50 protein-coding genes and 2 pseudogenes (1 of these 52 only partly in view) are annotated in these 55,379 nt (G+C 72.9%); 32 read left to right on the top strand and 20 right to left on the bottom strand.

Annotated features, from left to right (window positions below; all coding sequences use genetic code 11):
* Positions 1 to 375 precede the first annotated feature (375 nt).
* Both ACIHEJ_RS07385 and ACIHEJ_RS07380 read left to right on the top strand, forming a co-directional pair.
* On the top strand, positions 376 to 1,893 hold the full coding sequence (locus ACIHEJ_RS07385; RefSeq protein ID WP_400132787.1) for a glutamate--cysteine ligase: 1,518 nt from the start codon (positions 376 to 378) through the stop codon (positions 1,891 to 1,893).
* A gap of 312 nt (positions 1,894 to 2,205) precedes the next feature.
* Positions 2,206 to 2,946 (top strand): CPBP family intramembrane glutamic endopeptidase, encoded by a 741-nt coding sequence (locus ACIHEJ_RS07380; RefSeq protein WP_400132889.1) that lies wholly within the window; start codon positions 2,206 to 2,208, stop codon positions 2,944 to 2,946.
* A gap of 15 nt (positions 2,947 to 2,961) precedes the next feature.
* Here the strand turns inward: ACIHEJ_RS07380 and ACIHEJ_RS07375 are convergent, their stop codons facing one another.
* Positions 2,962 to 3,774, bottom strand: coding sequence for a PhzF family phenazine biosynthesis protein (locus ACIHEJ_RS07375; RefSeq protein ID WP_400132785.1), 813 nt, complete (start codon positions 3,772 to 3,774; stop codon positions 2,962 to 2,964).
* Positions 3,775 to 3,849: 75 nt separating this feature from the next.
* Positions 3,850 to 4,266, bottom strand: coding sequence for a hypothetical protein (locus ACIHEJ_RS07370; RefSeq protein WP_400132783.1), 417 nt, complete (start codon positions 4,264 to 4,266; stop codon positions 3,850 to 3,852).
* A 92-nt stretch (positions 4,267 to 4,358) separates the two neighbouring features.
* On the opposite strand from ACIHEJ_RS07370, the gene ACIHEJ_RS07365 reads away from it, so the two are divergent.
* Together ACIHEJ_RS07365 and ACIHEJ_RS07360 are read left to right on the top strand one after the other, a co-directional pair.
* Positions 4,359 to 4,724: a MerR family DNA-binding transcriptional regulator gene (locus ACIHEJ_RS07365; RefSeq protein ID WP_400132781.1), complete on the top strand. Its 366-nt coding sequence runs from the start codon at positions 4,359 to 4,361 to the stop codon at positions 4,722 to 4,724.
* Positions 4,725 to 4,848: 124 nt separating this feature from the next.
* Positions 4,849 to 5,475 (top strand): PadR family transcriptional regulator, encoded by a 627-nt coding sequence (locus ACIHEJ_RS07360; protein WP_400132780.1) that lies wholly within the window; start codon positions 4,849 to 4,851, stop codon positions 5,473 to 5,475.
* A 63-nt stretch (positions 5,476 to 5,538) separates the two neighbouring features.
* Here ACIHEJ_RS07360 and ACIHEJ_RS07355 read toward each other — a convergent pair whose 3' ends face one another.
* Complete coding sequence (locus ACIHEJ_RS07355; protein WP_400132778.1) at positions 5,539 to 5,967, bottom strand: SRPBCC family protein; 429 nt, start codon at positions 5,965 to 5,967, stop codon at positions 5,539 to 5,541.
* A 244-nt stretch (positions 5,968 to 6,211) separates the two neighbouring features.
* Between ACIHEJ_RS07355 and ACIHEJ_RS07350 the strand changes: the two genes are divergently transcribed.
* From ACIHEJ_RS07350 to ACIHEJ_RS07340, 3 genes are all read left to right on the top strand, one after another.
* Positions 6,212 to 6,793 carry a Clp protease N-terminal domain-containing protein gene (locus ACIHEJ_RS07350; protein WP_400132776.1) on the top strand — a complete coding sequence of 194 codons (582 nt, stop codon included), beginning with the start codon at positions 6,212 to 6,214 and terminating at the stop codon, positions 6,791 to 6,793.
* Positions 6,794 to 6,839: 46 nt separating this feature from the next.
* The gene (locus tag ACIHEJ_RS07345; RefSeq protein ID WP_400132774.1) at positions 6,840 to 7,844 is read left to right on the top strand and encodes an EamA family transporter; all 1,005 of its coding nucleotides are present in this window, start codon (positions 6,840 to 6,842) and stop codon (positions 7,842 to 7,844) included.
* Positions 7,845 to 8,037: 193 nt separating this feature from the next.
* Entirely contained in the window at positions 8,038 to 8,982 is a 945-nt protein-coding gene (locus tag ACIHEJ_RS07340; RefSeq protein ID WP_400132772.1) for a DMT family transporter, read from the top strand.
* Positions 8,983 to 8,992: 10 nt separating this feature from the next.
* Here ACIHEJ_RS07340 and ACIHEJ_RS07335 read toward each other — a convergent pair whose 3' ends face one another.
* Positions 8,993 to 9,676 (bottom strand): pyridoxamine 5'-phosphate oxidase family protein, encoded by a 684-nt coding sequence (locus ACIHEJ_RS07335; protein ID WP_400132771.1) that lies wholly within the window; start codon positions 9,674 to 9,676, stop codon positions 8,993 to 8,995.
* A 69-nt stretch (positions 9,677 to 9,745) separates the two neighbouring features.
* On the opposite strand from ACIHEJ_RS07335, the gene ACIHEJ_RS07330 reads away from it, so the two are divergent.
* Both ACIHEJ_RS07330 and ACIHEJ_RS07325 read left to right on the top strand, forming a co-directional pair.
* Positions 9,746 to 11,077: an aminotransferase class I/II-fold pyridoxal phosphate-dependent enzyme gene (locus tag ACIHEJ_RS07330; protein WP_400132769.1), complete on the top strand. Its 1,332-nt coding sequence runs from the start codon at positions 9,746 to 9,748 to the stop codon at positions 11,075 to 11,077.
* 158 nt (positions 11,078 to 11,235) lie between these two features.
* Positions 11,236 to 11,901: a hypothetical protein gene (locus ACIHEJ_RS07325; protein ID WP_400132767.1), complete on the top strand. Its 666-nt coding sequence runs from the start codon at positions 11,236 to 11,238 to the stop codon at positions 11,899 to 11,901.
* A 28-nt stretch (positions 11,902 to 11,929) separates the two neighbouring features.
* Here the strand turns inward: ACIHEJ_RS07325 and ACIHEJ_RS07320 are convergent, their stop codons facing one another.
* Complete coding sequence (locus ACIHEJ_RS07320; protein ID WP_400132765.1) at positions 11,930 to 12,874, bottom strand: DMT family transporter; 945 nt, start codon at positions 12,872 to 12,874, stop codon at positions 11,930 to 11,932.
* A 75-nt stretch (positions 12,875 to 12,949) separates the two neighbouring features.
* On the opposite strand from ACIHEJ_RS07320, the gene ACIHEJ_RS07315 reads away from it, so the two are divergent.
* Positions 12,950 to 13,852 carry a LysR family transcriptional regulator gene (locus ACIHEJ_RS07315; protein ID WP_400132764.1) on the top strand — a complete coding sequence of 301 codons (903 nt, stop codon included), beginning with the start codon at positions 12,950 to 12,952 and terminating at the stop codon, positions 13,850 to 13,852.
* A 3-nt stretch (positions 13,853 to 13,855) separates the two neighbouring features.
* Here ACIHEJ_RS07315 and ACIHEJ_RS07310 read toward each other — a convergent pair whose 3' ends face one another.
* Entirely contained in the window at positions 13,856 to 14,326 is a 471-nt protein-coding gene (locus ACIHEJ_RS07310) for a pyridoxamine 5'-phosphate oxidase family protein (RefSeq protein WP_400132762.1), read from the bottom strand.
* Between the two features lie 148 nt (positions 14,327 to 14,474).
* Between ACIHEJ_RS07310 and ACIHEJ_RS07305 the strand changes: the two genes are divergently transcribed.
* Complete coding sequence (locus tag ACIHEJ_RS07305; RefSeq protein WP_400132760.1) at positions 14,475 to 15,119, top strand: cysteine hydrolase; 645 nt, start codon at positions 14,475 to 14,477, stop codon at positions 15,117 to 15,119.
* Between the two features lie 6 nt (positions 15,120 to 15,125).
* Here the strand turns inward: ACIHEJ_RS07305 and ACIHEJ_RS07300 are convergent, their stop codons facing one another.
* On the bottom strand, positions 15,126 to 15,620 hold the full coding sequence (locus ACIHEJ_RS07300; protein ID WP_400132758.1) for a Rieske (2Fe-2S) protein: 495 nt from the start codon (positions 15,618 to 15,620) through the stop codon (positions 15,126 to 15,128).
* 170 nt (positions 15,621 to 15,790) lie between these two features.
* On the opposite strand from ACIHEJ_RS07300, the gene ACIHEJ_RS07295 reads away from it, so the two are divergent.
* From ACIHEJ_RS07295 to ACIHEJ_RS07265, 7 genes are all read left to right on the top strand, one after another.
* Positions 15,791 to 16,555 carry a HipA family kinase gene (locus ACIHEJ_RS07295; protein WP_400132756.1) on the top strand — a complete coding sequence of 255 codons (765 nt, stop codon included), beginning with the start codon at positions 15,791 to 15,793 and terminating at the stop codon, positions 16,553 to 16,555.
* Complete coding sequence (locus ACIHEJ_RS07290) at positions 16,552 to 17,001, top strand: DUF3037 domain-containing protein (RefSeq protein ID WP_400132754.1); 450 nt, start codon at positions 16,552 to 16,554, stop codon at positions 16,999 to 17,001. Before ACIHEJ_RS07295 ends, ACIHEJ_RS07290 begins: the two co-directional genes overlap by 4 nt.
* Before the next feature lie 148 nt (positions 17,002 to 17,149).
* Entirely contained in the window at positions 17,150 to 17,911 is a 762-nt protein-coding gene (gene fabG / locus ACIHEJ_RS07285) for a 3-oxoacyl-ACP reductase FabG (protein WP_400132752.1), read from the top strand.
* Positions 17,912 to 17,923: 12 nt separating this feature from the next.
* Positions 17,924 to 18,688, top strand: coding sequence for an SDR family oxidoreductase (locus ACIHEJ_RS07280; protein ID WP_400132750.1), 765 nt, complete (start codon positions 17,924 to 17,926; stop codon positions 18,686 to 18,688).
* Between the two features lie 188 nt (positions 18,689 to 18,876).
* Positions 18,877 to 20,454 (top strand): ABC transporter substrate-binding protein, encoded by a 1,578-nt coding sequence (locus ACIHEJ_RS07275; RefSeq protein ID WP_400132749.1) that lies wholly within the window; start codon positions 18,877 to 18,879, stop codon positions 20,452 to 20,454.
* Positions 20,455 to 20,561: 107 nt separating this feature from the next.
* Positions 20,562 to 21,254 carry a uracil-DNA glycosylase gene (gene ung, locus ACIHEJ_RS07270; protein ID WP_400132747.1) on the top strand — a complete coding sequence of 231 codons (693 nt, stop codon included), beginning with the start codon at positions 20,562 to 20,564 and terminating at the stop codon, positions 21,252 to 21,254.
* Positions 21,255 to 21,677: 423 nt separating this feature from the next.
* Positions 21,678 to 22,199, top strand: coding sequence for a hypothetical protein (locus tag ACIHEJ_RS07265; RefSeq protein WP_400132745.1), 522 nt, complete (start codon positions 21,678 to 21,680; stop codon positions 22,197 to 22,199).
* A gap of 15 nt (positions 22,200 to 22,214) precedes the next feature.
* Here ACIHEJ_RS07265 and ACIHEJ_RS07260 read toward each other — a convergent pair whose 3' ends face one another.
* From ACIHEJ_RS07260 to ACIHEJ_RS07250, 3 genes and pseudogenes are all read right to left on the bottom strand, one after another.
* Complete coding sequence (locus ACIHEJ_RS07260) at positions 22,215 to 22,691, bottom strand: hypothetical protein (RefSeq protein WP_400132742.1); 477 nt, start codon at positions 22,689 to 22,691, stop codon at positions 22,215 to 22,217.
* 191 nt (positions 22,692 to 22,882) lie between these two features.
* A pseudogene (locus ACIHEJ_RS07255) lies at positions 22,883 to 23,056 on the bottom strand (DUF664 domain-containing protein); the annotation flags it as partial.
* A 41-nt stretch (positions 23,057 to 23,097) separates the two neighbouring features.
* Positions 23,098 to 23,616: pseudogene (locus ACIHEJ_RS07250) on the bottom strand (TetR/AcrR family transcriptional regulator); the annotation flags it as partial.
* A 44-nt stretch (positions 23,617 to 23,660) separates the two neighbouring features.
* Between ACIHEJ_RS07250 and ACIHEJ_RS07245 the strand changes: the two are divergent.
* Together ACIHEJ_RS07245 and ACIHEJ_RS07240 are read left to right on the top strand one after the other, a co-directional pair.
* Positions 23,661 to 23,981: a hypothetical protein gene (locus ACIHEJ_RS07245; protein ID WP_400132740.1), complete on the top strand. Its 321-nt coding sequence runs from the start codon at positions 23,661 to 23,663 to the stop codon at positions 23,979 to 23,981.
* Positions 23,978 to 24,889, top strand: coding sequence for a Gfo/Idh/MocA family protein (locus tag ACIHEJ_RS07240; protein ID WP_400132738.1), 912 nt, complete (start codon positions 23,978 to 23,980; stop codon positions 24,887 to 24,889). The genes ACIHEJ_RS07245 and ACIHEJ_RS07240 overlap by 4 nt, the downstream gene beginning before the upstream one ends.
* Here the strand turns inward: ACIHEJ_RS07240 and lnt are convergent.
* The 3 genes from lnt to ACIHEJ_RS07225 all read right to left on the bottom strand — a co-directional run bounded on the left by lnt (position 24,807) and on the right by ACIHEJ_RS07225 (position 27,799).
* Positions 24,807 to 26,381 (bottom strand): apolipoprotein N-acyltransferase, encoded by a 1,575-nt coding sequence (lnt, locus tag ACIHEJ_RS07235; protein ID WP_400132737.1) that lies wholly within the window; start codon positions 26,379 to 26,381, stop codon positions 24,807 to 24,809. The two genes, ACIHEJ_RS07240 and lnt, sit on opposite strands and share 83 nt — an antisense overlap.
* Before the next feature lie 78 nt (positions 26,382 to 26,459).
* Positions 26,460 to 26,936: a nuclear transport factor 2 family protein gene (locus ACIHEJ_RS07230; protein WP_400132735.1), complete on the bottom strand. Its 477-nt coding sequence runs from the start codon at positions 26,934 to 26,936 to the stop codon at positions 26,460 to 26,462.
* Positions 26,937 to 27,184: 248 nt separating this feature from the next.
* Complete coding sequence (locus tag ACIHEJ_RS07225; RefSeq protein ID WP_400132733.1) at positions 27,185 to 27,799, bottom strand: TetR/AcrR family transcriptional regulator; 615 nt, start codon at positions 27,797 to 27,799, stop codon at positions 27,185 to 27,187.
* Between the two features lie 131 nt (positions 27,800 to 27,930).
* On the opposite strand from ACIHEJ_RS07225, the gene ACIHEJ_RS07220 reads away from it, so the two are divergent.
* The 3 genes from ACIHEJ_RS07220 to ACIHEJ_RS07210 all read left to right on the top strand — a co-directional run bounded on the left by ACIHEJ_RS07220 (position 27,931) and on the right by ACIHEJ_RS07210 (position 30,552).
* Positions 27,931 to 28,848, top strand: a complete 918-nt coding sequence (locus tag ACIHEJ_RS07220) for an alpha/beta fold hydrolase (RefSeq protein ID WP_400132731.1) — start codon at positions 27,931 to 27,933, stop codon at positions 28,846 to 28,848.
* Between the two features lie 225 nt (positions 28,849 to 29,073).
* Positions 29,074 to 29,799 (top strand): DUF4839 domain-containing protein, encoded by a 726-nt coding sequence (locus tag ACIHEJ_RS07215; protein WP_400132729.1) that lies wholly within the window; start codon positions 29,074 to 29,076, stop codon positions 29,797 to 29,799.
* A gap of 102 nt (positions 29,800 to 29,901) precedes the next feature.
* Positions 29,902 to 30,552: a hypothetical protein gene (locus tag ACIHEJ_RS07210; RefSeq protein ID WP_400132727.1), complete on the top strand. Its 651-nt coding sequence runs from the start codon at positions 29,902 to 29,904 to the stop codon at positions 30,550 to 30,552.
* 457 nt (positions 30,553 to 31,009) lie between these two features.
* Here ACIHEJ_RS07210 and ACIHEJ_RS07205 read toward each other — a convergent pair whose 3' ends face one another.
* Entirely contained in the window at positions 31,010 to 32,302 is a 1,293-nt protein-coding gene (locus ACIHEJ_RS07205) for an MFS transporter (RefSeq protein ID WP_400132725.1), read from the bottom strand.
* A 799-nt stretch (positions 32,303 to 33,101) separates the two neighbouring features.
* Here ACIHEJ_RS07205 and ACIHEJ_RS07200 point away from each other — a divergent pair.
* Positions 33,102 to 33,563, top strand: a complete 462-nt coding sequence (locus ACIHEJ_RS07200; RefSeq protein ID WP_400132723.1) for a cytochrome P450 — start codon at positions 33,102 to 33,104, stop codon at positions 33,561 to 33,563.
* Between the two features lie 127 nt (positions 33,564 to 33,690).
* On the opposite strand, the gene ACIHEJ_RS07195 is transcribed toward ACIHEJ_RS07200, so the two are convergent.
* Positions 33,691 to 33,870, bottom strand: coding sequence for a hypothetical protein (locus ACIHEJ_RS07195; protein ID WP_400132721.1), 180 nt, complete (start codon positions 33,868 to 33,870; stop codon positions 33,691 to 33,693).
* Between the two features lie 576 nt (positions 33,871 to 34,446).
* Positions 34,447 to 34,917, bottom strand: coding sequence for a winged helix-turn-helix transcriptional regulator (locus ACIHEJ_RS07190; RefSeq protein WP_400132719.1), 471 nt, complete (start codon positions 34,915 to 34,917; stop codon positions 34,447 to 34,449).
* 109 nt (positions 34,918 to 35,026) lie between these two features.
* Here ACIHEJ_RS07190 and ACIHEJ_RS07185 point away from each other — a divergent pair, with 109 nt between their 5' ends.
* Positions 35,027 to 36,196, top strand: coding sequence for a thiolase family protein (locus ACIHEJ_RS07185; protein WP_400132717.1), 1,170 nt, complete (start codon positions 35,027 to 35,029; stop codon positions 36,194 to 36,196).
* 4 nt (positions 36,197 to 36,200) lie between these two features.
* On the opposite strand, the gene ACIHEJ_RS07180 is transcribed toward ACIHEJ_RS07185, so the two are convergent.
* Entirely contained in the window at positions 36,201 to 36,974 is a 774-nt protein-coding gene (locus tag ACIHEJ_RS07180; RefSeq protein ID WP_400132715.1) for a TVP38/TMEM64 family protein, read from the bottom strand.
* A 49-nt stretch (positions 36,975 to 37,023) separates the two neighbouring features.
* Here ACIHEJ_RS07180 and ACIHEJ_RS07175 point away from each other — a divergent pair, with 49 nt between their 5' ends.
* The 3 genes from ACIHEJ_RS07175 (at position 37,024) to ACIHEJ_RS07165 (ending at position 40,156) form a co-directional block, all read left to right on the top strand.
* Entirely contained in the window at positions 37,024 to 37,746 is a 723-nt protein-coding gene (locus tag ACIHEJ_RS07175; protein ID WP_400132713.1) for a DNA alkylation repair protein, read from the top strand.
* 282 nt (positions 37,747 to 38,028) lie between these two features.
* Positions 38,029 to 39,201: an elongation factor Tu gene (tuf, locus tag ACIHEJ_RS07170; RefSeq protein ID WP_400132712.1), complete on the top strand. Its 1,173-nt coding sequence runs from the start codon at positions 38,029 to 38,031 to the stop codon at positions 39,199 to 39,201.
* A 109-nt stretch (positions 39,202 to 39,310) separates the two neighbouring features.
* Positions 39,311 to 40,156, top strand: coding sequence for a spermidine synthase (locus ACIHEJ_RS07165; protein ID WP_400132710.1), 846 nt, complete (start codon positions 39,311 to 39,313; stop codon positions 40,154 to 40,156).
* Here ACIHEJ_RS07165 and ACIHEJ_RS07160 read toward each other — a convergent pair.
* The gene (locus tag ACIHEJ_RS07160) at positions 40,118 to 41,410 is read right to left on the bottom strand and encodes an MFS transporter (protein ID WP_400132708.1); all 1,293 of its coding nucleotides are present in this window, start codon (positions 41,408 to 41,410) and stop codon (positions 40,118 to 40,120) included. The two genes, ACIHEJ_RS07165 and ACIHEJ_RS07160, sit on opposite strands and share 39 nt — an antisense overlap.
* A gap of 132 nt (positions 41,411 to 41,542) precedes the next feature.
* Entirely contained in the window at positions 41,543 to 42,577 is a 1,035-nt protein-coding gene (locus ACIHEJ_RS07155; RefSeq protein WP_400132706.1) for a hypothetical protein, read from the bottom strand.
* A 117-nt stretch (positions 42,578 to 42,694) separates the two neighbouring features.
* Between ACIHEJ_RS07155 and ACIHEJ_RS07150 the strand changes: the two genes are divergently transcribed.
* Positions 42,695 to 43,153 (top strand): DUF4442 domain-containing protein, encoded by a 459-nt coding sequence (locus tag ACIHEJ_RS07150; RefSeq protein WP_400132704.1) that lies wholly within the window; start codon positions 42,695 to 42,697, stop codon positions 43,151 to 43,153.
* An 84-nt stretch (positions 43,154 to 43,237) separates the two neighbouring features.
* On the opposite strand, the gene galU is transcribed toward ACIHEJ_RS07150, so the two are convergent.
* Complete coding sequence (gene galU / locus ACIHEJ_RS07145; protein ID WP_400132702.1) at positions 43,238 to 44,197, bottom strand: UTP--glucose-1-phosphate uridylyltransferase GalU; 960 nt, start codon at positions 44,195 to 44,197, stop codon at positions 43,238 to 43,240.
* A gap of 392 nt (positions 44,198 to 44,589) precedes the next feature.
* On the opposite strand from galU, the gene ACIHEJ_RS07140 reads away from it, so the two are divergent.
* The 3 genes from ACIHEJ_RS07140 to ACIHEJ_RS07130 form a co-directional block, all read left to right on the top strand.
* Positions 44,590 to 46,458: an RICIN domain-containing protein gene (locus ACIHEJ_RS07140; protein WP_400132701.1), complete on the top strand. Its 1,869-nt coding sequence runs from the start codon at positions 44,590 to 44,592 to the stop codon at positions 46,456 to 46,458.
* 377 nt (positions 46,459 to 46,835) lie between these two features.
* Entirely contained in the window at positions 46,836 to 53,924 is a 7,089-nt protein-coding gene (locus ACIHEJ_RS07135; protein WP_400132699.1) for an SDR family NAD(P)-dependent oxidoreductase, read from the top strand.
* Position 53,925: 1 nt separating this feature from the next.
* Positions 53,926 to 55,379, top strand: the 5' portion of a protein-coding gene (locus tag ACIHEJ_RS07130; RefSeq protein ID WP_400132697.1) for a beta-ketoacyl synthase N-terminal-like domain-containing protein. 3,421 nt of this gene lie beyond the right edge of the window; 1,454 of the gene's 4,875 nt are visible here — the first part of the coding sequence; the start codon lies at positions 53,926 to 53,928; the stop codon falls past the right edge of the window.

The following is a 55,379-nucleotide window of genomic DNA, read 5'->3' as shown; positions in this document are numbered from 1 at the left end:
GACGAAGTTTATACGACCCGTGTTCGGTAGGAGTTTCATCTATTGGATGCCGGTAAGTCGCGCAAGGGCCTATTAAGCCGCCGATTTGCGGGGCTCATCCCGATTCCCGGACCACTCCTCGCCGCTGACCTCGCCATACGCGCCGGTAACGGTCGGCCGAATGTCGTCGGCGTTTTTCACGAGACGTACGGGGCACTCGAAGATGCACGCTGCGGCATGCCCCGTGAATGTGCCGCGGGGAACATTCCGACAGAGTAGCGGGCGCCGGGTCCGCGCGGGACGTTATCGATCGCTTCGGCTGGGCATCATCCCACCTGACCCGGGAGAGCCCGGCGGCCGGATCGTCGGCCCGCCCGTCCGAGGAGGGACACTTCGATGGGGGAGAAGGTCGTGGCAGGGCAGTTCGACCTGTCCGATCGCCAGCGCTACCGCGAAAAGCTCCAGAAGTGCCTGACGGGACTGGAGCGGTTGCTGGTCGAGAAGCGATTCGATCGGCCCAAGAACCTCATGGGCGTGGAGATCGAATTGAATCTCGCCGGCTCCGACGGCATGCCGAAAATGTTGAACGGGCAGGTGCTGGAGCGGATCGCGAGCCGCGATTTCCAAACAGAGCTCGCCATGTTCAACCTCGAGGTCAACATCGCCCCCCACCGATTGGGTGGCAGGGTCTTCGACCGGCTCGCCGAGGAACTGCGCACCTCGCTGGCGTACGCCGACCGGAAGGCCGGTGAGGTGGACGCGGGCATCGTCATGATCGGCATCCTGCCCACCCTCGACCGGGACGACCTGGTCTCCTCCAACCTCTCCGAGGTGGACCGCTACACCCTGCTCAACGACCAGATCGTGGCCGCGCGCGGGGAGGACTTCCGGCTGGACATCGACGGCGTGGAGCACCTGGTCTGTACGTCGAAGTCGATCGTCCCCGAGGCCGCGTGCACCTCGGTGCAGCTGCACCTCCAGGTCACCCCGGCCCGGTTCGCCGACGTGTGGAACGCGGCCCAGGTGGCCACCGCGGCGCAGATCGCCGTCGGCGCCAACTCACCGTTCCTCTTCGGTCACGAGCTGTGGCGCGAGTCCAGGCCGCCGCTGTTCCTGCAGTCGACCGACACCCGCCCGCCCGAACTCCAGGCGCAGGGGGTACGGCCGCGCACCTGGTTCGGCGAGCGGTGGATCTCCTCCGCCCAGGAGCTCTTCGAGGAGAACCTGCGGTACTTCCCGGCCCTGCTGCCGATCTGCGACGACGAGGACCCGCTCGAGGTCGTCGAGGCCGGCGGCACACCCAAGCTCGCCGAGCTGGTCCTGCACAACGGCACGATCTACCGGTGGAACCGGCCGGTGTACGGCGTTGCGGACGGCGTCCCGCACCTGAGGGTGGAGAACCGGGTGCTGCCGGCCGGCCCGACCATCACCGACGTGATCGCCAACGCGGCCTTCTACTACGGCGTCGTGCGGGCCCTCGCCGAGGACTCCCGGCCGGTGTGGACCCGGCTGCCCTTCGCCGCGGCCGAGGCCAACTTCGACGCGGCCTGCCGGTACGGCATCGACGCCCGCTTCGTCTGGCCGCGCCGGGGACGCTACGGCGGCACCGGCGAGGTGGACGCGGTGACCCTGATCCGCGACGAACTGCTCCCGCTGGCCTCCGCCGGGCTGGACGCGTGGGGCGTCGAGGCCGCCGACCGGGACCTCTACCTGGGCGTCATCGAGGAACGCTGCCGGCGCCGGGTCAACGGGGCGTCGTGGCAGGCGGCGACCTTCCACCGGGCGCTGGAGCAGGGGCTGAGCCGCGACGCCGCCCTGGCAGCGACGACCAGGCGCTATGCCGAGTTGATGCACGTCGGGGAGCCGGTGCACACCTGGCCGGTGGGACTGCCGGAGCCTGTGCCTCTGGGGTGAGGGGGAGGGTGCGCGGGCTGAGCGTCGTGGAGGTCGTCGGCCCGCGCCGCGGCGGCCGAGCAGCGTCACGGCGCTGGACGAGCCGCTCGGTGTGGCCCGGTGCCCGCCTGCTCGCCGTCCGCTCGGTGTCCTCCTCGGTGACGTGCGGCGTGCCGGTGTGCCGGTCGCCGCCCTGTGCGCCGCCCTCTTCGGCCCTTCTGCGATCCTTGCGAGGCAGAGGTGGGCCGTCGGCCCGAAAGCCGGCTGGAGGAAGGGGTGCAGGTGGAGGACTCGGTGGCCGAACCGTCCGCGCGGGCACGGGATCCTCGGCGGATGCTGCGGGACGAGACGTTGCTCGTCCTCGCGCTCTCGCTCGGGGCGAGCGGAGTCTCCGCGCTGATCAGCTTCATCGGCTCGGTGACCAAACCGGGTGGCCTCAAGGACCAGGCAGCCACCCTCAACGCCTCCGCCGCCCCCGGCCGCCCCTGGCTCGACCTGGCCTGGCAGCTCTTCGACATCGCCTCCGCCCTGGTCCCCGTCGCCCTCGTCGCCCACCTGCTGCTGCGCGAGGGATCGAGCCTGCGCGCCCTCGGCTTCGACCGCACCCGCCGCCGGTCCGACCTCGGCAGGGGGGCCGGTGTCGCGGCGGTGATCGGCAGCACCGGCATCGCCTTCTACCTGGCCGCCCGCGGCCTCGGCTTCAACCTCACGGTGGTGCCCGAGGCGCTGCCCGACGTGTGGTGGAAGTTCCCGGTGCTCATCCTCAGCGCGGTGCAGAACGCGGTCCTCGAAGAGGTCATCGTCGTCGGATACCTGCTGCGCAGGCTCGGCCAACTGGGCTGGACCCCGGGGACCGCGCTGGTGGCCAGCGCGGTCCTGCGGGGGTCGTACCACCTCTACCAGGGCATCGGCGGCTTCATCGGCAACATGGTCATGGGCGTGGTCTTCGTCTGGCTGTACCGCCGCTGGGGCCGGGTCGGTCCTCTGGTCGTCGCCCACTCCCTGCTCGACATCGGCGCGTTCGTCGGTTACGCCCTGCTCGCCGGCAAGGTCGGCTGGCTGCCGACGGCCTGAGGGGCGGCGGTCCGCTCAGGCCAGCAGTTCGCCCTCGACGACCGTGACCGCGCGGCCGGTGAGCAGCGTGCGCTCGCCGCGCAGTGAGGTGCGGACGAGACCGGTGCGGCGGGAGGCCTGCAGTCCGGTGAGGTCGTCGCGGCCGAGGCGGGCGGACCAGTGCGGGGCGAGGGCGGTGTGGGCGCTGCCGGTGACCGGGTCCTCGTCGATGCCGACGTTGGGGAAGAAGCAGCGGGAGACGAAGTCGTAGCCCTGGGACGGATCCTCGGCCCGGGCGGTGGCGATGACGCCCCGCGAGGAATAGGCGCCGAGGGCCCTGTGGTCGGGGGAGAGACCGAGCACGGTCTTCTCGTCGGCCAGTTCCACCAGCAGGTCGCCGACGTTCGGCCCGGTGTCGAAGGCGGCGGCCGGTACGGCGCCCAGAGCCTCGGCGACGCCCGCCGGGACCTCCACCGGGGTCAGCGGGGCGGTGGGGAAGTCCAGGGTGATCGAGCCGTCCGCGGCGGGCGTGGCGACGAGCACGCCGCTGCGGGACGCGAACCGCACCGGACCGCTGTGGGCGCCGGTGGTGTGCAGGACGTGGGCGGTGGCGAGCGTGGCGTGCCCGCACATCGCGACCTCGGTGACGGGCGTGAACCAGCGCAGCGCCCAGTCCGCCCCGCCGCCCTCGGGCAGCCGGTGGGCGAACGCCGTCTCGGCATGGTTGACCTCCATGGCGACGTTCTGCAGCCAGTCGTCGTCCGGGAAGACGTCGTCGAGCAGCAGGACTCCGGCCGGGTTGCCGGCGAACGGACGGTCGGTGAAGGCGTCCACGATTCGAATGCGCATGACACCGACGCTAAGGGCACCGCCGGCCCGCCGGCCAAGGCCAATTCACGAGGCCTGGCACCTTTCCGGGGCACGTCACGTGCCGACCGCCGCGCGTGCCCGCAGCCACGGGGCGAGCTGGGTGACGCAGAAGGCCGCCTCCACCACGAGGAAGGGCCACAGCACCCCCGGCCCCCCGTGCGCCAGGGCGTAGGCCTGCCACAGCGAGAAGAGCAGGCGCGCGGTGCCGTCGAGGAGCCCGTGCAGGGGCAGCGGTCGTACGATCCGCAACACCGACCAGACCACCACGACCGAGCCCATGAGGTTGGCGTAGAGGGTCTGCATGGCGGTGAGCGCGGGCATCGTGCCGAGGCCGGCCGCGGCACCGACCGCCGACAGGACGTGATGCACCAGGGCGTACGTCCAGGGCGTCGCGAAGCCGGCGGTGACGATCAGGTCGTACCAGCCGCTCGCACGGACGAGACGCAGGTAGGGCGGGGCCGACGGGTTCATGGACGCTCCTCGGGAGGGCTCGTTCGGGGCGCGGCCCACGCTAGAGGGCGGAGTACGCTCCAAGGTCAAGTCGAGCGACCGGCGGGGGAGCCATGCGCATCGGAGAACTGGCCGCGCGGACCGGGATGTCCAAGGACACGCTGCGCTTCTACGAGAAGATCGGCCTGATCGAGGGCGAGCGCCTGGCCAACGGCTACCGCGACTTCCCGCCGGAGACGGAGATCTGGCTGCAGTACGTCCGCACCGCGCGGACGCTCGGTTTCACGCTCGCGGAGATCGCCCGGCATGGTGAGCGGCTGCGGGGGGTTCCGGACAGCGCCGCGGCCCTGTCCGCGCTGTTCGAGGAGAAGATCCAGGTCGTCGACGCGCGCATGGCCGAACTGACGGCGCTCCGCGCGGACCTCGCGTCCCGCGTGGGTACGGGCTGCCCATTGCGTGCGGCGCACCGGCCCGAGTAGCGGACCCCGGCGCCCCCGGCCGGAAAGGGCATTGGCATGCGAACAGTTCCGATATATCGTTGAGCCATCGCGAACGATACGCGATGCGTACGTGACAGATCATCGATGGAATGGAGTGAGCGCGATGCGTACCCACGGATTCGAGCGTGGACATCGGCACGAGGGCCCCGGCCGGCGGGGCACGGGCGGCTTCGAGGGACGGCGGGCCGCCTTCGGGCCCTTCGGCCCGGGTGGTTCCGGCTTCGGCCCCGGCGGCCCGGGATTCGGACCGGGCCCCTGGGGGCCGCGAGGAAGGGGTGGTCCGCGAGGGCGGGCGCGGCGCGGTGACGTGCGCGCCTCGATCCTGGCCCTGCTCAAGGACCGGCCCATGCACGGCTACGAGATGATCCAGGAGATCGCCGAACGCAGCGGCGGCGCGTGGAAGCCGAGCCCCGGCTCGGTCTACCCCACGCTCCAGCTGCTGGAGGACGAGGGTCTGATCGCCAGTGAGAGCGAGGGCGGCAAGAAGTTGTTCTCCCTCACCGGGAGCGGCCGTGCCGCCGCGGAGGAGGGGCCGGAAGCGCCCTGGGAGGAGGCCACGCGCGGGGTCGACTGGGAGGCCCTGCACGAGATCCGCCAGGCCGGCTTCGGTCTGATGGAGGCCTTCGGTCAGGTGTGGAAGACCGGCAGCAAGGAACAGCGCGAGAAGGCGCTGGCCGTCATCAACGACGCCCGCAAGAAGCTGTACCTGATCCTCGCCGACGAGCACTGAGCCCCGTACGGCGGCCCCGGCGCCCCGCGGAACACCTCCGCGGGGCGCTTCCCCTGTCCGTGCTCAGGCGACGAGACCGGCCAGTTTGCGCAGCGACTCGTTCAGGGCGGCCGTCGCCGAGTCCTTGAGCTTGCCCGCCATCAGCGACACCGCGGCGCCGGTGAACTCGCCGTCGATGCGGACGGTGGTGGCGTTCCCGTCGGGGGTGAGCGTGTAGCGGGTGGCGACGGTCACCGCCATCGGGCCCTTGCCCCGGATGCCGAACACCCGGGCCGGCTCCAGCTCCTCGATGGTCCACTCGACCTCCGCCGGGAAGCCCATCAGCTTCATGTTCTCCTGGAAGGTCCCGCCCACCGCCAGGGTCTGCGGGCCGCCCTTCGGGAAGCTGGTGTGGGTGGCGTTCCACTCCGCGTGCGACGGCCAGTCGGTGAGTTGCGCCCACACCTTCTCGGCCGGTGCCTGGATGCGTGCCTCCGCGCTGACTTCGGCCATGCGACCACCCCTTCGGTTCGGCCGTACCGGGCTACGGTGTCGCGGAACGTAGCCGCAGGGGCGTGAACATTCAATACTGATGAACCGTCAGGAATGCGGGGCGGTCGACGCCGAACTCGGGCTCTCCGGCCGGATCTCCTCCGTGAGGATGAGATCCCGGTGGGCGATGTCCACTCTGTGTGGGACGCGAGAATGGTTCCCCTCGTGGATGACTCGGCCGGGTGTGGCTGATGGGGTGGTGGATGTGCACCCCCGTACAGCCCGCCGGACCCCTCCTGACGAGACGGCCGCGCACACGGACGACGATGCCGCGCTCGGCGCCGAGCTGGCGGCGGTGGTCGCCGGTGCCCGGCGCAGGGCCGTCCGGGACGGGGACCGGCAGATCGACACCGCCCACCTGCTGCACTCCCTCCTGGAGCACGACCCCGAGGTCCGTGCCGCCGTGGGCGGGCCGCCGCAGCTCGCCCGGCTGTTCGGCTACCTCGTGCAGCGCAGCATCGGCTACGGACTGCGCTGGCAGGCCGGCGTGGAGGACTCCGGCGTGATCGGCGTCGTACCCGGACCGGCCGGTGCCGAGGCCGTCCGCCCCGCCGACCGCGACGGCGAGGCCGGGCGCGCCGGCTGCTGGTCGCCCACGGCCGCCGCCGCGATGGCGGACGCCCGCGGCCGGGCCCGGCGCCGTGGCGTGACCCGCGTCGGCGGCACCGACCTGCTCGCCGCCCTCGTGGCCGACCCGGGCTCCCGGGCCGTCGAGGTCCTCGAACGGGCGGGCATCCGCACCCGCGACCTGCACACGCGGATCGACTCGGGGATGTCCATCTCCTGAGACAGGTGTCATCGAGGGTGACGCTCCTGTCGTCGCCTGTCATCATGTGCCGGTGCATACGTCTGAGAGCAGTCAGGGCAGCCGTGGCAGGGGGGTCGGGCTCGGTCTCGCGCTCGCCTCGGCACTGGCCTTCGGTGGGTCAGGGGTCGCCGCGAAGCCGTTGATCGAGGCGGGACTCGACCCGCTGCACGTGGTGTGGTTGCGGGTGACCGGCGCCGCCCTGGTCATGCTCCCGCTCGCCGTACGGCACCGCGCCCTGCTGCGCCGCCGCCCCGCGCTGCTCGCCGGGTTCGGGCTGCTCGCCGTCGCCGGTGTCCAGGCCTGCTACTTCGCCGCGCTCTCCCGGATCCCGGTGGGCGTGGCACTGCTCATCGAGTACCTGGCTCCCGCCCTGGTGCTGGGCTGGGTGCGGTTCGTGCAACGGCGGCCGGTGACGCGCGCCGCCGCGCTAGGCGTGGTCCTCGCCGCCGGCGGCCTGGCCTGCGTCGTGGAGGTGTGGTCGGGGCTGAGCTTCGACGCCCTGGGCCTGCTGTGCGCGCTCGGCGCCGCCTGCTGCCAGGTCGGCTACTTCGTCCTGTCCGACCAGGGCAGCGACGCGGGCGACGCGGCCCCCGATCCGCTCGGTGTCATCGCCTACGGGCTGCTCTTCGGCTCCGCCGTGCTGACGCTCGTCGCCCGCCCCTGGAGCATGCACTGGTCGGTGCTGGCCGGCTCCGCGGACATGAACGGCACCGCCGTGCCGGCCGTCGCCCTGCTGGCCTGGATCGTGCTGATCGCCACGGTCGTCGCGTACATCACCGGCGTGCTCTCCGTACGGCGGCTTTCCCCGCAGGTCGCCGGGGTCGTCGCCTGCCTGGAGGCGGTGATAGCCACCGTGCTGGCCTGGGTGCTGCTCGGCGAGCACCTGTCGGCGCCGCAGGTGGCCGGTGGCGCGGTGGTGCTCGTCGGTGCGTTCATCGCCCAGTCCTCGACCCCCGCCAAGGGATCCGCCGAGCCGGTCGCCGGCGGTGGCGCGGAGAGGGAGTTGTCGGCCCGGGGCACGACTGCCTAAGGTGTCGATCATGCCGTCGAACGCACTCGTCCTTCCGCCTCCGGCCGCCTGAGGCGGGCCTCCGGGAGACGTGCCGGGCGCGATCGCGCCGGGCTGGACGGTGCTGCCCGCAGACGAAGTCCGCGCGCCCCGCAGCAGCGGGATCGCCCTCGAACTTCCGCACCCTCGGGTGCGCCTCTGCGGAGAAAATCCCTTGTCGAACGCTGCTACTGGCCTGCCCGTCGGGCGTGGCCTGCTCTACCTGATCGTCACCGGTGCCGCCTGGGGCACCGCGGGCGCCGCCGCATCCCTGGTCTACCGGACCAGTGACATGGGCGCCTTCGGCCTCTCCTTCTGGCGCTGCGCGCTGGGGCTCGTGCTGCTGCTGGCGGGCCGCGGTCTGCGCCCGGGCGTCCGGCCGGCCGCCGCCGTACCGCTGCGCCGCCGGACCGGCCGGGCCGTGGCCACCGGACTCGGCCTCGCCGTGTTCCAGACCGCCTACTTCGCGGCCGTGCAGTCCACCGGGCTCGCCGTCGCCACCGTCGTCACCCTCGGCGCGGGCCCCGTGCTCATCGCGCTCGGCGCCCGGCTGCTGCTCGGGGAGCGGCTCGGTGCCGGTGGGATCCTCGCCGTCGCCGGAGCGGTCACCGGTCTGGTGGTCCTCACCCTCGGGGGCTCGGCCGCGACGGTCCGTCCGGCGGGCGTGCTCCAAGCCCTGCTGTCGGCGGCGGGCTACGGTGCCATGACCCTGCTCACCCGCCGGTGGGGCCGGGACGGCGGAGCCGACGCCTCCGACACCACGGTGTGGTCCTTCACCGTCACCGCGCTGTGCCTGCTGCCGCCGGCGGTGTACGAGGGCCTGCTCCCGCACACCGAGCACCCGGCCCGGCTGCTGTGGCTCCTGCTGTACATCGCCGCCGTGCCCACGGCCCTCGCGTACGCCCTGTACTTCGCGGGAGCGGCCGTCGTACGCTCCGCCACCGTCTCCGTGATCATGCTGCTGGAGCCGGTGACGGCGGCCGTGCTCGCCGTCGCCCTGCTCGGGGAGCGGCTCACGGCGGCCACCGCCGCGGGCACCCTGCTCCTGCTCGGCGCGGTGGCGGGCCTGGCGGTGAGCGAGGCCCGCGGGTCCGGCCGCCGGGCACCGGCTCCCGTGTGACGGCCCGGTCCTACAGCGCCGCCAGGTAGTCCGGCAGCTGGATGCCGGGCGTCAGCTCGGCATCGGCGACGGGCGCCTCGTAGCCCGTGCGGAGCGGGACGACCCCGGCCCAGTGGGGGAGGGCCAGGTCCTCGGGTTCGTCGTTCACGCCACCGGCGCGGACCTTGGCCGAGACCTCCTCCAGGTCCAGCCGGATCACCGCGGTGGCGGCCAGCTCCTTCTTGTTCGCGGGCCGGGAGTCGGCGGCGCGCCCCGGTACGACGTGGTCCACCAGTGCGTCCAGGGCCAGCCGCCGCTCCTCGGGGTCGGTGACCTCGTGCGCGACCCCGTGCACCACGACCGAGCGGTAGTTGATCGAGTGATGGAAGGCGGACCGGGCCAGCACCAGCCCGTCGACGTGCGTCACCGTCAGGCACACCGGCAGCCCCGGGTCCGCCTGGCCGGTCATCCGCAGCGGGCGGGAACCGGTGGACCCGTGGACGTAGAGCCGCTCGCCGACCCGGCCGTACAGCGTCGGCAGCACCACCGGGGCGCCGTCGCGGACGAAGCCGAGGTGGCAGACGTATCCCTCGTCCAATATCGCGTGCACCAGTTCCCGGTCGTACGACGCCCGGTCCGCGGAGCGGGTGGGTGTGGTGCGGTCGGTGGGGGCGTAGGCGGCGGACTGCGGCTGTTCCTCGGTCGTCACCTGCATGACGGGTCCTTCCCTGACGAGCTGCGAGCTGTGGTGCGTTTTCTATTGCACTAGTGCATAATGTTCTTTGTGCTAGGAGAGTATCGGATCGAAGGGCGTGGCGCAGCCGAGATCGCGGCCGACGTCGAGCGCGCAGTCGGGGCCGGAGAGCTGTCGCCGGGCCAACTCCTGCCGCCCATGCGCGAGTTGGCGGCCCAGTTGGGGGTGAACCCGAACACGGTCGCCGCGGCCTATCGCACCCTGCGCGAGCGTGGGGTGATCGAGACCGCCGGCCGGCGGGGGAGCCGGATCCGGCCCAGGCCGGCCACCACCGGCCGTGAGGAGCTCCGCGTGGAGGTCCCCGCCGGCGGCCGTGACCTGTCCACCGGCAACCCCGACCCGGAGCTGCTGCCCCGCCTCGCCCCGGCCCTGGCCGCCGCGGCGGAGGAGGGGGACCGCCGTCCCGTCCTGTACGGCGACGACCCCCTGGACGCCGATCTCGTCCGCATCGCCCGTGCCGAGCTGGCCGCGGACGGAGTCCCGGCCGCTCCGCTGACCGTCACGTCCGGCTCCCTCGACGCCGTCGAGCGCATTCTCCTGGCGCACCTCAAGCCGGGCGACGCGGTCGCCGTGGAGGATCCCGGCTGGGGCAGCCTCCTCGACCTGATCCCCGCTCTCGGGCTGCGCACGGTCCCGGTCGGCCTGGACGACGACGGTCCCCGCCCCGACGACCTGCGCCGAGCCCTGGAGTCCGGGGCCCGCGCCCTGATCGTCACCGACCGCGCCCAGAACCCGACCGGCGCCTCGGTCACCGCCACGCGCGCGCGTGCCCTGCGTGCGCTGCTGCGGGACCACCCGCGGACCCTGCTCGTGGAGGACGACCACGGGCACGGCATCGTCGACCTCCCGCTGCACGCCCTCGCGGGCGTCACCCGGCACTGGGCCCTCGTCCGCTCCGTCGCCAAGGCCTACGGCCCCGACCTGCGTCTGGCCGTCCTCGCCGGCGACACGGTCACCGTGGACCGGGTGCGGGGGCGTCAGCGTCTGGGCCCCGGCTGGGTGAGCCTGCTGCTGCAGCGGGCCGTGGTCGAGCTGTGGACGCAGGGGGCGGTGGACCGGGAGAGGGTGGCGAAGGCGTACGGAGGCCGGAGGGACGCGCTGGTCGACGCGCTGGCGGAGCGCGGGGTCGCGGCGCACGGCCGCAGCGGGATGAACGTGTGGGTGCCGGTGCCCGACGAGACCGGCGCGGTGGCCCGTCTCGTGCAGTCGGGCTGGGCGGTCGCCCCGGGTGCCCGGTTCCGTCTCGCGTCCCCGCCGGGCATCCGCCTCACGGTGTCGACGCTCACCCAGCGGGACATCGCCCCGCTGGCGGACGCGGTGGCGGCGGCGGTACGTCCGTCCCCGGCGCGGGCGTACGGCTAGGGAGCTTCGTCCGGATCAGTCCGGGTTCGCCCTGATCCGGACGAAACCCCCTGGCCCGCCTGCTGCGGTCGCGGGGCGGACGCCGTCCGGCGGGAGCGGGACCGGTGCTCGACCGCTCGAGTCGCGAGCGGCGAACCCGGCCCCGACGATGGAGAAGAATGACCATCGACCCCAGGGACGGCACCATGGCCGTGAGACGACTCAGCGGCTCCGGAAGGGCTCGGCGCCGGATCGCCGTGGGCGGTGCCCTCGGCACCCTCCTCCTCACCGGCACCCTCGCCGCCTGCGGCAACGGAAACGGTCAGCACTCCGGTCCGTCACCCCGGGCCAGCGCCTCGAGTACGCCGAACGCCTCGTCGTTCTCCGGAACACCGCCGTCGGCCATGGCGTCCTCGGCCTCCGCGGCGATCAGCTCGGCGCGCGCCTCCGCATCCGCGGCGGCGTCGTCCGCCTCGGCCCGCGCCTCCGAGTTCGAGGCATCGGTGGACGCCGAGACCCAGCGCAGGAGTACGACGGCGCAACAGGCCCTGAAGGACGTCAAGGGGCAGGGCAACGCCCTCTCCGAAGTCTCGATGACGGGCATGCCGAGAGCGCAGACCGGCGGAGTGCTCGCCGTGCTGGTCACCGTCACCAACCGGACCCACAGCAAAGCCTCCTATGCCGTGCAGGTGGACTTCAAGAGCGCCGACGGCAAGGTGGTCGAGACCCGGTACGTCGGCGCGGAGCACCTCGAACCCGGGAAGAAGGAGCAGACCATCACCTTCAGCCACCAGCCACCGGAGCCGAAGCTGACGCCCGTTCTCGCCAAGGCGCAGCGCTACTGAGGCCGGGCCCCGCGGCGGGCTCCGACCGCTACGCGTCCTTCCCCGGCCGCAACTGGGTGAGAGCGGCCCCCGCCAGCACCACCACGGCACCCGCCGGTGTGCTCCAGCGCAGCGACTCCCCGAGAATCGCCACCCCCGCGGCCGTGGCGATGACCGGGATGAAGTACGTGACCATCTGCGCCGTGGTGGGCCCGACCTCGGCCACCAGGCCGTACTGGATCAGCACCGCGAGCCCCGTGCCGAACGCGCCCAGCGCGGCGATCGCCAGCAGCGGAACGAGCGAGAAGTGCGCGGGGAAAGAGGTGAACAGCGGCGTCACCACGGCCAGCTGCACCGTCGCCAGCAGCAGTTGCGCGCCCGTCATCGACAGGTGCGAGTTGCCGGTCCCGGCCAGCGTCCGCCGGACGTAGATCCATCCCACCGGATAGCTCAGCGAGGCGAGCAGGGCCATCGCCGTACCCGTGGCATCCAGACCGTGGAAGCCCTGCCACGCGCCCAGCACCGTCAGCACCCCGAGGAAGCCGAGACCGAGCCCGGCCACGCGGACCCGGGTCGGCCGGTCCTCGGAGAGGGCGACCAGCGACAGCGCCATCCCCCAGAGAGGAGATGTGGCGTTGCAGATGCCCGCCAGCGTCGACGGGATCGTCAGCTCCGAGTAGGCGAACAGCGAGAACGGCAGGGCGTTCAGGAAGAACGCGGAGACCGCCATGTGGCCCCACAGCCGGGCCCCGCGCGGCAGCCGCTCCCGCTTGACGGCCATCGCCGCTCCCAGCACGGCGGTACCGAACACCAGCCGCCCGAGTGTGACCTGGAAGGGGGCGTAGCCGTCCGTGCCCACCTTGATCAGCAGGAAGCTGAAGCCCCAGATCAGGGACAGCGCGCCGAAGCGGAGCCGCCAGTCGAGGCGGAGCCGCGGCCGGGCGGGGGCGGGGGACTCGGCGGAACGGCTGCGGGGTGTGGTGACTGCGCTCATGACGTACACGATGCTAAACGACAACCTCGTAGCACAATCGAGATTTCTCACCCGGTACCTCTTAGAATCACTTACATGTTGAACCTCGAGCGCCTGCGCACTCTCGACGCCCTCGCCCGGCACGGCTCGGTCAGCGCGGCGGCCGACGCCCTGCACGTCACCACGTCCGCGGTCTCCCAACAACTGGGCAAGCTGGAGCGGGAGGTCGGCCAGCGGCTCCTCGCCAAGAACGGCCGGGGCGTGCGGCTCACGGACGCCGGCCGGCTGCTGTCGGAGCACGCGGCGCGCATCCTGTCCCAGGTCGAGCTGGCCGAGTCCGACCTGGAGGCGCAGCGCGGGCAGGTCGTCGGAGAACTGAGGCTCTCGGCGTTCCCGACCGCCGCCCGGGGACTCTTCCCCGCGGCGCTCGGCGCCCTGCGGGCCGCACACCCCGGGCTGCGGGTGCGCTCCAGCGAACTGGAGCCGGAACAGGGCATCGCCGCGGTCGTGCGCGGCGACCTGGATCTCGCCGTGGTCCTGGACTGGTACAACAAGCCGATGCCCGTGCCCGACGGCCTGGTCAAGGCTCCCCTGCTGGACGACCCGGCCGATGTCGCCCTGCCCGTCGGGCACCGGCTCGCCGACCGGGACGAGGTGGACCTCACCGAGTTCGCCGAGGACGAGTGGATCACCTGGGGCGAGGGCGAGTTCTGCCACGAGTGGCTGATGTTCACGCTGCGGTCCAAGGGTGTGGAGCCGATCGTGGGGCACCGCGCGGGCGAGACCCACACCCAGCTCGGCCTCGTCGCCTCCGGGCTGGGGGTGTGCATCGCCCCGCTGCTGGGCCGCCATCCGGTGCCCGACGGCGTGGTCATGATCCCGCTCAGTCAGCGGGTGCGCCGCCATGTCTACGTCGTCTGGCGGGCCGACGCCGACCGCCGCCCCTCGATCCGCGCGGCGGTGGAGGCCCTGCGCACGGCGGCGCAGCAGCTCGGCTGAGCCCTACATCCCGCCCAGTTTCCGGAAGTCCCAGGAGACGATCTTCTCCGGAGTCAGCCGCGCCCAGGCGTGCCGGCCGTCGTGCGGCATCTCGTCCAGGCCGAAGTTCTTGCGCGCGAACAGCGTCTCCGCCGTGTCCAGTTCCGCGCACAGCTCCCCGGTGCGCGGCGCCTCGCCCACGAACTCGACCCGGCCGGACAGCTCGACCCCGCGCAGCTGGTCGTACTCCTCGCCCGAGTCGACCACGACCGCGACCCGCGGGTCGCGGCGCAACTGGGCCCAGCGCCGGCTGCGCACCACCGAGTACAGCCACAGCGAGCTGCCGTCCCAGGCGAACCACAGCGCGCTCACGTGCGGTGTGCCGTCCGCCGAGACGGTGGCCACCCGGCAGGTGCGCTGGGTGGTGAGGAACTCGTCCAGCTCCCCGGGCGTCATCATGATCTTCCGGCCCCGGCGCTGCTGAGTGACGGTCATGCGGCCCCCTCTTCTCCCACGTCGTGCAAGAGAACTATCGTGTCCAGATGATCCTCTGACAACACGTCAGAAAAGAGAACGGGTCATTTCCGAACGGTTCACTTCCGAACGGTTCGTGTTCGAACGGTCGTCTTCGAAGGGGCGCGCCATGCCGTCGTACGCACAGCTCAGCGAACTCCTCGACCCCGCCGGCACCGTCCTGCTCACCGTGGAGTGCCAGCAGGGGGTCGTCGGCCCGGACAGCGCCCTGCCCGAGCTCGCCCGTGTGGCCCGCTCGTCCGGCGTCCTGGCCAACATCGCCCGGCTGGTGGCCGCCGCCCACGAGGCCGGTGTCCAGGTCGTCCACGCGGTCGCCGAGCGCCGCCCGGACGGCCGGGGCGCCAGCCGCAACGCCCGCCTGTTCCGCGCCGCCGAACGGCTCCCCGTGCAGCAGCTCACCGGCAGCACCGCCGTCCGGGTGGCGCCCCCGATCGAGGTCGCGGCGGAGGACCTCGTCGTACGACGGCTGCACGGCCTGTCCCCGCTGCACGGCACCGACGCGGACGCCCTGCTGCGCAACCTCGGCTGCCGCACGCTGGTCGTCACCGGGGTCTCCGCCAACGTGGCGATACCCAACGCGGTGTTCGACGCCGTCAACCTCGGCTACACGGCCGTGGTCCCGGCCGACGCCATCGCGGGGGTGCCGGCCGACTACACCCCCGCGATGATCCGCAACACCCTCGCGCTGGTCGCCACGGTGACGTCCACCGACGAGGTGCTCGGCTGCCTGAAAGGGCCGGGCAGGCGCACCTGAGGCGGCTCAGGCCAGCTTGATCTCGTCGCCGGAGACGCTGATCTTCTCCTCGGCCAGCGGCTGGGTCGCCGGCCCCTGCTTCACGCTGCCGTCCGCCGCGGAGAAGTGGCTGTTGTGGCACGGGCAGACGATCACGCCGTTCGCCACACTGCCCACCGCGCATCCCTGGTGGGTGCACTTGGCCGAGAAGGCCTTGAACTGGCCCGCGGTCGGCTGGGTGACGACCACGCCCTGGTCCTTGAAGATCTTGCCGCCGCCCTCCGGGATGTCGGAGGTCTTGGCGAGCGCGGCGCCGCCGGCGGCGCCGCCGCTGGAGCCGGTGCTCCCCGTCGTCCCGGTGGAGCCGGAGGAACCGTCCCCGGCCCCGGCATTGACCGTGTCGGACGACTTGTCGCCCGAACCGCAGGCGGTCAGCGCGGCGGCGAGCCCGGCCGCTCCGGCTGCCGCCACGACCGTACGGCGGGCCGGTCCCGCGAGTGGCTGGGGCGTTGCGCTGCTCATGTGGGGTTCCCTTCCGCGAAGCTTCTCGTGATCCGTCCAGGGGTACGGTCCTGGCGCACCACCTGTTCAGACGGGCACTCAGATCTTCGCCGCTCGGGGGTGTGACAGCCGTGAGCCACGCCTGTGGGCAACCTGTCGTCCGAGCATCGGTGCCCCAGTAACCTGGGGCGATGCTCAAGGAAGTCACCGCGACCCGCTACATCACGCCCCTGCGTGAGGGGGGCTCGCTGCCGGGGCTCGTCGAGGCCGACGACTTCGGGACCTACGTCATGAAGTTCACCGGCGCCGGACAGGGCCGCAAGACCCTGGTCGCCGAGGTGGTGTGCGGTGAACTCGCCCGCCGCCTCGGCTTCCGGATGCCCCGGCTGGTCACCGTCCGGCTGGATCCCGTCCTCGGGCTGGGCGAGCCCGAGCAGCAGGTGCAGGACCTGCTCAGGTCCAGCGGCGGCACCAACCTCGGCATGGACTTCCTCTCCGGCGCCCTCGGCTTCGACCCGCTCGCCTTCCCGGCGGACCCCGAGGAGGCCGGGCGGATCGTCTGGTTCGACGCCCTGATCAACAACGTGGACCGGTCCTGGCGCAACCCCAACCTGCTCGTGCACCGCGACGAGCTGTGGCTCATCGACCACGGCGCGACGATGATCTGGCACCACAACTGGCCCTCCGCCGAATCCTCCGCGGCCCGCCCCTACGACGCCTCCGACCACGCCCTGGCCCGTTTCGCCCCGGACGTCACCGCCGCCGCGGCCGAGCTGGCACCCCGGGTCACCGCGGACCTCCTCGCCGAGGTCACCGCCGAGATCCCCGACGCCTGGCTCACCGACGAGCCCGGCTTCGAGAGCCCGGACGATCTGCGCCGGGCCTACGCGGGGCCGCTGCTCGCGCGGGCGCGAGTCGTCCACGAACGCATCACCGGCATCGAGGGGACCAAGTGAGCGAGACCCACATCCACATGGCCGGCCATGTCACCGAGCGGCACATCACCCGGGCGGGCCAGGGCGGCGACCGGGACGTGTTCGAGTACGCGCTGCTGCGGGTCGTACCACGGGTGGAGCGCGGCGAGTGCGTCAACGCGGGCGTGGTCGTCTACTGCCGCGCGCGAGGCTACGTCGGCGCCCGCACCCATCTGGACGAGACCCGGCTGCTCGCCCTCGACCCGCGGGCCGACGTGGCCGGGGTCCGGGCCGCGCTCGGCGCGATCGAGCGGCACTGCGCGGGCGGCGAGGAGGCCGGACAGGCGGCCGGGGACGACGCCGGGCGCCGGTTCCGCTGGCTGATCGCGCCCCGCTCCACCGTCGTGCAGCCCGGTCCCGTGCACACCGGCCTCACCGCCGACCCGGCCGCCGAGACGGAGCGCCTGCTGGACCTCCTGGTGAGGTAATGGATCACACCGGCCCGGTGTGCCGTTGACACCGGGTGCCAGGGCTTCTAGCGTCACGTGTGCTGAAGGTACTAAGCGGTCGCTCACCGCACCGGGGCCCACTTTCGAGGGCCCCCACAGGTTCTCTCAAGGGCGAGGAGAAGCAGCAATGTCCACCACTGAACAGCGGGTCGCGCTAGTCACCGGCGCGGCGCGCGGCATCGGCGCCGCCACCGCCGTACGACTGGCCGCCGAGGGTCGCGCGGTCGCCGTGATCGACCTCGACGAGGCCGCCTGCAAGGACACCGTCGAGAAGATCACCGCCGCCGGCGGCAAGGCCGTCGCGGTCGGCGCCGACGTCTCCGACGAGGCGCAGGTCGAGGCCGCGATCGCCCGGATCGTCGAGGAGCTGGGCGCCCCGACGATCCTGGTCAACAACGCGGGCGTGCTGCGCGACAACCTGCTGTTCAAGATGAGCGTCTCCGACTGGGACACCGTCATGAACGTGCACCTGCGCGGCTCCTTCCTGATGACCAAGGCCGTCCAGAAGCACATGGTCGACGCGGGCTTCGGCCGGGTCGTCAACCTCTCCTCCTCGTCGGCGCTCGGCAACCGCGGCCAGGTCAACTACTCCGCCGCCAAGGCCGGCCTGCAGGGCTTCACCAAGACCCTCGCCATCGAGCTGGGCAAGTTCGGCATCACCGCCAACGCCGTCGCCCCCGGCTTCATCGCCACCGAGATGACCAAGGCGACCGCCGACCGCGTCGGCATGGGCTTCGACGACTTCAAGAAGGCCGCCGCCACCCAGATCCCGGTGCAGCGCGTCGGCGAGCCCGAGGACATCGCCAACGCCATCGCCTTCTTCACCGGCGAGGCGGCCGGCTTCGTCTCCGGCCAGGTGCTGTACGTCGCCGGCGGACCGCTCAACTAAGGGAACGGGTACATGACTTCCGCTGAACTCCCCGAGCTGTCGGGCAAGGTCGCCCTCGTCACGGGCGCCAGCCGCGGCATCGGCTACGGCGTCGCCGAGGCGCTGGTCGCCCGCGGCGACCGGGTGTGCATCACCGGCCGCAACGAGGACGCCCTGAAGGAGGCCGTCGAGAAGCTCGGCTCGGACCGGGTCATCGGCGTCGCCGGCAAGGCGCACGACCTCGACCACCAGACCGAGGTCGTCGAGCGCACCATGGAGGCATTCGGCCGCCTCGACTTCCTGATCAACAACGCGGGCACCAACCCGGTGTTCGGCCCGATCGCGGACCTCGACCTGAACGTCGCCCGCAAGGTGTTCGAGACGAACGTCATCTCCGCGCTCGGCTTCGCCCAGAAGTCCTGGCACGCCTGGCAGAAGGACAACGGCGGCGCGATCGTCAACATCGCCTCGATCGCGGGCCTCGCGCCCTCGCCTTTCATCGGCGCCTACGGCGTCAGCAAGGCCGCGATGATCAACCTGACCCAGCAGCTCGCGCACGAGTTCGCCCCGAAGGTGCGGGTCAACGCCATCGCCCCGGCCGTGGTCAAGACCAAGTTCGCGCAGGCCCTGTACGAGGGCCGGGAGGAGGAGGCGGCCGCCTCCTACCCGCTCGCCCGGCTCGGCGTGCCTGCCGACATCGGCGGTGCCGCCGCGTTCCTCACCTCCGAGCAGTCCGACTGGGTCACCGGTCAGACGCTGGTCGTGGACGGCGGACTGTTCCTCAACGCCGGAGTGTGAGCTCAAGTTCCGGGCGCCGATTTTCGGACACAACGGCGCCCGGAACGCCCGCTGGTATCCGCACAGCGGACTGACAACGTCGTCATCGCGAAGTCGATCAAGAAGTCCTCTTTCAGAGGAGGTTCAGGAGACCGAACGCTGCGATAAGGTCTGCCGACCCTTGGTACGGCAGATCGAGGAGCGTGCGCGTGTTCAACCGGAACCGATTCCTGCGGAGAGTCGCGGCGATCGCGTCCATATCCCTGGTTGCGGGTTGCAGTCTGCTGTCCGACGGCGATCCCGACAGCAAGGGGCCGATCGTCGTGGGGACCACCAGCGCCCCGAGCACGCTGGACCCTGCCGGGGCCTGGGACGGTTCCTGGGAGCTGTTCCGCAACATCTACCAGACGCTCGTCGCCTATCCGAACGGCGCCACCACCCCGCAGCCCGACGCCGCCGAGAGCTGCTCGTTCACCGACGCAGGCAGCCGTACCTACCGCTGCACGCTGCGCGCGGACATGAAGTTCGCCGACGGTGACCCGCTGAACGCCAAGGCCGTCAAGCACTCCATCGACCGCATCCGCACCATCAACGCCCCCGGTGGTCCCGCGGGGCTGCTCGGCAGCCTGGACCGGGTGGAGGCCGTCGGTGACCGCGGGGTCGTCTTCCACCTCAACAAGTCCGACGCCACCTTCCCCTTCGTGCTGGCCACGCCCGCCATGTCGATCGTCGACCCGGACGAGTACCCGGCCGGCTCGCTGCGCAAGGACGACCAGGTCTTCGGCTCCGGGCCGTACAAGCTGCAGTCCTACGAGGACGACAAGCAGGCCGTCCTGGTCAGCAACGGCAACTACAAGGGCTTCGCCAAGCGCCAGAACGACGCGGTGACCATCCGCTACTTCCAGGACTCCGCGGGCATGGTCAAGGCGCTGCGCGACAAGCAGATCGACGTCACCTACCGCGGTCTCGCCGCCGACGACATCGTCGCGCTGCAGCAGCACGCCGACACCACCCTGCAGCTGGTCGACGGCGCGGGCACCGACATCAGCTACCTGGTGTTCAACCCCAAGGACCCCTGGGCGAAGCAGCCCGCCGTGCGCAAGGCCGTGGCCCAGGTCGTGGACCGGGGCGCGATCGCGCACAAGGTCTACAAGGACACCGTCGACCCGCTGTACTCGATGGTCCCGAAGGGTCTCACCGGCCACACCACCGGCTTCTTCGACGAGTACGGCGACCCGAGCGTGCCCAAGGCCCGCAAGATCCTCTCGGACGCGGGGATCACCCAGCGCGTCCCGCTCACCTTCTGGTACACCACCGACCGCTACGGCTCCGAGACCGCGCTGATGTTCCAGGAGCTGAAGCGGCAGCTGGACGACTCGGGGCTGTTCACCGTCACCCTCAAGAGCCGCCCCTGGAAGACCTATGTGGTCGGCTACCAGAAGGGCGAGTACCCGGTGTTCGGGCGCGGCTGGTTCCCGGACTTCCCGGACGCGGACAACTTCATCGCCCCGTTCGTCGGTGAGCACAACGCACTCGGCACGCCCTATCCGGCCAAGGAGATCACCGACCGGCTGCTGCCGCACTCGCGCGCGGAGAGCGACCGCGCCGAGACGGTCAAGGACATGGAGCAGGCCCAGCAGGTCATCGTGAACGACTCCCGGCTGATCCCGCTGTGGCAGGGGCGGCAGTTCGTGGCGGCCAGCGAGGACATCTCCGGTGGCGAGCAGGCCCTCGACCCGTCGACGATCATGATGATGTGGGCGCTGCACCGCAAGACCAGCTGGTGATTGCGGTCGAAGGCCCTCGTAGCACCGGTTGTCAGTGGTCGCCTGTAGGTTCTGAGACCTGGAAGTGACCGCACGCCGTAGTTGCTAGACATCGTGAGGACGTTGACGTGACCGACATCGCCATGCTGCCCGAGTCCTGGCGCGGGGTTCTGGGTGACGAGCTGCAGCAGCCCTACTTCAAGGAGCTGACCGAGTTCGTCGAGGACGAGCGGGCGAAGGGTCCCGTCTACCCGCCGCGCGAGGAGGTCTTCGCCGCGCTGGACGCGACGCCGTACGACAAGGTCAAGGTGCTGGTCCTGGGTCAGGACCCGTACCACGGCGAGGGCCAGGGGCACGGCCTGTGCTTCTCGGTCCGTCCCGGTGTGAAGACCCCGCCGTCCCTGCGCAACATCTACAAGGAGATGCAGGAGGAGCTGGGGCTGCCGGTCCCGGACAACGGCTATCTGATGCCGTGGGCCGAGCAGGGGGTCCTGCTGCTGAACGCGGTGCTGACGGTCCGGGCGGGCGAGGCGAACTCGCACAAGGGCAAGGGCTGGGAGAAGTTCACCGACGCGGTGATCCGCGCGGTGGCCTCCCGGCCGGACCCGGCGGTCTTCGTCCTCTGGGGCAACTACGCGCAGAAGAAGCTCCCGCTGATCGACGAGACGCGGCACGTGGTGGTGAAGGGCGCGCACCCCTCCCCGCTGTCCGCGAAGAAGTTCTTCGGTTCCCGCCCCTTCACCCAGATCAACGAGGCGATCGCCGCCCAGGGCCACACCCCGATCGACTGGCGCGTCCCGAACTTGTCCGAACGGGTCTGAGCCGGGTGAGCCGAGCCGGGACGGGGCTGTGGTGGGCGGGCGCGCCCGGCCGGGCCGTATGTCCGGCGAGGCGGCGCGGCGGCGCTGCGCCAGGCCCCTCGTCTTCCGCCGGGCCGCGTCGCCTCGGCCAGGTGCCTTGCCCGCCGCCGGGGCCGCCACCCTCCGGGCAGTGCTCCGGTCGGGGCCGACTGCGCCGGCCGCCACCCTCCGCCGGGCCTCGCTTCCAGCAGGGGTGTGCCCGCGTCACGGGCGGTGCTGCTGGGACCCGTCGGTTCCGCCAGGAGCCGTATCCCGGCGAGCCGTGACCCCCGGTCGGTCCATGGCCCTGCCTGCCGGGCTCTGCTGCCGGGGGTGGCTGACCGGGAATCGGTGCTCGGGCGGCTAGCGTCGGGGCAGGTCGGGTGACGGCGGTCGGAGGGTGTGGTGGTGGAGCGACAGGGCCAGGCGGTGCCGGACGCCGTGCTGACGCGGATCGGGCAGGTGGTGATGCTGCACCACGGTGGTGACCGTGAGGAGGCCCGCAGCCGCTTCCTGGACCTGTGGGCCGAGATCGGTGAGGACGGTGACCCGCTGCACCGTTGCACCCTCGCCCACTACCTCGCCGACACCCAGGACGATCCGGCGGACGAACTCGCCTGGGACCTCAGGGCGTTGTCCGCGGCGGAGGAACTGGCCGAGGCCCACGCGGGGGGCGACCCGCTCAGCGTGCGCGGGTTCTTCCCTTCCCTGCACCTCAACCTGGCCGCCGACTACGTCAAGCTCGGCCGCGCCGAGGCCGCCCGCAGCCATCTGCGCCGCGCCCGCAGCGCCGCGGGAGCCCTGTCGGACGACGGTTACGGCGACGGCGTCCGGGCCGCGATCAGCCGACTGGAGCTGCGGCTGGAAGAGGGCCGGCCCCCGGGCGACGGCCGGTCCTGGGGGCCGCCACGCCAGCGGCCCAGCTGAACGGCTCGGTGCCGCTCAGTGTCCGTACGTCTGCTCGCAGATCACCGACTCCGGACTGTCCCCGCGCCAGCCGCCGTACGTCCTGCCGAGGGCGCACACGTCCGGGGGCGTGGCGACCGGCCGGGAGAGGTCCGGGACCTGCGTGTGCGATCGCCGGGGGTGGTCGGGGTGTGGCCGGGGGCGCGGGGGAGCGGGTGGGGCCGCGGGCCGGTGCCGACGGGGGACCGGGGGTGCCGCTGCGGCCGGGTGCACGGCCGTCGGCGTCGGATGCCCCGGACGCCGGGACGGTCCGACCATCTCCAGTGCCTCCCGGGCCGGTGCCTGCACCACCCGGGGCTCCGCGCTGCCGTCCGGCCGGGGCACCGACGGCTGCGCGGGCGCCGCGTCCGGTGGGGGACCGGGGCTTGCCGGACCGTGTACGGTCGTGCAGCCGGAGAGGGCCGAGACGGCCACGGTGATCAGAAGCGCTGCGGTGGTCGTCGTTCGATGCACCCGCCCAACTCTGCTGGTTCCGCCTCCGGTTGGCACCAGGGAGCCGAGGCCGATGCCCCCGCACGGGTGATCTCGTGCCCCGTGCGGGTGGCTTCGCCGCGCCGGAGCTGACGTTCGGTCACCGGTGGAACCGTCGATCCGCTCACGGATCGGATCGGCGTGGCCGTGGTGCCGGGCGTGCTCCGTCATGTGCGGACCAGACCCATCAGGGACAGCTCGGAGGGCGGCGCACCGCGGCGGTGCGCAGTTGTTCCTCGGTCAGGCGCTCGCACTTGTGAGCCGGCGTCCGGCGGCGGTCGTCCAACCAGCCCTCCGGCATGTCGCGTTCACCGGCGTTCGGGGCGCTCACGGCGTTCGCTCGTCATGTCCGTATCGTCGCCCGCCGCCGCCGTCCTCCCCAGCGGTTTCACCGGCCCAGCATGCCCGCCAGCAGCTCTCGCAGGCCCGTGCGGATCTCCTCCAGCTCCGGCACCTCGGAGCTGAAGGACCCGGCGGCGCAGGAGAACATCAGCCCGTCCGCCCAGGCGACCAGTGACAGCACGTGGCGGTCCGGGTCCGGTGAGCCCACGGCCGTGAGCATCGCGGCCAGCTGTTCCTTGAAGACGGCGCCCGTCCGGTCGTAGAAGGCCCGCAGCTCGGGGCGGCGCGTGGCTTCCAGGGCCAGTTCGTAGCGGGCGATCAGCAGTTCGCGGCCCCGGGTCAGGGAACGGTGGACCGCGAGGGCGAGCGCGGTGGTCAGCGCGTCGACTCCGCCGGGCGGATCCGGCATCTCCGCCGGCGCCAGCACCCGGGCCTCCCGTTCCGCGTGCCGGCGCACCGCCAGCTCCAGCAGCGCCTGCCGGGTGCGCGCCACGTTCGACGTGGAGCCGAGCGGCAGTCCGGCCGCCTCGTCCACCGCCCGGTGGGTCAGCCCGCGCATCCCCCGGCCACAGCGGCCGGGTCGCCCTCCTCGGCGACGCGGCCCACGCCATGCCGCCGACCCTCGGCCAGGGCGGCAACCAGGCGATCGAGGACGCCGTCGTGCTCGCCCACCACGCGGACGACCTGCCCGCCTACACCGCCGCCCGCCTCCCGCGCACCACCGCCGTCGCCCGCCGGGCCGTCCGGGTGGCCCGCCTCGACATGGTGGGCAACCCCGCCGCCGTCGCCGTACGCGACACGTTGATCGCCGCCCTGTCGAAGGCCGGACCGGCGCTGTTCCTGCGTGGCTTCGACGGCATCGCCGACTGGCGGCCCCCGTATGCTTCCGGGGAGGCACACGCAGGCAAGCGGGAGAGGGAGCGCACGTGAAGGTCGGCTGCATCGGGCTCGGGGACATCGCGCAGAAGGCATATCTGCCGGTGCTGGGTATGCAGCCCGGGATCGACCTGCACCTGCAGACCCGGACGCCCGCGACCCTCGACCGGGTCGCCGACACCTTGCGCCTGCCGGCGGACCGGCGGCACACCACGCTCGACTCCCTGCTCGACGCCGGCCTGGACGCGGCCTTCGTGCACGCGCCCACCGCCGTCCACCCCGAGATCGTCACCCGGCTGCTGGAGGCGGGCGTCCCCACCTACGTGGACAAGCCGCTCGCCTACGAACTCGCCGACTCCGAGCGGCTGGTGGCACTCGCAGAGCAGCGGGACGTCTCCCTGGCCGTCGGCTTCAACCGCAGGTACGCACCCGGGTACACGCAGTGCCTGGACCACCCGCGCGAGCTGATCCTCATGCGGAAGAACCGCATCGGGCTGCCCGAGGAACCGCGCTCGATGATCCTGGACGACTTCATCCATGTCGTCGACACCCTGCGCTTCCTGGTGCCGGGCCCGGTCGACGACGTGACGGTGCATGCCCGCGTGGCGGAAGGGCTCGTGCACCACGTCGTCCTCCAGCTCGGTGGGGACGGCTTCACCGCGCTCGGCGTGATGAACCGGCTCAGCGGCTCCACCGAGGAGATCCTGGAGGTCTCCGGCCAGGACACCAAGCGCGAGGTGCTCAACCTCGCCGAGGTCGTCGACCACAAGGGACAGCCGACCGTGCGCCGGCGCGGCGACTGGGTGCCGGTGGCCCGGCAGCGCGGCATCGAGCAGGCGGTGCTGGCCTTCCTCGACGCCGTCCGCGCGGGCAAGCTGCTCAGCGCGAGTGACGCGCTGGCGACTCATGAGCTGTGCGAGCGCGTGGTACGAGCGGTGCAGGACCGCTGCGGCGCAGCCTGACCGCCCGCGCCCCCTCCGTCACACACAGCGCGGCCAGCACCAACAGCGCTGCGTGCACCGGCCAGTCGCCGTAGCGGACGTACGGGGTGACGCCGTGCGCGAGCGGTACGTCGTACACATGGGCGGTGCTCGCCTCGGTGCCCAGCCACGGGCCGAGGCGCTGCCCGCTCGGGCCGTACACCGCGGAGACGCCCGTCAGGGTCGCGTGAACCATCGGGCGCCCGGTCTCGGCGGCCCGCAGGGCGGCCAGTGAGGCGTGCTGCTCCGGCGCCCAGCTGCTCTGGAACGACGAGGTGGAGGACTGGCCGAGGAGGAGGTCCGCACCGTCGTCGGCGAGGTGCCGGCTCATGTCCGGGAACGCCGTCTCGAAGCAGACCAGCGGGCCGATCCGCAGCCCGTGGCCGGCGTCCATCACGACCTGCTCGCCACCCCGCCTGCGGTCCTCGCCGGCCGCCTTGCCGACCGAGGTGGCCCAGCCGAGGAGCGAGCGCGCGGGTATGTACTCGCCGAAGGGGACGAGCCGCATCTTGTCGTACCGGTCGCCGGTGAAGCCGTTCGGGCCGATCAGCACCGAACTCTTGTAGATGCCGGGCCGGTCGGAGCGGCGGGCGTCCACGTTCACCAGCACGTCGGCGCCGGTCTCGCGGGACAGCACGGCGATCCGGCGGGCCAGGTCGGGTCGGTCACTCAGGTCGAAGCCGACACTGGACTCTCCCCATACGACCAGGTCGACGCCCTGTCCGGCGAGCCGCCGGGTCTGCTGTTCCTCGCGTTCGAAGCGCTTCTCACCGCTGTCCCGACCGTCCACGACCCCCGGCTGGACGACCGCGACGCGGGCCTGTCCGTCGACCTGCGGGCCGGGCGCCCACGCCCACGCGGCCGAGGTCGCCGCGGCCGTGGCGACCAGCGAGGCCACGGCCGGTACGCGTGCCTCGCGCACGGACAGCAGAACGGCCGCCGCCACATTGACCGCCACCACCAGGAAACTGAGCAGCCACACCCCGCCGACCGAGGCGAGCCGCAGCGCCGGGCCGACCTGCCACTGACTGGCGCCCAGCATGCCCCACGGGCCGCCGAGCCCCTGCCAGGACCGGACCAGCTCCACCATCAGCCAGGCGGACGGCAGCACCAGCAGCGCGGCGGCGCACCGGCCCGGCGACGGCACCCCGCCGAGGAACCGGCGCACCAGCCAGCCCCAGGGCGCCCACAGCACCCCCAGCAGCAGGGCTATCAGGAAGATGAACACGTGCAGGCTCGGCAGCAGCCAGTGGTGCACGGCCACCAGGAAGCCGAAGCCGCCGCACCAGCCGTCGTACGCCGCCCGCCGCCCGGTGGGCGCCGCGCGGGCCAGCAGGATCCAGGGGACCAGGGCGACGTACGCGAACCACCACAGCGACGGCGCCGGGAACGCGAGCACGGGCAGGGCACCCGCGACGGCGGCGGCGACGGAGCGCCGCCAGGGGGAGGTCAGCCACTGGTCGATCGTCCTCATATGGACCCTCCCTACCCAGCCATGGCTTCAGTGTGCGCGCCGGAAGGGATCTTTGTCAGGGGGAGTTCCCCGCTCCTTCTACGGGGCGGCGGTCTCCTCGGCCGGCAGCCGGCGCCACTTCTCCTCGACGACCACCTCGCGCAGCCGCCAGCCCTCGGCTGTGCGTAGCAGCGCGAAGGCGTACCGGCCCCCGCACACCAGGTCGGGCGCGCCGGAACCGCCGTCGGCCGCGAACCGCATCGGATTGAAGTAGTCGGCGCGCACCTGCGCGGTGTCGCCGGCGTCGTGCTCCAGCAGACCGAACCGCACCTGGCGGTTGACGATCAGATGCTGCCGCATGGCGAACAGGGCCAGGCTCTCGGCCAGCCATCCGGCGACCCGCTCCGCATCGCCCTCGATGCCGCCCGCCGAACGGTAGTCGGCCCGGCCGTCCCGGGTGAACAGCTTCCGGTAGGCCCCCCAGTCGCCGTCGTCCACAGCCATCGCGTACGAGGTGATCATCTCGTCCACGGCCAGCCGGTCGATCACGGTCGCGAGCTCCGCGCGCTGTGTCATCGGCACAGTGTTGGGCATGCGCGGCGAGGTTCCAAGAGGGCGTGCGGGGATATTCGGTCGTGCACCACCCGGTGGACACCGGAACCTGTCCTGGTGAACGAGCAGCAGTCGAAGTCGACGAACAAGCGGTCGACCTGAACGAACAGCAGGTCGAACCCGAACCGAAGTTCCGCATCCGGGCCCGGTGCACGGACACCACGGTCACCGGCCACCAGCCCCAGGAGGCGCTCGCTCGAGGGCCGCACCGGTCAGTCGTGAACATCGCCGCGGAAGATCCGGTCCACGTGGTGGTGCAGGACTTCGGCGGCCGCCTCGGGGCTGCGCTGCCCGACGAGGACGCTGGTGCCGAGTCCCGCCGACATGGCGAGCAGGCCGACCGCCTCGAACCGCGGGTCCACGCCGGGGTTCAGGAGACCCGCGTCTCCGGCCTGCTCGAGGAGCCCGGTCAGCGCCTCCTCGGCGGCGTCAGGATCTTTGACGAAGGGCTGGGCGGCCAGCGCCTGGTCGGTCACGGCGAGAACCGCGTACGAGGTGTACAGCAGGTGGAAGGTGCGGCTTTCTTCGTCGGTCGGCAACGCCGCCATCAGTAGCGCCTCCACCGTTGCCCGCGGGCCCGGGCCGCCTTCGGCCGCCGCGAGCCGGGCGGCGACGCGCTCCCCGAATCTCTCCGTGAGCCGCTGAAGGCCGAAGAGGAGCAGCTTCTCCTTGGTCTCGAAGTAGTACTGGACCAGCCGCAGTGACACGTCGGCCTCGGCCGCCACGTCGCGCATCCCCACGGCATGCAGCCCGCGTCGCCCGGCGACGCGGATGAGGGCCCCGGCGATCTCATTACGTCGCTGTGCGTGGTCCACACGCTTCGGCATTTCCCTGCCTCCGCCCTCGGTCTCCGCTGAGCAGCCCTCCCGTGGGACCCAGCCCTTTCATGGTACCGCCGTATCAAATTGATGGTACGGTCGTACCACGAACAAGGTGATCGCGCAGGAGGTGGCCATCCGTGCCTGGGACCAGGACCCGTGACAACGTCAGGCCCGATGTGGGGCGGTACGTCAACGACCATCTGCGCGACCGCTACTTCGCCGCCTGCGACGCCCTGTACGCCCTGGGGGCACGGGCTGTCGCGGAGACCGATGTGGAGACCAGCTTCGGGACGACACACGTCTACCGGTACGGCCCGACCGACTCGGCCGACGAGCCCCGGATCCCCGTCGTCCTGCTGCACGGCGCCGGCAGCTGCTCCGCGATGTGGTACCCGAACACCCCCGCGCTGAGCCTCGAACGGACCGTGTACGCGATCGACACCCCCGGTGACCCGGGCCGCAGCGTGCAGCGTGAGGCCATCCACCAGCCCGAACGTGCCGCGCTGTGGCTCGACGAGACACTCGGCGAACTCGGGCTCGACCGCGTTCACCTCGTCGGTTCCTCGTACGGCGGATGGCTCGCCCTGAATCAGGCGCACCACAGGCCCGGCCGTCTCGCTTCGGTCACCCTGCTCGACCCCGGCGGCCTGGAGAAGGTCGGACTGCGCTTCTTCGTCTGGATCTTCATCAGCCTGTTCGCGACCTTCGCCCCCAAGGCTCTGCGCCCACGACTGGCGCGCTGGCTCGAGCAGCCGGTCCTGATCGTGCCGGAACTGCGCACGATGATCAGGGCGGGCGTCCGGGCCTATCGCATACGACGCCCGGCGCCGCTTCCCCTCACGGAGGAGGAGCTGTCCACCGTGCGCACCCCGCTCTATCTGGTGCTCGGCAAGCGCAGCCTTCTGGTGCACCCCCGGCGGCAGGTGGAGCGCGTTCCGCGACTCGTGCCCGGCGCCAAGGCCGAGATCGTCTCGGACACCGGCCACGGACCGCAGATCGACCACGCCGACGAGGTCAACCGTCGCATCCTCGACTTCATGGACTCCGTCGGCTGACACCGGTGAAGGGTGCGGTGAGACCCGGATGCGGGCTCCGGCCGGGCACGGTCCTGCGCGTGCCGGGATGAGGACCGGGTCCTCTTCCCCGGCCACCCCGCCACGGACGTGCGGGAGGAAGCCGAACGCGCGGCAGCCGAGATCACCGCATCCACCAGACGCTGAGGGCCCTATGCTCACGAGGCAGTTGGTGCCAACAGTCCATTCGGGGGGGCGCGGAGCCGCATGGCCGACGAGATCAAGTACGAGTACAAGACCGTGCGGGCAGTTCGCGGCACCGACGGCCTGATCATCTCGAAGATGCGGAAGGACGGCTGGGAGCTCGTAGAACAGGTCCAGGGCACGCTTCGTTCCACCCTCACCTTCCGCCGGCCGAAGAAACCGCAGCCGTGGCTCCTGATCGGCGCGGCAGTCGCCGTCCTCGTGGTCCTGGCCATCGTCATCGGCGCTGCCTCCGCACTCAGCGGTGGAGGCGAGACGCAGGAGGGGGCGGGCAAGTCGGCGGCCACTGTGAGCGAGAAGCCTTCCGCCACGCCGACTCCGACCGCAGCCGACTCGGCCGCCACCGAGGTGATCACGCCTCAGAACAACCCGGATTTCGGGAAGCTGCTGAAGGCGGACTCGTGCGACGACGCGAACCTGAACTTCGCGACCAGACACAAGGGCGAGACGGTCGCGTTCAACGGCTCGATCGTGAACATGGCGCACCACGGTGACTACCGCACCCGCTACGACTTCCTCCTGGGCCCAGGTGACAAGGGACCGAACACGGCGGCCGGCCCCGCCTTCAAGTACGAAGACGTCGACATCCTCGACCTGAATCTGACCGGCAGGAAGATCCCCGCCACCGTCGGCGAAGGCGACAAGTTCCGTTTCGTCGCCGAGGTGGGCGAGTTCAACGCGGACCAGTGCGTCTTCTTCCTCGACCCGGTCTCGACGGAAGTCCGGTAGTCATGAGCCTGTGAGTCCGGCGGCCCGCCCTGGTCGGGGATGCAGCCGCCCGGTGCTCGGAGCTGTGTCGGGTGAACCCGCTGAAGTATGGATCATGGTTGCGTGACGAAGTGGACGAAGAAGGAACCGCCGGTCGAGCGGCCCGGCCCTGAGCCGGAACTTTCCACGTACCAGCAGGCGATGCGGCAAAGGCTCCTCGCGGCTCCGGTGGTACCGGCGCCCGAGCCCTGGCAGCGCACTGCCTACGCCCCGGTGGGCGGGCTTCTCGGGATCGGCTTCGCCTCGCACCCGGGCACCGGCCGCGACTTGGTGATGGTCGTCTCGCACGACGGGCACGGTCTCTTCGACGCCGTCACCGGGGAGAGGATCGCGCGGGACCGTGATCCTGACCCCGAGGACGACGGCCGCGACGTGGATCCCGCTCTGTGGTGTCGGGGGTTGGGACCGGTCGCCGGAAGCAGGGTGCGCGTCGCCGGACTCTTCGGAGGAGGCCTTCACACCACCAGCGGAGACGGTTGGAAGCTGGAGGTCGTCACCCCGACCTGGCCGAACGAACGCGTCCTGCTCTCCCGCGACGGTGGATTGCCGCACTCCGGTCCGTACGGGGAGGGCTGGTGGCACATCTTCCACTCCCACTACTCCGAGCTCCGTGCCGCTGGATTCTCGCCCTCCGGGCAGACCCTTGCCGTGGCGACGAGCAGCGATCTGTCCCTGTGGAGTCGCGGAACCGTGGACGGGGGAAGCGGCGCGTAGAACGTGGGGCGGCGGTCCCGGAAGGCGTCCGTCATCCAGCGCGTGGGACGAGTCGAGCCGTCAAGCGGTGAAATCAGAAATTCCCGGACTGCGATTTCCGCCGCGGGCTTCCGGGGGAAAGAGCGCACAGTTTCATGCGTCCTGCGAGAGCGTCAGAAGATAGTGATCCGACAGGGTGCCGGCAACATTCGGCACCGTGTGCGCGCCTTCCGTGTCCGGCCGGTCTTCGCTCCTGTGTCCCCTCGTGGAAACGGGTTCCTTCGGTGGCTTGCGTACGGTTCGCCGGATTCACGGGCGGGACCGACCCGTTGAGTCCGGCGTCGTCCAGATGCTTTTCGGTCCGCTTGTGACGGTGTCCTTGCGCAGGAGTGAGGCCGAAGCCAGGCGGTCCGCGGAAGCGCGTGGCTTGGCGCCGCCGCGATCGGGCACCCGAAGAGCTTTCGCCGACCGGTGCGGCCTAGTCCCCGGCGCGCTCCTCCGAGGCGGCGTCCGAGTCCGAGGCGTCGGCCCGCCGTGACGGCGTCCGCGGCATTCCACGCAGCAGCGGGAGGCACCCCAGAAGCAGCAGACCCGCCGTGGCCCAGGGGAGGGCCGGGCCGACGTGTCCGGCCAGGACACCTCCCAGCGCGGCGCCCACGGGCATGGTCCCCCAGGCGGCGAGGCGGTATCCACTGGTGACGCGGCCCAGCATGTCCGGTGGGGCGAGCCGTTGCCGCAGCGAGACCGTGCAGACGTTCCACAGCACCACGGCGGCGCTGTTCACCGCCAGCATCAGTGCCACCAGCGGCCACCAGGGCAGCACCGCGACGACCAGATAGGTGAGCGCGGACACCGCCACCGACACCACCAGACTTCGGGCGGTGCCCAGCCGTTGTGCCGTCCGGGCGGCCGCTCTGGCACCGGCCAGACTGCCGAGGGCCGCCGCCACCAGCATCAGGCCGTAACCCCAGGCAGGCAGGCCCAGTTCTGCCTCCACATAGACGACGAGCACCGCGTAGACCGCCTGCTGGCCCACGCCGAGCACCGCGACCACCACCATCAGCCGGCGCAGGATCCGGTGCCCGCTGAGCAGCCGCAGCCCGGCCCAGGTGTCGCGCACCAGGCCCGCGACGCCACGCTCCGTCCGGTCGGCGCCGTCGGTCCGCCGGTACGGAGCGAGTGGGGGCAGCCTCCTGAGCAGGAGCGCCGATCCGAGGAACGTCACCGCGTCCGCCGCGAACGGCCACGGCTGTCCCACCGCCCACAGCACCGCCCCGAGCGGAGGGCCGATGAAGCCGGTCCCGGTGATCTGCGCCGCGATGATCCGGGCGTTCATCCGCTCCAGCTGCCGGTCCGCGGCCAGCCGTGGTACGACCGCCTGGGCCGCGCTGTCGAAGAACACCTCGGCGATGCCGCAGAAGAAGGCCAGCAGCGCCAGCGACGGGACAGGCACCCACCCGGTGACGGCGCTCGCGGTCAGCACGGTCAGCAGCACGCAGCGTGCGAGGTCCGCACCCACCATCGACCGACGCGCCGGCATGCGATCGACGACGGCGCCGATGAAGGGTGCCAGCAGCCAGGCCGCCCGGCCGGCGGCGGCGACCACGGAGACCCAGAACACGTCGCGCGTGGCGGCGGCCGCCAGCAGGGGCAGCGCCGCGAAACGCGCGCCGTCCCCGACCGAACTGAGCGCGTTGGCGACGGCCAACCGGCCCAGGGGCCCGGTGCGAAGAGGAGCCGGACGGGAGTCGGTTCGCGAGCCGAAATTCATGCAGCCGGTGTTTTCCTTGTCGACGCGGCAGGGTGACGCGACGGCCGTCTTCTTGCTTCACGGCATACCGCACCACACCTCGGTACCCGCAGCCGACCCAACTGCACTTCACGGAGCCCGACTTTAAGGACTCTTTCCCGGCACTGCGATGCGTGGTCCGCGAAGGCCCGCAGAGCGGTTGACACGCGTTTGCGGACCATGGCACGTTCGATTCCACGCAAGTGACGCCCGAAGGCGCCCGATCGCCTATTCGTCACATCGATCCCGCGCGATTCGGCCGACCCGCAGGACCGGAATAACGGTCTGCAAGGTCTGCATCCGAGCAGGGGCACACGTATGCGAGAACCCAGAATTGTGACGCCGGGCGTCCAGCCTCCTCGACAAGGTCGGCCGGCCGGCGCACCTGTGTCTCGGGCCGGCCGGCATCGACTTCCTGAACTGGTTGACGCACGTCAACCGGCGGAGAACGGCCCCGCAAGCGGCCGCCGGCGCACCGGTGCCTTCGCCTCCCGCAGCTGCCCCTGGGAGTGCGCCTTCTGCTCCATCCCCTTCGCCGGCAACTCCTTCCGGCAACGCCCCCCGGCCGCGGTGGTGGACGAGATCCACCGTCTGCGGGCGGAGGTCGGGTCCCCGTACTTCATGTTCGTCGACGGGATCATGAGCCTGCGGACCCTGCGCGGTGTCGCCGAGGAGCTCGTACGGACGTCGGCCGGCGTCCACTGGTACGGCGCGCCGGGCCCGAACTCCTCCCGGTGGTGCGCCTGCTGCTCTCCACGGGCACCGAGCCCCGTTCCGCTCCATGGCCATCCTGATGTACGCGGTGCTCTCCGAGCCGGTGACCCTGGAGACGGTCCGCGCCGACGAGGCCATGGCCTGCGCCGTGATACAGGAGTGCTGGCGGTGGGAGTGCCCGCTGACCTGGGTGCTGCGCCGGTGCACCGCCGACACGGAACTGTGCGGAGCGCGGATGCGCGAGGGCGACCTGGTCTGCGCCAACCTGGCGTCCGCCAACCGGGACGAGAACCGGTGGGCCGACGCGGACCGCTTCGGCATCCACCGGAAGCCGTTGCCGCACCTGGCCATGGGGACGGGCCCGCACATCTGCCTCGGCCGGCACCTGGCCGCCCTGGAGGCCCGTGAGATCCTCGCCGGTCTGCTCCAGGCGACGGCACCGGTGGGACCGCCGCGTCCCGCCCTGGACACCGACGGCATCGGCGGCCGCGGCTTCCGGTCTCCGCGACGGCTTGCCCTGCGGTGGTGACCCGTTCGTCCCGGCTGAGTGCTCCTGGCCGCGACACGGGTGGACCACCGCAGGCGGCAACGGGTCGGGACACCCCGAGGGGTGGGCCGGGGAGGCGGATCGCGACGGCCCGGGCCTCCGGGGCCGCTCAGGCGGCCTCGATGACCTCCCCGCGGATCGCCTCGGCCCACTCGACCACCAACAGCTCGTACTCCGCGCGCTCCTGGGCCGACAGGGTGCCGCCCGCGCGCAGCCACAGCGCCCGGATCTGCTCGTTGAGCGCGGCAGCAGAGCGCACGGAACCACAAGGCAGGGAATCGGGGGACATGCGGACAGCCTAGGGGCAAGCACTGACACTGCGCTACCGCTCGGCTACGCAGAACGTATGGGGTTGGTCACCGCCGTCCGCCGCCGCGTTCGCCGTCGGTCCAGTCCACACGGCATATGCCTCGCCGGTGCGGCGAGCGGGGGCCGGCGCGGGTGGTGGCCCACGGGCCAGGCCGGGTGCGGTGCCCCGACCCGTTCACAGCTTCGAATGCGCAGGCCACGACGGACGCACGGGAGGCTGTGGGCGGGCAGCGGCGGCGCTCGCCCGGGTCACACTCGCCCGGGGCACGGGAGATGGCCGAAACGGCGCTGGCGAGGCGCGCGACACGAGGGGCCGTTCAGCTCGCCCACTCCGCCGCGTGCGGGCTCAGCACCCCCGCCGAGACCGGCGGGAGCAGGGGCGGCTCGGAATGTGCGGGCGGCTCGATGCGTACCCGTGCCCCTACGGGGGCGGGGAACCGCGCGACCCGCCACGACGCCGACGCACCCGATCGACGGCCGTGGCGGGGAACCGCGCGACCCGCCACGACGCCGACGCACCCGATCGACGGCCGGCAGCGGCCGTCCCGGCGGAGCGCTACGCCGCCGTCGGACCGGTGAGCGTCCAGCCCGGAGCCTGCGGGTGGGCCGTGAGGTCGCCGTGGTGCACCGCGTCGCCGCAGGCCCGGCAGGTGACGACCGGGACCAGTTCGTTGCCGCAGCGGTGCTCGACGACCATGGGGAGATCGACGCCGTCGCGGAGATGGCGGTCGCCCCACTCCTTGAGCGTCCACAGGACCGGCTCCAGGTCCAGTCCCGCCTGCGTGGCCCGGTACTCGAACCGCTGCGGGCGCTCGCTGTAGACACGCTTGGTGAGGATCCCGGCGTCCACGAGCCGGCGCAGCCGGCTGGAGAGGACGTCGCGCGGGGCCCCGATGTTGCGCACGAGCTGGTCGAAGCGGCCGTTGCCCAGGCACACCTCGCGCAGCACGAGCAGGGAGTACTTCTCGCCGACCAGGGCGAGGGCGTCGGCGATGGAACAGGGGCGCGGGTCTTTCGTGGCGGCCATGAGGTGCAGTGTAGGCGAGGGTTTGATTTTCCAACTTACCGAGTTATGGTGAGTTCGGATTTCCTACTCACCGGTAGCCGCGCTGCCGGATCCCGCTGGAGGCCGCACCATGCGCGACGCAGTCATCGTCGAAGCCGTACGCACTCCCATCGGCAAGGGCAAGCCGAACGGAACCCTCGCCCACGTGCACCCCGTACAGCTCCTCGCCCACACCCTGCGCACCCTCGTCGAGCGCTCCGGCGTCGACCCGGCGCTGATCGACGACGTGATCGGCGGCACCGTCGACCAGGTCGGCGAGCAGGCCATGAACACCACCCGGTACGCCGTCCTCGCCGCGGGCTTCCCCGAGTCGGTCCCCGCGACCACCGTGGACCGCCAGTGCGGCTCCTCCCAGCAGGCCGTGCACTTCGCCGCGCAGGGCGTCCTCTCGGGCGCGTACGACCTCGTCGTCGCCTGTGGTGTGGAGTCGATGAGCCGGGTGCCGATGTGGTCCAACGTGCCCGCCGGCAAGGACCCCTTCGGCCCCGGCGTCGCCGAGCGCTACCCGGAGGGCCTGGTCCCGCAGGGCATCAGCGCCGAGCTGATCGCCGCCAAGTGGTCCCTCACGCGTGCGCGGATGGACGAGTTCGCGGTCTCCTCGCACCGGAAGGCCGCCGCCGCGTGGGAGGCGGGGCTCTTCGACGCCGAGGTCGCCCCGCTGGAGGGAGTGGCCCGCGACGAGAGCGTCCGCCCCGGCACCACCGAGGAGATCCTCGCCGGACTCAAGCCGGCCTACCACGACCCCGGCTTCGCCGAGCGCTTCCCGCAGATCGAGTGGAACGTCACCGCGGGCAACGCCAGCCCGGTCAACGACGGCGCCTCGGCGGTCCTGATCACCTCGAGCGAGACGGCGGCCCGCCTCGGCCTGCGCCCGCTGGCCCGGCTGCACAGCTTCGCCGTGACCGGCTCCGACCCGCTGCTGATGCTCACCGGAGTCGTCCCCGCCACGGAGAAGGTACTGCGCAGGGCGGGGCTGAAGGTGGACGACATCGATCTCTTCGAGGTCAACGAAGCCTTCTCCAGTGTGGTCCTGGCCTGGCAGCAGGAGACCGGCGCGGACCTCGCCAAGGTCAACGTGCACGGCGGCGCCATCGCCCTGGGCCATCCGCTCGGCGCCAGCGGCACCCGGCTGACCACCACCCTGGTCCACGCGATGCGCGAACGCGGCGCCCGCTACGCCCTGCAGACGATGTGCGAGGCGGGCGGACTCGCCAACGCGATGATCCTCGAGGGGGTCTGACCCCTCACCGGCCGCTCAGGTGGTGGCGTTTGCGCCAGGCCACCACCGTGCCCACGAGCGCCGGTACGGCGATGGAGGCCATCGCGACCAGGAAGGCGGGGGAGGTCGGTGCCGAGGCGCGGGCACCGGCCACCGCGTAGGCGGCGGTGTTGGGGATCGAGCCGAGCCCCGTGGCCAGCAGGAACGGCAGCCAGCCCATGCGGGAGACGGCCGCGCAGTAGTTCGCCGCCCAGAACGGCACGCCCGGGAAGAGCCGCGCCGCCAGCATGGAGCGGAACCCGTGCCGGCTCAGCTGCCCGTCGGCCGCCTGCAGCCAGCGGCCCCGCAGCAGCGGCCGCAGCGCGTCCTGCCCGAGGACACGGCCGAGCCCGAAGGCCACGCCGGCCCCGAGCACCGTGCCCGCCAGCGCCGCCGCCAGCCCCAGCTGCGATCCGAACAACGCGCCCGCCGCCAGGTTCAGCAGGGGCCGCGGCACGAACGCCACCGTGCACAGCCCGTACGCCACCGCGAACACCACGGCCGCCGTGGCCCCGCCGAGCTGCGGCGGCCACCCCTGCGTCAGCAACCGCTGCGGCTCGAACGCCAGCACACTCCCGGCCGCGCCGGCCAGCAGCGCGAGCAGCAGGGAGAGCCGGGCGTACGGCGAGCGCAGCACGCGCGTACAGCGGGCGGCGAAGCCCGCCGGGGGCAGGGGCACGACGGCCGCGGACCCGGCCGACTCCGTGACGGCGGCCCGGGGAGAGGCCGTGGCGGTGACGGAGCGGTTGGCATCGAGCATCCGGTGACATTAACCGACGAACGTGTCCGACCGCCGTATGGTTCGTCGCATGACCGTCACAGGCACGGCCCCGCCGGACGTCCCGCGCAGCGCTCTCGCCGACACCGTGCTGGACCGGCTGACCACCGCATACGCAGCCTCCGCCGATCCCACGCGCGCGGCCGACATGCGGGCCTACATGAAGGACGTCACACCCTTCCTGGGCATTCCCACCCCGGCCCGCCGCGCCCTGTCGCGTGCCGTGCTGGCCGGGGCCGCGCGCCCGGACGAGGCCGACTGCACCGCGATCGCCCTGCGCTGCTGGAAGCTGCCCGAGCGCGAGTACCACTATTTCGCCGTCGACTTCCTGCGCCGGCATGTGAGCCGCTGCTCCTCGGGTTTCCTGCCGGTGACCCGTTACCTCGTCACGACCGTTCCCTGGTGGGACACCGTCGACCTGCTCGCCGCGCACGTCGTCGGCCCCCTGGTCGCCGCCGACCCCGAGCTCGTCGCCGACATGGACGCCTGGATCACCGACGACGACCTGTGGGTGGCGCGCACGGCCCTGCTGCATCAGCTCCGCTACCAGGAGCGCACCGACACCGACCGGCTCTTCGCCCACTCTCTGCTCCAGTCGGGCCACCCCGACTTCTTCATCCGCAAGGCGATCGGTTGGGCGCTGCGCGAGTACGCCAAGACCGACCCCGCGGCCGTGCGGGACTTCCTGGCAAGGGAGCGGGGCCGGTTCGCCCCGCTGACCGTCCGGGAGGCGCTGAAGAACATCGGCGGCTGAGCCCCCGCCGTCGGCGCCCGAGCCCACTCACCGTCAAAAACCGATCGACGCCGGACAAACCGTCGGCGATGATCGATGCCATGTTCCGGTACGCCTTCCTCCTCGCAGCATCCGCGGTCGCGGATGCGCCGAAGGCTGCCGTCCCCCTCCTCGTGGCCGCTGTCGACGGCGCCCGAAGCTGACCCTCTCCGGAACGTCCGGCGGACCCCGCAGGGGGAGGGTCGGCCAGTCCCGTGGGGTCCCGCTTTCCCGTACGACCTGCAGAGACTTCGAGGTACAGCCATGTCCAAGACGGCCTACGTGCGCACCAAGCCGCACCTGAACATCGGCACCATGGGGCACGTCGACCACGGCAAGACCACCCTGACCGCCGCCATCACCAAGGTCCTGGCCGAGCGCGGCACCGGCACCTTCGTGCCGTTCGACCGCATCGACCGCGCCCCGGAGGAGGCCGCCCGCGGCATCACCATCAACATCGCGCACGTCGAGTACGAGACCGACACCCGGCACTACGCCCACGTGGACATGCCGGGTCACGCCGACTACGTCAAGAACATGGTCACCGGGGCCGCGCAGCTCGACGGGGCGATCCTCGTCGTCTCCGCGCTCGACGGCATCATGCCGCAGACCGCCGAGCACGTGCTGCTCGCCCGCCAGGTGGGCGTCGACCACATCGTCGTCGCGCTCAACAAGGCCGACGGCACGGGCGACGAGGAGCTCATCGACCTCGTCGAGCTGGAGGTCCGCGACCTGCTCACGGCCCAGGGGTATCCGGGGGACTCCGTACCGGTCGTACGGGTCTCGGGGCTCAGGGCGCTGGAGGGCGACCCGCGCTGGACGGCGTCCGTCGAGGCGCTGCTCGACGCGGTGGACACCTATGTGCCGATGCCGGAGCGGTACCTGGACGCGCCGTTCCTGCTGCCCGTGGAGAACGTGCTCACCATCACCGGGCGGGGCACGGTCGTCACCGGGGCCGTCGAGCGCGGGACGCTCCGCGTGGGCGACCGGGTGTCGGTGCTGGGCGCCGCCGTGGAGACCGTCGTCACCGGGCTGGAGACCTTCGGCAAGCCGATGTCGGAGGCGCAGGCCGGGGACAACGTCGCCCTGCTGCTGCGCGGGGTGCCCCGGGACGCGGTCCGGCGGGGGCACGTCGTGGCGGCGCCGGGGAGCGTGGTGCCGGCGCGGCGGTTCTCGGCGCGGGTGTACGTGCTGTCGGGGCGTGAGGGGGGCCGTACGACGCCGCTCACCACCGGGTACCGGCCGCAGTTCTACATCCGTACCGCGGACGTGGTCGGGGACGTCGACCTCGGCGAGGCGGGCGTCGCCCGGCCCGGCGAGACGGTGGAGCTGCGGGTCGAGCTGGGGCGTGAGGTGCCCTTGGAGCCGGGGCTGGGGTTCGCCGTCCGCGAGGGCGGGCGGACCGTGGGCGCCGGGACCGTGACCGCCGTGGAATGAGCCCCGGCGTGCTCGGGGCTGCGGGGCCGGCGTGTCCGGCCGCGCAGCCCCCGTGCCCCTGTCCGGATCCGCGTGCCCGTCGTCCACCCGTACCCGTGACAATGGATGCGTGAGCGAGCCCATACCTGTCGTCAGGACCACCGACCACGGCACCGCCAAACTGATGCCCGACGTCGACCGCGCGCGGGCCTGGCTGCTCACGGTCGACGGGGCGCCGCAGTCGTACGTCGATCTGGAGGAGCCGGCTCACCTGGAGTTCGAGTACGCGCGGCGGCTCGGGTTCGTGCTGGACTCCGTGGCCGAGGCCGGGGCGCCGCTGGACGTGGTGCACCTCGGCGGCGGCGCGCTCACCCTGCCCCGCTACCTCGCGGTGACCCGGCCCGGATCCCGGCAGGACGTCGTCGAGGCCGACCGGGGGCTGCTGGAGCTGGTCGCCGAGCATCTGCCGGTCCCGAAGGGCTCGGGCGTCACGCTGCACGCCGCCGACGCCCGCGCCTGGATCGAGGCCGCACCGGCCGACTCGGCCGACGTGCTGGTCGGTGACGTCTTCGGCGGCTCCCGGGTGCCGGCCCACCTCACCTCGCTCGCCTACGCCCGCGAGGCCGAACGCGTGCTCCGCCGGGACGGGGTCTATCTGGCGAACCTGGCCGACGCGGCGCCGTTCGGATTCCTGCGCTCCCAACTGGCGACCTTCGCCACGCTCTTCGAGGAGCTGGTGCTGATCGCCGAGCCGGGTGTGCTGCGCGGGCGCCGGTTCGGCAACGCGGTGCTCGTCGCCTCCCACCGGGCGATCGACGTCGCCGTACTGGCCCGCCGCAGTGCCGCCGACACCTTCCCGGCCCGGGTCGAACACGGCCCGGCGCTGCGCGAGTTCATCGGCTCGGCCCGGCCGGTCGAAGACGCCGACGCGGTCCCGTCACCCGAGCCCCCCGACGGGGCTTTCGGCATCGGCTGACAGGGCGGGGGCGGCCGCGACCCGGTGGCCGCGGCGGGGCAGCGTGCGGACGTCCCGGACCAGCAGGACCAGCGCCGTGACCAGGACCACCAGACCCGCACAGCCCCACAGGGCGGCCCCGCGGCCGACGGCGCCCTCGACGGGGCCGGCCAGGGCCGTGGCCAGCGGCAGCAACGACACCGAGCCGAACCAGTCGTACGCCGAAACCCGGGACAGCTTGTCCTCGGGGATCTCCTGGTGCAGCGCGGTCATCCAGGAGACGCCGAACACCTCCACCGTCGTACCGGCGACGAACATCACCCCGTACAGGACGCCCACCGGGACCGGTACCGCCAGCGCGGCGGAGGGCAGGGCCAGGGGGAACACGCACAGGGTGCCGGCGAGCAGCAGGCGGCGGGGTTTCCAGCGAGTCATCAGCAGAGCGCCGCACACCGTGCCCAGGCCGAACGCGGCCAGCGCCAGGCCCCAGGGGCCCGCGCCGCCCAGGTGGTCGCGGGCGACCAGCGGGCCGTAGACCGCGTCGGCCGCGCCGACCACCGCGTTGGCGATCGAGAACTGCACGACGATGCCCCACAGCCAGGGCCGGCCGGCGAACTCCCGCCAGCCCTCCCGGAGATCGGCCAGCATACCCTCGCCCGGCGTCCGGGGCGGGATGTGGCCGACGTCGAGGAACGAGCGCAGGGCGCCGGCGAGGGCGAAGGCCGCCGCGTCGATCGCGAGCACCCAGCCCGGACCGATCGCCGCGACCAGTGCGCCGCCGAGCGCGGCACCGCCGAGGGCGGCTCCCTGCGTGGCCAAGCGGAAGAGGGCGAACGCCCGGCCGGCCTGTTCCCCCTCCACCGACGACATGAGCATTCCCTCGGCCGCCGGGCCGAAGAACGCCTGCCCGGTCCCGCCGAGCGCGGTGAGCAGCATCATCTGCCACAGCCGGGGCTCGCCGGCCAGCACCAGGAGGGCGAAGGCCGCCTGGGAGAGACAGTTGAGGGCGTTGGCCGCGACCATCACCCGGTGCCGGGGCAGCCGGTCCGCGACGGCGCCGCCGATGAGCAGGAACACCACCAGCGGCAGGGTGCGGGCGGCTGCCACCAGTCCCACGTCGCCGCCGTCGCCGCCGGCGTCGAGCACGGCGAACGCGGCGGCGATGAGCGAGCCGTTCGCGCCGAGACCGGTGACGACGGCCGCCGCGGTCAGCAGCGAGTAGTTGCGGCTCGCCCAGGGGGGTCTGTGCGCGGGGTGGGGGACGGCAGGGTTCACCGGGCGACTATCGCCTGTGCGTGCCCTGTTTCCAACCGGATTCCGCGGGGGCGCGGGCCGGTCCGGCCGCGCGCCGCCGGCCCGCGGTGTTCCGGCCCGCCGTGTCGTGGCGGGCCGGAACACCCCGTGGCCTCATTCGACCGTCGGGGTGCCGTGCAGCCGGATCGTGCTGAGGATCTTCAGCACGGTCGCCTCGGGAACCTCGTCCTTCACACCCGTGGCCCCGTAGAAGTTGAACGCCACGTAGCCGTGGAGGGAGTTCTGGAAGCCGAACGTGAGCGCCTTGCCGTCGGTGATGCACTTGCCCTTGCGCGGTGTGTGGGTCGACCGGGCCCACGCGTAGCTGCCCTTGATGCCCGACGCGGTCGTGAAGGGAGTGGCCTTCTTGTCGAACGAGATGCTCTTCTTGTCGGGCATGGTGTAGCCGGCGTAGATCCACCAGGCCGGCGTGTTGATCGCGATCTCGTCGGAGTTCTTGGCCCCACTGGAGCCCTTGGTGCCCACCGCCGCCAGCGAGGTGTCCTCGGTGCGGCCGTCCTTGTCGTCGTCGGAGCTGCACCATGCCGGCTTGTCCTCGGCGACGCCGGACATGGTGATCCCCTTCTGCTCCTTCTCCTTGGGGAAGTCGTAGATGATCGCGGCTCCGGGGCGCTCGACCTCCCAGTCCCCGGGCACGTCGAAGGCGACGCCCCACTTGGGGTTCACCACGACCTTCCAGCCCGGAACGGTCGGCTTCTCCGTCGCGTCGCCGCGCGGGTCGCCGCCGTCGGTCGAGGACGAGGTGGGCGTGGGGGACTTGGTCGCGTGCTGACCGCCCTTGCCGCCGTCCGCCTTGTCGTCCTTGGAGCCGCCGAGGACGAGGAAGCCGGTCACGCCGGCGGCGACCACGACCGCCGCCGCCGCGATGATCGCGATCAGCTTCGTGCGCCCGCCTCCGCCACCGCCCTGCGGAGGCCCCGGCATGGGGCCGGTGGGCTGCTGGCCGTACTGCTGCTGCCCGTACGGGGGCTGCTGCCCCTGCGGAGGCTGCTGGCCGTACGGGCCGGCCTGCGGGTACTGCTGGTACCCGGGCTGCTGGTACGGATTCGGCTGCTGGTAACCCGGCTGCTGGTACGGGTTCTGCTGCGGGTTCGGCGCGCCCCCTGGCGGCTGCTGATCTGGCCACATGGCCGACAACCCTAGTGCGGCCGCGGCACGGTTCGGTCACCGGCTCTTGTCAGGGCCGTACCAAGTGTGACGCGACCGTGCTGGTCAGCTTCTGCTACCCGTGAGTAACATGGCGGCATGAGCGCAGACCAGATGTCCATCGGCGAGATGCTCGCCGCCACCGTGCCCATGGCCCGGACGCTGAACCTCGAGTTCCTGGAGACCACTCCGGACAAGGCCGTGGTGTCCCTGCCGGACCAGGGCGACTTCCACAACCACGTGGGCGGGCCGCACGCCGGTGCGATGTTCACCCTGGGGGAGTCGGCCAGCGGGGCCATCGTGCTGGCCGCCTTCGGGGACCAGCTCTCGCGCGCGGTGCCGCTCGCGGTGCGCGCCGACATCGCCTACAAGAAGCTGGCGATGGGCGCCGTCACCGCGACCGCGACCCTGGGCCGCCCGGCCGCCGATGTCATCGCCGACCTGGACGCCGGGCAGCGCCCCGAGTTCCCCGTGGCGATCGAGATCCGGCGCGCGGACGGCGCGGTCACGGGCGAGATGACCGTGGTGTGGACGCTGCGGCCCAACAACCAGGGCTGACACGGCCGGAGGGGAGGCGTCCGGCGGGGCCCCTCCCCTCGTTCGCGAGGTGCGGTTCCGTCCGGCCCGCGCGGCCTTGCGGCGTCAGGCGGCCCGGCGCCGCTTCCGGCCGCCCTCGGTCACACCGTCCTCCGGCAGCCCCGCCACGAACTGCTTGAGCCAGCAGGCGAACTCGGGGCCCAGGTCAGGGCGGGCGCACGCCAGGCGGACCACCGTGCGCAGATAGTCGGCCTTGTCGCCGGTGTCGTAGCGCAGGCCGTCGAAGACCACCCCGTGCACGGTGCCGCCCGCCGCCAGGTCCCGCAGGGCGTCGGTCAGCTGGATCTCGCCGCCACGGCCCGGCGGGGTGCGCTCCAGGACGTCGAACACGGCCGGGTCGAGCACATAGCGGCCGATCACCGCGTACCGGCTCGGTGCCGTCCCGGGCGCCGGCTTCTCCACCAGGTCGGTCACGCGTACCACGCCGTCCTCGGCGGTCGTCTCCACCGCCGCGCAGCCGTAGAGGTGGAGCTGCGCCGGATCGACCTCCATCAGCGCCACCACGCTGCCCCCGTACCGCTCGCGGACCCGGAGCATGCGGCTGAGCAGGGTCTCGCGCGGGTCGATCAGATCGTCGCCGAGCAGCACCGCGAACGGCTGGTTCCCGACGTGCTGCCGGGCGCACAGCACGGCGTGGCCGAGGCCGAGCGGATCGCCCTGGCGGATGTGGTGGATGTCCGCGAGCCGCGCCGGGTCGCGTACGGCGTCCAGGCGCACGGTGTCACCCTTGGCCGCCAGTGCCTGCTCCAGTTCGAAGGCGTGGTCGAAGTGGTCCTCGATGGCCCGCTTGTGCCGGCCGGTGACCATCAGGATGTCGTCCAGGCCGGCCGCGGCGGCCTCCTCGACGACGTACTGGATGGCCGGCTTGTCGACGACCGGCAGCATCTCCTTCGGCGTGGCCTTGGTGGCGGGCAGGAAGCGGGTGCCGAGCCCGGCGGCCGGCACGACCGCCTTGCGAACCGTACGGGCGGAGGCGGGGGTTGCTGTCGAGTGGGGGGCGATCATGCGGCCCATGCTGGGACACCCGGATGAGAGCCCGCCCGGAGATACTTGGGAACGGGCTGTGGGCGCTCGTTCCTGCGGTGCCCGGCCCCGACCGGGACGCCGGAGTTTCCCGGGCCATCCGGCTTTTGACGGAGGCGAGGTGACCGGTCGGCGTGCACACCTCCAGGGCATACCGCCGGTAACTTCGGTGCAATGGGCCGATATTGAGGCCGAGTCATTCGAACTTCTTGTTTCCTGTGAGGCCCGTGTGCGAAAGTGAGCCTTCCCGCGGGAGGGGCAATGGCAGGCGCATAACGCCGACGCCGGCCCATCAGGTGCGCACCGATCAGGCACTGCTTTCCGACAGGACGCCCCTGTGTGTGCGGTCCTGCCGCTGGAAAGGAAATGGTTCCGTGCAGTCCTCCTACCCCCCACGCCCGCCGTACCCGCCCCCACCCGGTCCGGCCGGAGAGTCCGACCGCAGTCTCGTCGCCCGGCTGAGCGCTCCGCACACGGTCCGCCATCACGCCGTCGCCCTGCTGCTGGCCCGGCACTGGCGGGCCACCCGCGACTACGCGGTCGTCTGCCTGGCCGCCGCCGGTCCCACGGCCCAGCTGGTGGCCACCGCCGCCTTCCACCAGGTCCTCGGCCGCACCGCCGGCGGAGCGATCGGCGGCGCGCTGCGCCCGCAGTTACTGACGGCCGCCCGTGACACCGTCCGCGCCTGGGCAGGGGACGACGCCGCCTGTGTCACCCTGCCGGAATTGCGCAGAACCACCGGAGGTCGCGGGCTGCGCGCGACAAAGCCCGGGACTCCGGAAAGGCGACAACTCGCCGACCGCGCATTCCGAAGCCTTCCGGGTGCCTCGCAATGCCTTCTCTGGCACGCCGAGGTCGAAGCCGAACCCATAAACATACCCGCTGGTCTGCTGGGGATCGACGCGGTCACCGCGGCAAACGCCCTCGACCAGGCACGGGAGCAATTCCGCGCGGCCTTCGTGCGCGCCCACCGGGAACTCGCACCCTCGAAGGAATGCCGCTTCCACACCCGGCTCCTCGATGTCCCGATGCGCCGCGGGGGCGCCCTGCTCCCCGATGTTCGCCGGCACGTGACGGCCTGCCCCTACTGCCGTTACGCCGCCGAGCAACTCGCCCTGTGCGACGACAGCCTGGACGTCCTGCTCGCCGAGACCGTGCTCGGCTGGGGCGCCCGCCGCTACCTCGACTCACGCCCGGGCCGCGCCGGCGCCGAGGAATGGCCGCACCCGACGCCGGCGGCCCACCCGGCGGCCGACGGCCGGCACCGCACGGGAGCGGCGAGCCGCCACCGCACGGCCCTGGCGGTCGGCGTCGGGCTGACCGTGCTCGCCCTGCTCGCCACCGTGCTCGTGACCAGGAGCTGGTCCGACGACGACGGTGTCCCGCACTCCGGCGCCACCTGGGGCGCCCCCGCCGGCCACACCACCGGTACCGGCGCGCGCACCGTGCCCTCCCCCTCGGCGGCCTCGGTCGGCACACCCCTCGGCCTCGCTCGCGGCGTCCTGTACCACCTCGCCTCCGGGCGCTGCCTGGACGTGACCGGAGGCAGAGTGGCGGCGGGCGCGGGAGTCCGGCTCGCGGACTGCTCCTCCGCCGCCTCGCAACAGTGGTCGTACCAGGACGACGGGCTGCTGCGCAGCGGCGCGGACCCGGCCCTCTGTCTCGCCGTCGACACCGGGACGGGGAAGGTCGCGGTCTCCGCGTGCGTGGCGCCCGCCGGGGAGGTGTCGTACGACGTCACCGTGCGCGGCGAGATCCTGCTCCGCGGGCATCGCCAGGGGCTGGCCCTGGCCGTGGAATCCGCTGACGGGTCCGGGCGGGTGCGGGTCGCGGCGCGTTCCGGAGCGACGGGGGAGCGGTGGATGCTCGCGCCGCGCCCGGACGACGCGCCCCATGCGGATGCGGCACCCGGGGTGCCGGGGCCGGTGGACGTTCCCGGCGGGTCCGCTGCCTCGGGCGCCGGGCGGCCGGGGCCCGCGAAGGAGGCCGAAGGGCGGCCGTCGGAGGGGAGCGGAGGCACGGGCTCGTCGCGCGGGAACCCCGGAGCTGCTCCGGGCCGGGGGCTGCGCGGAGCCCGGCCGGAGGACGAGCCGCGTATCGCCCGGGTCGACGTCCACGGCGACCGGCGGTCGTCCGGTCCCGGTGTCTCCCGCTCTCCCGGTGACGTGGTGCGGAACGCCGTTCGGTCGGTCGCCGGAAAGGCCGTCTCCGTACCGGCGGCCGTGGGCACGCCGCTCGGCTGAGGCCACCGGGAGCCGAGCGGGCCGCGTTCGCGCCACCGGGCCGATGTCGTGTGGAATTTACAGACTTCGGCCCGGTGTCTCGGCGCGTTGCGGGGTGGTGAGGCGCCGGTGAATACGGCGGCCGTTCTGGTGGAGTTGTGGCGGTACGGGGTGCGGCGTCCGGTGGTTGCGCGCTGGTGCGCGTGCCGGGAATTGCCGGGGTTTCCCGCCCCTTGCGGGGGATTGGCCGGGCTGGCCGAATCGAGGCCACCGCACACGAAAAGGGTGCGTCGTTATTGACCCGTGAGTAAGCCCTCGCTAGTTTCCGGTGCCCTCGCACCAGAGCGTTCCGCCGCACACCCCCCACCGTGCTGTCTCGCCGATCGTGCCGGAGCATCATGACCTCGCCTGTGCGCGCCCACGACCTGATCCTGTGCATCACCCCGTTCGGAGAGCCCGACGCCGCTCTCGCCGCGGCGGCCTCGGCCGTCGGCGGACTCGGCATCCTGGACCTGGGTACCGGTGACCGAACAGCCCGCGAACAACTGTCCCGGCTGAGACGTGTCGCACCAGGGCCCTTCGGGGTCCGGCTGACCGGCCGCTGCGCCCTCGGCCCGGCCGACCTCGGTGACGCCCCCGGCACGGTGGTCCTCGCCCCGGACGCGCACCGGTACACAACGCAGCTCGCCTTCACCAAAACGGTGTTGGCCGAAGTGACCGATCTCGTGCAGGCCCGGGACGCGGTCCGTACCGGTGCCCAGGGGCTGATCGCCCGGGGTGCCGAGAGCGGCGGCCGGGTCGGCGAGCTGAGCACCTTCGTCCTGCTCCAGCAGCTCCTGTCCGAGGAGGACTTGAGCGGGATTCCCGTCTGGGCGTGCGGTGGCATCGGGCCGCGTACGGCGGCTGCCGCCGTGGCGGGTGGGGCGGCCGGAGTCGTCCTCGACACCCAACTGGCGCTGCTCGCCGAGTCGGGGCTGCCCGAGGAGGTCCGGGCGGTGCTGCGGTCCCTGGACGGTTCGGAGACCGTGGTGCTGGGCGGACACCGGGTGCTGCGGCGACGCGGGCCGGACGCGGCGCCGGTGGCCGCCGACGATCCCGACACGGTCGCGTCCCTGCTGGGCGCCCGCGATGTGCGCCGTCAGCTGCTGCCGGTGGGCCAGGACGGCTTCCTCGCCGCCCGGTTCGCCGAACGGTGGCGGGACGTGCGGGGTGTGGTGCGGGAGATGACGGCGGCGATCCGGGGGGCGGTCGGTGCGGGACCCGTGGACGCTGCCGAGGGGGACGGGCCCGTCGGGTCTGTGGGTGCCGCGTCGTCGGTGGGCGCCGGTGTCGGTGGTGGGTCCGTCGGATCTGTCAGTGCTGCGGAGTCCGTGGGCGCTGCTGATGGTGGCGGGCCGGTCGGGTCGGCCGGGTCCTGCGCTCCTCCGCGACGCGGGTCCGTCGCCGCCGACGCCCTGCGGGCCGGCTCCGCGATGAGCCGTGCGCTCGGGACGCGGCTCCCGGTCGCCCAGGGGCCCATGACCCGGGTCAGCGACCAGGCAGGCTTCGCCGCGGCCGTCGCCGCGGAGGGGGCGCTGCCCTTCCTGGCGCTGGCCCTCGCCGACGGTGAGCGCACCCGGTCCCTGCTGACCGAGGCGCGCGCCGTGCTCGACGGACGGCCCTGGGGCGTGGGCGTCCTCGGCTTCGCGCCGCAGGACGTCAGGAACGCCCAGCTGGACGCCGTACGGGAACTGCGTCCGACGCACGCGATCATCGCCGGCGGACGGCCCGCCCAGGCCGAGGCGCTGGAGCGGGCCGGGATCCGCACCTTCCTGCACGTGCCCTCGCCGGGGCTGCTGCGGCAGTTCCTGGACGCCGGGGCGCACCGGTTCGTGTTCGAGGGGTCCGAGTGCGGCGGGCACGTCGGACCCCGGGCCTCCTTCCCGCTCTGGGAGGCCCAACTCGCCGCCCTCGAGGACTTCCTGGCCGCCGCGGGCGACGGGTCGGCACAGCGGCTGGAGGTCCTCTTCGCCGGTGGTGTCCACGACGAACGGTCGGCGGCCATGGTCGCCGCCCTGGCCGCACCCCTCACCGAACGCGGTGCCGCCGTCGGCGTCCTCCTGGGCACCGCCTACCTGTTCACCGAGGAAGCCGTCGCCCACGGAGCCATCCGGCCGCTCTTCCAGCGGCAGGTCCTCGCCGCCACCTCGACCGCCCTGCTGGAGACCGCGCCCGGTCACGCCACCCGCTGCGTGCCCAGCCCCTTCACCGACGACTACCGCGACCGGGAAGCCGCCTTGCGTGCCGACGGCCTGCCCGACCGGGAGGTCTGGGAGAGGCTGGAACGGCTCAACGTGGGCCGGCTCCGCGTCGCCAGCAAGGGCGTCGAACGCGCCCCCGACGGGGCGTTGCGGGCCGTCGATGAAGAACGGCAGCTCACCGACGGGATGTTCATGGCCGGCGAGGTCGCCGTGCTGCGCTCGACCACCACCACCCTCGCGGCGCTGCACCGCTCGGTGACCGACGGCGCCGCCGACCTCCTCGGCGCACGGGCCACGCGGGTCACGCCCGCCGCGCGGGAGACGCCGGCCCCGCTGGACATCGCGATCGTCGGCATGGCCTGCATGTTCCCCGGTGCCCCCGACCTGGCCGACTTCTGGGCGAACGTGGTCGCCGGACGCGACGCCGTCACCGAGGTCCCGCCCGACCGCTGGGACCCCGACGTGCACCACGAGACCGGCCGCACGGCGTCGAAGTGGGGCGGCTTCCTGCCCCGCATCCCCTTCGACCCGCTGCGCTACGGCATCCCGCCCGCCTCCCTCGGCAGCATCGAACCGGTCCAGCTGCTGTCCCTCGAAGCGGCCCGCAGGGCACTGGAGGACGCCGGGTACGGGGAGCGGGGACGGGAGTTCGACCGGGCGCGCACCTCCGTGGTCTTCGGTGCCGAGGCGGGCAGCGACCTGTCCAACGCCGTCACCCTGCGCGCCGTCCTCCCCTCGTACTACGGCAGGGTCCCCGACGGGCTGGAGGAGCAGCTGCCCCGGCTGACGGAGGACTCCTTCCCCGGCATGCTCGCCAACGTCGTCTCCGGCCGGATCGCCAATCGCCTGGACCTGGGCGGCGCCAACTACACCGTGGACGCCGCCTGCGCGTCCTCCCTCGCCGCCCTCGACGTGGCCTGCAAGGAACTGGTCCTCGGCACCAGCGACCTCGTGCTGTGCGGCGGCGCCGACCTGCACAACGGCATCAACGACTACGTCCTGTTCTCCTCCGTGCACGCGCTCTCCCCGACCGGACGGTCCCGCGCCTTCGACGCCTCCGCCGACGGCATCGCGCTCGGCGAGGGCGTGGCGTGCCTGGTCCTCAAACGGCTCGCGGACGCCGAACGCGTCGGCGACCGGATCTACGGCGTGGTCAAAGGCCTCGGTTCCGCCAGCGACGGCCGCTCCCTCGGCCTGACCGCACCGCGTCCCGAGGGGCAGCGGGCCGCGCTGGAGCGGGCGTACCGCAACGCCGGTGTCTCGCCCGCGGAGGTCGGACTGGTCGAGGCGCACGGCACCGGCACCGTCGTCGGCGACCGTACCGAACTCGGCGTGCTCGGCGCGGTGTTCACCGAGGCGGGAGCCCGGCCGGGGAGCTGCGCGCTCGGCTCGGTCAAGTCGCAGATCGGGCACACCAAGTGCGCCGCCGGACTCGCCGGCCTGATCAAGACGGCGCTCGCGCTGTACACCGGGGTCACGCCGCCCACCCTTCACCTTGAGCGGCCCAACCCGGCCTGGGCGGAGGACGAGAGCCCGTTCGTCTTCCACACCGGCGCCCGGCCCTGGACGGCACCGGCGTCGGAACGTCTCGCCGGGGTCAGCGCGTTCGGCTTCGGCGGCACCAACTTCCATGCGGTGCTGGCCGCGTACGGGGACGCCGTACCGCCCCGGCAGGCCCTGGACGCCTGGCCCGCCGAACTGTTCCTGTTCCGAGGCCGGGACACGGCGGCGGCCCACCGGGAGGCGGCGGAAATCCTCCGGGCCGCCGAAACCACCGGCAGGCCCTGGCGCCTGCGCGACCTCGCCCTCGCCGCGGCCCACCGCGCCGACACCTCGCACGAGCCGGTACGGGCCGCGGCCCTGGCCCGGGACGTGGAGGAACTGACCGGACAGCTGCGGCGGATCCTGGCAGGGGAGCACGATCCGGCGGCGGGAGTCCATCGGGCGTGCGCCGAGGCGGCGGACCCCGGCAAGGTCGCCTTCCTCTTCCCCGGGCAGGGCAGTCAGCGCACCGGAATGCTCGCCGAGCTCCTGGTCGCCCTGCCCGAGCTCCGGCACGCCCTGCACCTCGGCCGCGCCCACGCCGACGCGCTGCACCCGCCGGCCGCCTTCGACGACGCCGCCCGCGAGCGTCACCGGTCCGCCCTCACCGACACCCGGGCCGCCCAGCCCGCCCTCGGCATCACGGGCCTCGTCGCCCACGCCTTCCTCACCTCGGCCGGCGTCCACCCCGACCTCGCCGCCGGCCACAGCTACGGCGAGCTGGTCGCCCTCGCCGCGGCCGGTGCCCTCGACCCGGAGACGCTGCTGGAGCTGAGCGGCGAGCGGGCCGGGGCGATCCTGGCGGCGGCCGGCGACGATCCCGGCACCATGGCCGCCGTCGGCGCGCCCGCCGAGGACGTCGTACATACCCTGCGCGCCGCCGGGGCACCCGAGTCGGTCGTCCTCGCCAACCTCAACTCGCCCGAGCAGACGGTGATCTCCGGACCCACCGCGGACGTCGACACCGCCGTACGACTGCTGCGCGCGGCCGGTCTCGGCGCAAAGCGCATCCCCGTCGCCTGCGCCTTCCACAGCCCGCTGGTGGCCCCGGCGGGGGAGCGGTTCGCGAAGGTCCTCGCGGAGCGGACGGTACGACCGCCCGAGATCCCCGTCTGGGCCAACCGCACCGCCACCCCGTACCCGCCCGAGCCCGACGCGGTGCGCGCCGAACTCGCCGCGCAGATCGGCGCCCCCGTCGCCTTCGCCGCGCAGATCGAGGCGATGTACGAGGCAGGCGCGCGGATCTTCGTCGAGGCGGGCCCCGGCGCGGTGCTCAGCCGGCTCGTCGGCCAGACCCTCGGCGACCGCCCGCACCGCACGGTCGTCTGCGAACCCCGCGCCGACAGCGGCCTGTACGGCTGGCTCGACGCCCTCGCGCGACTCGCCGTCGCAGGGCTGCCGGTGCGCACCGCCTGGCTGCTCAGGGGCCGCGACGCCGTCGACGCGCTGCGCGCCCCGGCGCCCGAGCGGCCCGGCTGGACGGTCGACGGGCACCTCGTCCGCACCGCCGACGGAACACTGCTCGCCGGTGCCCTCGCACCGGCCCGACGAGTCGTGGAGACGCCCGTGACGACCGACCAGCCGTACCGCGCCCCCGCCGACCGGGACGCGCTCGTCTCCGAGTTCCTGCGCACCAGCCGGGAGATGATCGCCGCCCAGCGCGATGTGCTGCTCACCTACTTCGGCGCCACGCCCGCCGCCATGCCCGCGCCTGCGGCGCAGCCGTCTCTCCCCGTCGCCGAAGTGCCCCTGCCCGAGCGACCTGCCGAGGAGGAGCCGGTCACCGACGTGGAACGGGTCGTCCTGGAGATCATCAGTGAGCGCACCGGCTATCCCGTCGACATGATCGAGCCAGGGCTCGACCTGGAGGCGGACCTGAGCATCGACTCCATCAAGCGGGCCGAGATCGCGGGCGAGCTCGCCCAGCGCCTCGGAATCGCGGGCGGCGCCGAGATGCTGGACGACGCGGAGCTGGAGGAGCTGACCAAGGCCCGCACGGCCGCCGCGGTGACGGGCTGGCTCACGGCGCGGACCGGCACGCACGCGGCCGGCGGCAGCGGACGGGCCGGGGGACCGGCCCGGGCGGCGCGCGGGGAACAGCCGACCGCCGACGCGAGCCGGGAAGCCGGGACACCGGGCCCGGCGGCGGACGCCGGCTCCACGGGTGTGGCCCCCCGGCGCTGTGAGCTGCGCCCCGTGCCCCTTCCCGGGCCGGACGGTGCCGCCGACCCCGGCCAGGCCCTGTCCGGCCTGCGGTTCCTGCTGCTGGGGGACGGCGGCAGCGACGCCGACGGTGACGGCGTACATCAGGGTGACGGCGTCGGGGAGGGCGACGGCGCGCGTACGGCCGCCGAGGTCGCCGCCCGGCTCACCGCCCACGGTGCCGACGCCGTACTCCTCGACCGGGACCACCTCCTCACCCCGGCCGACGGCACGGCCGACGGTGTGCTGTACCTGGGCGCGCTGCCCGGCCCGGACCTCCCGGTGCTGCCGGACGCCTTCCCGGTGCTCCGGGCGGCGCTGGCCCGCGGGCCGCGCCGGCTGCTCGCCGTCCGGGCGGCGGACCGCGCCGGGGCACTGCGGGCCGCCGGTCTCGACGGCCTTTTCCGCACCGCCGCCCGCGAGTACCCGGACCTGCTCGCCCGGGTCGTCGCCGTCGACGACACCGCACCGGCGGCCGTGGCCGACGCCCTGCTCGCCGAGCTGCTCGCCCCGGAACCGGCCCCCGTCGTCCTGCGTACGGCGGCCGGACTCCGGCAGCGGCTCGAACTGCGGCCCGTGCCCCTCGGTCCGCTCGGCACCACCGGCGCCGGACCCGCCGCGGACGGCGCCGCCGAGGCCGCCGCGCTCGGGCTCGACCGGGACGCCGTGGTCCTGCTGGTCGGCGGCGCCCGGGGCATCACCGCGAGGTTCGCGGCCGCCCTGGCCGGCGCCTCCCGGTGCCGTGTCGAGCTGCTGGGCCGGACCCCCGCGCCCACCGCACCCGAGGCCCCGCACACCGCCGCGGCCCGCACCCCCGTCGAGCTGCGGGCCGCGCTCGCCGCCGCGCCGGGCACGCCCGGGCCCGCCGAGATCAACCGGGCCGCCGAACTCGTCCTGGCCCAGCGGGAGATCACCGCCACGCTCGCCGAACTCACCGCCCTCGGCAGCACGGCCCGCTACCGCTCGGTGGACTTCCGGGAGCCGGACGCCGTCCTGCGCGCGGTCAAGGAGATCCACGCCGCACACGGCCGGCTCGACGGCGTCGTCTTCGCCGCCGGGGTCATCGAGGACCGGCTGATCGCCGAGAAGACCCCCGAGTCCTTCCGACGGGTCTACGGCACCAAGGCCGCCGGGGCCGCCGCGCTGTTCGCCGCCCTGGACGACCTGCCCGCCGCACCCGCGTTCACCGTGCTGTTCGGCAGCATCGCCGCCGTCCTCGGCAACCGCGGCCAGGCCGACTACGCCGCCGCGAACGACACCCTGGAAGCGCTCGGCGCGGACTGGGCCGCGCGTACGGGCCACCGCGCACTGACCGTCCACTGGGGCCCCTGGGCGCCCTCCGGCACGCACACCGGCATGGTCGACGCGGAACTCGGCCGCGCGTACGCCCGGCGCGGGGTGGCGCTGATCGACCCCGACGAGGGCACGGCGGCTCTCCTGCGGGAACTCGCCTGGGGCGACCCGGCGGCCCGCGCCGTCGTCTACACCGCGTCGGGCTGGTGAGATGACGGCACGACAGATACCCGTCGCCGTCGTCGGGATGGCGGTGCTGCTGCCCGGCGCCCCCGGTCTCGACGCCTACTGGCGCAACCTGCGGGACGGCGTCGACGCGATCGGCGACGTCCCCGCCGGACGCTGGGACGCCGACTACTACCGGCCCGGCTCGGCCGCCGGGCCCGCCGTCGCCGACCAGGTGTACTGCCGGCGCGGCGGATTCGTGGACGGCCTCGCCGAGGTGGAGGTCACCCGCTACGGCATCATGCCCGCCTCCGTCCAGGGCACCGAGCCCGACCAGCTGATCGCCCTCGACGTGGCCGCCGCCGCCCTCGCCGACGCCGGCGGCGAGGCACGGCTGCCCGCGCGGGAACGGATCGGCGTGACCCTGGGCCGGGGCGGCTACCTCACACCCGGCCTGGTCCGGCTCGACCAGCGGGTCCGGACGGCGGGACAACTGGTGCGCACCCTGGGCGAGTTGCTGCCCGAGCTGTCCACCGCCCAGCTGGACCGGGTGCGTACGGCGTTCACCGAGCGACTCGGCCCCGACCGCCCGGAGTCCGCCATCGGCCTCGTCCCCAACCTCGCCGCCTCCCGGATCGCCAACCGGCTCGACCTGCGCGGCCCCGCCTACACCGTGGACGCCGCATGCGCCTCCTCCCTGGTCGCCGTCGACCAGGCGGTCACCGAACTCACCACCGGACGCTGCGACCTGATGCTGGCCGGGGGAGTGCACCACTGCCACGACATCACCCTGTGGAGCGTCTTCTCCCAGCTCCGCGCCCTGTCCCCGAGCCAGCGCATCCGCCCCTTCCACCGCGACGCCGACGGCATCCTCATCGGTGAGGGCACCGGCGTCGTCGTACTGAAACGGCTCGCGGACGCCGCACGCGACGGCGACCGGATCTACGGGGTGATCCGGGGTACGGGCGTGGCCGGCGACGGCCGTACGGCGGGGCTCGTCAGCCCCGACCCCGGAGGGCAGGCCCGCGCCGTGCGCCAGGCCTGGCGGGCCGCCGGGCTCGACCCCGCCGCCCCGCACTCCCTCGGCCTGCTGGAGGCCCACGGCACCGCCACCCCGGCCGGGGACGCGGCCGAACTGGCCACGCTGGCCGACGTGTTCGGGCCGGGCGCGGGCCACGGGGACGAGGAGCGCCCGGTCCTCGGCTCGGTGAAGTCGATGATCGGCCACACCATGCCGGCCGCCGGCGTGGCCGGCCTGGTCAAGGCCGTCCTCGCGCTCCACCACGGCACCCTCCTGCCCACGCTCCACTGCGACGACCCCCACCCCGGCCTCGCCGCCACCCGCTTCCGTACCCTGCAGCGGGCCCGGCCCTGGGAGACCGACACCCGGCAGCCGGTCCGCCGGGCCGCCGTGAACGCCTTCGGGTTCGGCGGGATCAACGCCCATGTGGTCCTGGAGGAGGCACCGGCGCCTCACTCATCGGCAGGACGCCCACGGGT

The organism is Streptomyces sp. NPDC052301 (genome assembly GCF_044593395.1).
GTDB lineage: Bacteria > Actinomycetota > Actinomycetes > Streptomycetales > Streptomycetaceae > Streptomyces.
The sequence above is the reverse complement of the archived record's forward strand: the minus strand, read 5'-3'. Positions and strand labels throughout refer to the sequence as shown.

Excerpts from the sequence above, each read along its gene's own strand:
- ACIHEJ_RS07300 (WP_400132758.1), bottom strand. The coding sequence starts at position 15,620 with ATGAGCAGCGCAACGCCCCAGCCACTCGCGGGACCGGCCCGCCGTACG.
- ACIHEJ_RS07320 (WP_400132765.1), bottom strand. The coding sequence starts at position 12,874 with ATGAGCGCAGTCACCACACCCCGCAGCCGTTCCGCCGAGTCCCCCGCC.
- ACIHEJ_RS07375 (WP_400132785.1), bottom strand. The coding sequence starts at position 3,774 with ATGCGCATTCGAATCGTGGACGCCTTCACCGACCGTCCGTTCGCCGGC.
- ACIHEJ_RS07360 (WP_400132780.1), top strand. The coding sequence starts at position 4,849 with ATGCGTACCCACGGATTCGAGCGTGGACATCGGCACGAGGGCCCCGGC.
- ACIHEJ_RS07365 (WP_400132781.1), top strand. The coding sequence starts at position 4,359 with ATGCGCATCGGAGAACTGGCCGCGCGGACCGGGATGTCCAAGGACACG.
- ACIHEJ_RS07150 (WP_400132704.1), top strand. The coding sequence starts at position 42,695 with ATGAGCGCAGACCAGATGTCCATCGGCGAGATGCTCGCCGCCACCGTG.
- ACIHEJ_RS07385 (WP_400132787.1), top strand. The coding sequence starts at position 376 with ATGGGGGAGAAGGTCGTGGCAGGGCAGTTCGACCTGTCCGATCGCCAG.
- fabG (WP_400132752.1), top strand. The coding sequence starts at position 17,150 with ATGTCCACCACTGAACAGCGGGTCGCGCTAGTCACCGGCGCGGCGCGC.
- ACIHEJ_RS07305 (WP_400132760.1), top strand. The coding sequence starts at position 14,475 with ATGCCGTCGTACGCACAGCTCAGCGAACTCCTCGACCCCGCCGGCACC.
- ACIHEJ_RS07200 (WP_400132723.1), top strand. The coding sequence starts at position 33,102 with ATGGCCATCCTGATGTACGCGGTGCTCTCCGAGCCGGTGACCCTGGAG.
- ACIHEJ_RS07215 (WP_400132729.1), top strand. The coding sequence starts at position 29,074 with ATGGCCGACGAGATCAAGTACGAGTACAAGACCGTGCGGGCAGTTCGC.
- tuf (WP_400132712.1), top strand. The coding sequence starts at position 38,029 with ATGTCCAAGACGGCCTACGTGCGCACCAAGCCGCACCTGAACATCGGC.
- ACIHEJ_RS07205 (WP_400132725.1), bottom strand. The coding sequence starts at position 32,302 with ATGAATTTCGGCTCGCGAACCGACTCCCGTCCGGCTCCTCTTCGCACC.
- ACIHEJ_RS07315 (WP_400132764.1), top strand. The coding sequence starts at position 12,950 with ATGTTGAACCTCGAGCGCCTGCGCACTCTCGACGCCCTCGCCCGGCAC.
- ACIHEJ_RS07190 (WP_400132719.1), bottom strand. The coding sequence starts at position 34,917 with ATGGCCGCCACGAAAGACCCGCGCCCCTGTTCCATCGCCGACGCCCTC.
- ACIHEJ_RS07335 (WP_400132771.1), bottom strand. The coding sequence starts at position 9,676 with ATGCAGGTGACGACCGAGGAACAGCCGCAGTCCGCCGCCTACGCCCCC.
- ACIHEJ_RS07295 (WP_400132756.1), top strand. The coding sequence starts at position 15,791 with ATGCTCAAGGAAGTCACCGCGACCCGCTACATCACGCCCCTGCGTGAG.
- ACIHEJ_RS07380 (WP_400132889.1), top strand. The coding sequence starts at position 2,206 with ATGCTGCGGGACGAGACGTTGCTCGTCCTCGCGCTCTCGCTCGGGGCG.
- ACIHEJ_RS07185 (WP_400132717.1), top strand. The coding sequence starts at position 35,027 with ATGCGCGACGCAGTCATCGTCGAAGCCGTACGCACTCCCATCGGCAAG.
- ACIHEJ_RS07135 (WP_400132699.1), top strand. The coding sequence starts at position 46,836 with ATGACCTCGCCTGTGCGCGCCCACGACCTGATCCTGTGCATCACCCCG.
- ACIHEJ_RS07225 (WP_400132733.1), bottom strand. The coding sequence starts at position 27,799 with ATGCCGAAGCGTGTGGACCACGCACAGCGACGTAATGAGATCGCCGGG.
- ACIHEJ_RS07355 (WP_400132778.1), bottom strand. The coding sequence starts at position 5,967 with ATGGCCGAAGTCAGCGCGGAGGCACGCATCCAGGCACCGGCCGAGAAG.
- ACIHEJ_RS07155 (WP_400132706.1), bottom strand. The coding sequence starts at position 42,577 with ATGTGGCCAGATCAGCAGCCGCCAGGGGGCGCGCCGAACCCGCAGCAG.
- ACIHEJ_RS07245 (WP_400132740.1), top strand. The coding sequence starts at position 23,661 with ATGCCGCCGACCCTCGGCCAGGGCGGCAACCAGGCGATCGAGGACGCC.
- ACIHEJ_RS07370 (WP_400132783.1), bottom strand. The coding sequence starts at position 4,266 with ATGAACCCGTCGGCCCCGCCCTACCTGCGTCTCGTCCGTGCGAGCGGC.
- ACIHEJ_RS07195 (WP_400132721.1), bottom strand. The coding sequence starts at position 33,870 with ATGTCCCCCGATTCCCTGCCTTGTGGTTCCGTGCGCTCTGCTGCCGCG.
- ACIHEJ_RS07175 (WP_400132713.1), top strand. The coding sequence starts at position 37,024 with ATGACCGTCACAGGCACGGCCCCGCCGGACGTCCCGCGCAGCGCTCTC.
- lnt (WP_400132737.1), bottom strand. The coding sequence starts at position 26,381 with ATGAGGACGATCGACCAGTGGCTGACCTCCCCCTGGCGGCGCTCCGTC.
- ACIHEJ_RS07280 (WP_400132750.1), top strand. The coding sequence starts at position 17,924 with ATGACTTCCGCTGAACTCCCCGAGCTGTCGGGCAAGGTCGCCCTCGTC.
- ACIHEJ_RS07325 (WP_400132767.1), top strand. The coding sequence starts at position 11,236 with ATGACCATCGACCCCAGGGACGGCACCATGGCCGTGAGACGACTCAGC.
- galU (WP_400132702.1), bottom strand. The coding sequence starts at position 44,197 with ATGATCGCCCCCCACTCGACAGCAACCCCCGCCTCCGCCCGTACGGTT.
- ACIHEJ_RS07230 (WP_400132735.1), bottom strand. The coding sequence starts at position 26,936 with ATGACACAGCGCGCGGAGCTCGCGACCGTGATCGACCGGCTGGCCGTG.
- ACIHEJ_RS07310 (WP_400132762.1), bottom strand. The coding sequence starts at position 14,326 with ATGACCGTCACTCAGCAGCGCCGGGGCCGGAAGATCATGATGACGCCC.
- ACIHEJ_RS07180 (WP_400132715.1), bottom strand. The coding sequence starts at position 36,974 with ATGCTCGATGCCAACCGCTCCGTCACCGCCACGGCCTCTCCCCGGGCC.